53 protein-coding genes (2 of these 53 cut by a window edge) are annotated in these 56,279 nt (G+C 66.1%); 33 read left to right on the top strand and 20 right to left on the bottom strand.

Going from position 1 to position 56,279, the window contains the following annotated elements:
- Positions 1-648 carry the 3' end of an efflux RND transporter permease subunit gene (locus H587_RS0115120; RefSeq protein ID WP_027176946.1) on the top strand. Its footprint begins 2,610 nt before the window's first position, so only the last 648 of its 3,258 coding nucleotides appear in the window; its start codon lies off the left edge, out of view; the stop codon is at positions 646-648.
- Positions 649-924: 276 nt separating this feature from the next.
- On the opposite strand, the gene H587_RS20385 is transcribed toward H587_RS0115120, so the two are convergent.
- Positions 925-2,400 carry a radical SAM/SPASM domain-containing protein gene (locus H587_RS20385; RefSeq protein ID WP_084630890.1) on the bottom strand — a complete coding sequence of 492 codons (1,476 nt, stop codon included), beginning with the start codon at positions 2,398-2,400 and terminating at the stop codon, positions 925-927.
- 652 nt (positions 2,401-3,052) lie between these two features.
- Positions 3,053-6,547 carry a PAS domain S-box protein gene (locus tag H587_RS19950; RefSeq protein ID WP_051202986.1) on the bottom strand — a complete coding sequence of 1,165 codons (3,495 nt, stop codon included), beginning with the start codon at positions 6,545-6,547 and terminating at the stop codon, positions 3,053-3,055.
- A gap of 156 nt (positions 6,548-6,703) precedes the next feature.
- On the opposite strand from H587_RS19950, the gene H587_RS19945 reads away from it, so the two are divergent.
- Positions 6,704-7,150 carry a pyridoxamine 5'-phosphate oxidase family protein gene (locus H587_RS19945; protein WP_051202983.1) on the top strand — a complete coding sequence of 149 codons (447 nt, stop codon included), beginning with the start codon at positions 6,704-6,706 and terminating at the stop codon, positions 7,148-7,150.
- 19 nt (positions 7,151-7,169) lie between these two features.
- Here the strand turns inward: H587_RS19945 and H587_RS0115100 are convergent, their stop codons facing one another.
- Positions 7,170-7,925, bottom strand: coding sequence for a tetratricopeptide repeat protein (locus H587_RS0115100; protein WP_425387191.1), 756 nt, complete (start codon positions 7,923-7,925; stop codon positions 7,170-7,172).
- 126 nt (positions 7,926-8,051) lie between these two features.
- Entirely contained in the window at positions 8,052-9,278 is a 1,227-nt protein-coding gene (locus H587_RS19080) for a glycosyltransferase (protein ID WP_034609609.1), read from the bottom strand.
- Positions 9,279-9,520: 242 nt separating this feature from the next.
- Here H587_RS19080 and H587_RS0115090 point away from each other — a divergent pair, with 242 nt between their 5' ends.
- Entirely contained in the window at positions 9,521-11,548 is a 2,028-nt protein-coding gene (locus tag H587_RS0115090) for a methyl-accepting chemotaxis protein (protein ID WP_027176944.1), read from the top strand.
- 247 nt (positions 11,549-11,795) lie between these two features.
- Here the strand turns inward: H587_RS0115090 and H587_RS19940 are convergent, their stop codons facing one another.
- Both H587_RS19940 and H587_RS0115080 read right to left on the bottom strand, forming a co-directional pair.
- Positions 11,796-12,272: a thermonuclease family protein gene (locus tag H587_RS19940; protein WP_051202980.1), complete on the bottom strand. Its 477-nt coding sequence runs from the start codon at positions 12,270-12,272 to the stop codon at positions 11,796-11,798.
- A gap of 109 nt (positions 12,273-12,381) precedes the next feature.
- The gene (locus H587_RS0115080) at positions 12,382-12,603 is read right to left on the bottom strand and encodes a TraR/DksA C4-type zinc finger protein (protein ID WP_027176943.1); all 222 of its coding nucleotides are present in this window, start codon (positions 12,601-12,603) and stop codon (positions 12,382-12,384) included.
- Between the two features lie 276 nt (positions 12,604-12,879).
- Here H587_RS0115080 and H587_RS0115075 point away from each other — a divergent pair, with 276 nt between their 5' ends.
- Together H587_RS0115075 and H587_RS0115070 are read left to right on the top strand one after the other, a co-directional pair.
- Positions 12,880-13,467 (top strand): DJ-1/PfpI family protein, encoded by a 588-nt coding sequence (locus H587_RS0115075; protein ID WP_027176942.1) that lies wholly within the window; start codon positions 12,880-12,882, stop codon positions 13,465-13,467.
- Between the two features lie 269 nt (positions 13,468-13,736).
- Positions 13,737-14,894, top strand: coding sequence for a Fic family protein (locus H587_RS0115070; RefSeq protein WP_027176941.1), 1,158 nt, complete (start codon positions 13,737-13,739; stop codon positions 14,892-14,894).
- A gap of 110 nt (positions 14,895-15,004) precedes the next feature.
- Here H587_RS0115070 and H587_RS0115065 read toward each other — a convergent pair whose 3' ends face one another.
- Positions 15,005-15,835, bottom strand: a complete 831-nt coding sequence (locus H587_RS0115065) for a DMT family transporter (protein WP_027176940.1) — start codon at positions 15,833-15,835, stop codon at positions 15,005-15,007.
- Positions 15,836-15,929: 94 nt separating this feature from the next.
- On the opposite strand from H587_RS0115065, the gene H587_RS19935 reads away from it, so the two are divergent.
- Positions 15,930-16,547, top strand: a complete 618-nt coding sequence (locus H587_RS19935) for a class I SAM-dependent methyltransferase (RefSeq protein WP_051202977.1) — start codon at positions 15,930-15,932, stop codon at positions 16,545-16,547.
- Between the two features lie 174 nt (positions 16,548-16,721).
- The gene (locus H587_RS0115055; protein ID WP_027176939.1) at positions 16,722-17,876 is read left to right on the top strand and encodes a GGDEF domain-containing protein; all 1,155 of its coding nucleotides are present in this window, start codon (positions 16,722-16,724) and stop codon (positions 17,874-17,876) included.
- 132 nt (positions 17,877-18,008) lie between these two features.
- On the opposite strand, the gene H587_RS0115050 is transcribed toward H587_RS0115055, so the two are convergent.
- Positions 18,009-19,163 carry a multidrug effflux MFS transporter gene (locus tag H587_RS0115050; protein ID WP_027176938.1) on the bottom strand — a complete coding sequence of 385 codons (1,155 nt, stop codon included), beginning with the start codon at positions 19,161-19,163 and terminating at the stop codon, positions 18,009-18,011.
- Between the two features lie 230 nt (positions 19,164-19,393).
- Between H587_RS0115050 and H587_RS0115045 the strand changes: the two genes are divergently transcribed.
- Positions 19,394-20,476, top strand: a complete 1,083-nt coding sequence (locus H587_RS0115045; RefSeq protein ID WP_027176937.1) for a hypothetical protein — start codon at positions 19,394-19,396, stop codon at positions 20,474-20,476.
- Positions 20,477-20,666: 190 nt separating this feature from the next.
- A complete protein-coding gene (locus H587_RS20380) occupies positions 20,667-21,458 on the top strand; it encodes a type I restriction enzyme HsdR N-terminal domain-containing protein (RefSeq protein WP_084630883.1) in 792 nt (263 codons plus the stop codon).
- 8 nt (positions 21,459-21,466) lie between these two features.
- Here the strand turns inward: H587_RS20380 and H587_RS0115040 are convergent, their stop codons facing one another.
- Complete coding sequence (locus H587_RS0115040; protein WP_027176936.1) at positions 21,467-22,363, bottom strand: LysR family transcriptional regulator; 897 nt, start codon at positions 22,361-22,363, stop codon at positions 21,467-21,469.
- A gap of 107 nt (positions 22,364-22,470) precedes the next feature.
- On the opposite strand from H587_RS0115040, the gene H587_RS0115035 reads away from it, so the two are divergent.
- From H587_RS0115035 to H587_RS0115020, 4 genes are all read left to right on the top strand, one after another.
- Positions 22,471-22,875: a CidA/LrgA family protein gene (locus H587_RS0115035; protein WP_027176935.1), complete on the top strand. Its 405-nt coding sequence runs from the start codon at positions 22,471-22,473 to the stop codon at positions 22,873-22,875.
- Positions 22,862-23,572, top strand: coding sequence for an LrgB family protein (locus H587_RS0115030; RefSeq protein WP_051202974.1), 711 nt, complete (start codon positions 22,862-22,864; stop codon positions 23,570-23,572). The genes H587_RS0115035 and H587_RS0115030 overlap by 14 nt, the downstream gene beginning before the upstream one ends.
- A 446-nt stretch (positions 23,573-24,018) precedes the next feature.
- Positions 24,019-24,240: a YwbE family protein gene (locus H587_RS0115025; RefSeq protein WP_027176933.1), complete on the top strand. Its 222-nt coding sequence runs from the start codon at positions 24,019-24,021 to the stop codon at positions 24,238-24,240.
- On the top strand, positions 24,237-24,716 hold the full coding sequence (locus H587_RS0115020; protein WP_027176932.1) for a YaiI/YqxD family protein: 480 nt from the start codon (positions 24,237-24,239) through the stop codon (positions 24,714-24,716). Before H587_RS0115025 ends, H587_RS0115020 begins: the two co-directional genes overlap by 4 nt.
- A 103-nt stretch (positions 24,717-24,819) precedes the next feature.
- On the opposite strand, the gene H587_RS21195 is transcribed toward H587_RS0115020, so the two are convergent.
- Both H587_RS21195 and H587_RS19060 read right to left on the bottom strand, forming a co-directional pair.
- On the bottom strand, positions 24,820-25,182 hold the full coding sequence (locus H587_RS21195) for a tetratricopeptide repeat protein (protein WP_245560899.1): 363 nt from the start codon (positions 25,180-25,182) through the stop codon (positions 24,820-24,822).
- Positions 25,104-25,970, bottom strand: coding sequence for a response regulator (locus tag H587_RS19060; RefSeq protein WP_245560898.1), 867 nt, complete (start codon positions 25,968-25,970; stop codon positions 25,104-25,106). The genes H587_RS21195 and H587_RS19060 overlap by 79 nt, the downstream gene beginning before the upstream one ends.
- 382 nt (positions 25,971-26,352) lie before the next feature.
- Here H587_RS19060 and H587_RS0115005 point away from each other — a divergent pair, with 382 nt between their 5' ends.
- The 7 genes from H587_RS0115005 to H587_RS0114975 all read left to right on the top strand — a co-directional run bounded on the left by H587_RS0115005 (position 26,353) and on the right by H587_RS0114975 (position 33,540).
- Positions 26,353-27,336: a Bug family tripartite tricarboxylate transporter substrate binding protein gene (locus tag H587_RS0115005; RefSeq protein ID WP_027176931.1), complete on the top strand. Its 984-nt coding sequence runs from the start codon at positions 26,353-26,355 to the stop codon at positions 27,334-27,336.
- A gap of 52 nt (positions 27,337-27,388) precedes the next feature.
- Positions 27,389-27,874, top strand: a complete 486-nt coding sequence (locus H587_RS0115000; protein ID WP_027176930.1) for a tripartite tricarboxylate transporter TctB family protein — start codon at positions 27,389-27,391, stop codon at positions 27,872-27,874.
- A 15-nt stretch (positions 27,875-27,889) separates the two neighbouring features.
- A complete protein-coding gene (locus H587_RS0114995; protein ID WP_034609593.1) occupies positions 27,890-29,377 on the top strand; it encodes a tripartite tricarboxylate transporter permease in 1,488 nt (495 codons plus the stop codon).
- Positions 29,374-30,537: a mandelate racemase/muconate lactonizing enzyme family protein gene (locus tag H587_RS0114990; protein ID WP_051202972.1), complete on the top strand. Its 1,164-nt coding sequence runs from the start codon at positions 29,374-29,376 to the stop codon at positions 30,535-30,537. Before H587_RS0114995 ends, H587_RS0114990 begins: the two co-directional genes overlap by 4 nt.
- A gap of 52 nt (positions 30,538-30,589) precedes the next feature.
- The gene (locus H587_RS0114985) at positions 30,590-31,339 is read left to right on the top strand and encodes a GntR family transcriptional regulator (RefSeq protein WP_034609591.1); all 750 of its coding nucleotides are present in this window, start codon (positions 30,590-30,592) and stop codon (positions 31,337-31,339) included.
- 199 nt (positions 31,340-31,538) lie between these two features.
- Positions 31,539-32,192 carry an adenylyl-sulfate kinase gene (gene cysC / locus H587_RS19055; RefSeq protein ID WP_084630870.1) on the top strand — a complete coding sequence of 218 codons (654 nt, stop codon included), beginning with the start codon at positions 31,539-31,541 and terminating at the stop codon, positions 32,190-32,192.
- 124 nt (positions 32,193-32,316) lie between these two features.
- Positions 32,317-33,540, top strand: coding sequence for a glycosyltransferase family 9 protein (locus H587_RS0114975; protein WP_027176926.1), 1,224 nt, complete (start codon positions 32,317-32,319; stop codon positions 33,538-33,540).
- Here the strand turns inward: H587_RS0114975 and H587_RS0114970 are convergent.
- Both H587_RS0114970 and H587_RS0114965 read right to left on the bottom strand, forming a co-directional pair.
- Entirely contained in the window at positions 33,537-34,943 is a 1,407-nt protein-coding gene (locus H587_RS0114970) for a B12-binding domain-containing radical SAM protein (RefSeq protein ID WP_027176925.1), read from the bottom strand. The two genes, H587_RS0114975 and H587_RS0114970, sit on opposite strands and share 4 nt — an antisense overlap.
- A gap of 98 nt (positions 34,944-35,041) precedes the next feature.
- On the bottom strand, positions 35,042-36,100 hold the full coding sequence (locus H587_RS0114965) for a lysylphosphatidylglycerol synthase transmembrane domain-containing protein (protein ID WP_027176924.1): 1,059 nt from the start codon (positions 36,098-36,100) through the stop codon (positions 35,042-35,044).
- Positions 36,101-36,387: 287 nt separating this feature from the next.
- Here H587_RS0114965 and H587_RS0114960 point away from each other — a divergent pair, with 287 nt between their 5' ends.
- The 12 genes from H587_RS0114960 (at position 36,388) to H587_RS0114905 (ending at position 49,556) form a co-directional block, all read left to right on the top strand.
- The gene (locus H587_RS0114960; RefSeq protein ID WP_051202970.1) at positions 36,388-37,629 is read left to right on the top strand and encodes an aminotransferase class I/II-fold pyridoxal phosphate-dependent enzyme; all 1,242 of its coding nucleotides are present in this window, start codon (positions 36,388-36,390) and stop codon (positions 37,627-37,629) included.
- A gap of 44 nt (positions 37,630-37,673) precedes the next feature.
- Positions 37,674-38,750: an efflux RND transporter periplasmic adaptor subunit gene (locus H587_RS0114955; RefSeq protein WP_027176922.1), complete on the top strand. Its 1,077-nt coding sequence runs from the start codon at positions 37,674-37,676 to the stop codon at positions 38,748-38,750.
- Between the two features lie 349 nt (positions 38,751-39,099).
- Positions 39,100-40,623 carry a PfkB family carbohydrate kinase gene (locus H587_RS0114950; RefSeq protein ID WP_027176921.1) on the top strand — a complete coding sequence of 508 codons (1,524 nt, stop codon included), beginning with the start codon at positions 39,100-39,102 and terminating at the stop codon, positions 40,621-40,623.
- Positions 40,624-40,626: 3 nt separating this feature from the next.
- The gene (locus H587_RS0114945; RefSeq protein WP_027176920.1) at positions 40,627-41,601 is read left to right on the top strand and encodes a GSU2086 family protein; all 975 of its coding nucleotides are present in this window, start codon (positions 40,627-40,629) and stop codon (positions 41,599-41,601) included.
- Positions 41,602-41,723: 122 nt separating this feature from the next.
- Positions 41,724-42,722, top strand: coding sequence for an NAD-dependent epimerase/dehydratase family protein (locus H587_RS0114940; RefSeq protein WP_027176919.1), 999 nt, complete (start codon positions 41,724-41,726; stop codon positions 42,720-42,722).
- 17 nt (positions 42,723-42,739) lie between these two features.
- Positions 42,740-44,458 (top strand): aminoglycoside phosphotransferase family protein, encoded by a 1,719-nt coding sequence (locus tag H587_RS19930; protein ID WP_051202967.1) that lies wholly within the window; start codon positions 42,740-42,742, stop codon positions 44,456-44,458.
- Complete coding sequence (locus tag H587_RS0114930) at positions 44,436-45,293, top strand: transketolase (protein WP_084630867.1); 858 nt, start codon at positions 44,436-44,438, stop codon at positions 45,291-45,293. Before H587_RS19930 ends, H587_RS0114930 begins: the two co-directional genes overlap by 23 nt.
- A 1-nt stretch (position 45,294) precedes the next feature.
- The gene (locus tag H587_RS0114925; RefSeq protein ID WP_027176917.1) at positions 45,295-46,218 is read left to right on the top strand and encodes a transketolase family protein; all 924 of its coding nucleotides are present in this window, start codon (positions 45,295-45,297) and stop codon (positions 46,216-46,218) included.
- A gap of 39 nt (positions 46,219-46,257) precedes the next feature.
- On the top strand, positions 46,258-46,929 hold the full coding sequence (locus tag H587_RS0114920) for a class I SAM-dependent methyltransferase (protein ID WP_027176916.1): 672 nt from the start codon (positions 46,258-46,260) through the stop codon (positions 46,927-46,929).
- Positions 46,930-46,948: 19 nt separating this feature from the next.
- Entirely contained in the window at positions 46,949-47,995 is a 1,047-nt protein-coding gene (locus H587_RS0114915; RefSeq protein ID WP_027176915.1) for a zinc-binding dehydrogenase, read from the top strand.
- 8 nt (positions 47,996-48,003) lie between these two features.
- A complete protein-coding gene (locus tag H587_RS0114910) occupies positions 48,004-48,693 on the top strand; it encodes a class I SAM-dependent methyltransferase (RefSeq protein ID WP_027176914.1) in 690 nt (229 codons plus the stop codon).
- Positions 48,694-48,707: 14 nt separating this feature from the next.
- Positions 48,708-49,556, top strand: coding sequence for an SDR family oxidoreductase (locus tag H587_RS0114905; RefSeq protein WP_169432796.1), 849 nt, complete (start codon positions 48,708-48,710; stop codon positions 49,554-49,556).
- Between the two features lie 44 nt (positions 49,557-49,600).
- Here H587_RS0114905 and H587_RS0114900 read toward each other — a convergent pair whose 3' ends face one another.
- The 6 genes from H587_RS0114900 to H587_RS19045 all read right to left on the bottom strand — a co-directional run bounded on the left by H587_RS0114900 (position 49,601) and on the right by H587_RS19045 (position 54,621).
- Positions 49,601-50,173 carry an SIS domain-containing protein gene (locus tag H587_RS0114900; protein WP_027176912.1) on the bottom strand — a complete coding sequence of 191 codons (573 nt, stop codon included), beginning with the start codon at positions 50,171-50,173 and terminating at the stop codon, positions 49,601-49,603.
- 422 nt (positions 50,174-50,595) lie between these two features.
- Complete coding sequence (locus H587_RS0114895; protein ID WP_156904586.1) at positions 50,596-50,781, bottom strand: hypothetical protein; 186 nt, start codon at positions 50,779-50,781, stop codon at positions 50,596-50,598.
- Positions 50,782-50,807: 26 nt separating this feature from the next.
- The gene (locus H587_RS0114890) at positions 50,808-51,242 is read right to left on the bottom strand and encodes a hypothetical protein (RefSeq protein ID WP_156904585.1); all 435 of its coding nucleotides are present in this window, start codon (positions 51,240-51,242) and stop codon (positions 50,808-50,810) included.
- An 83-nt stretch (positions 51,243-51,325) separates the two neighbouring features.
- The gene (locus H587_RS20375) at positions 51,326-51,928 is read right to left on the bottom strand and encodes a hypothetical protein (protein ID WP_245560897.1); all 603 of its coding nucleotides are present in this window, start codon (positions 51,926-51,928) and stop codon (positions 51,326-51,328) included.
- On the bottom strand, positions 51,928-53,193 hold the full coding sequence (locus H587_RS0114885; RefSeq protein WP_027176909.1) for an RHS repeat domain-containing protein: 1,266 nt from the start codon (positions 53,191-53,193) through the stop codon (positions 51,928-51,930). The genes H587_RS20375 and H587_RS0114885 overlap by 1 nt, the downstream gene beginning before the upstream one ends.
- 231 nt (positions 53,194-53,424) lie before the next feature.
- On the bottom strand, positions 53,425-54,621 hold the full coding sequence (locus H587_RS19045) for a Fic family protein (protein WP_051202962.1): 1,197 nt from the start codon (positions 54,619-54,621) through the stop codon (positions 53,425-53,427).
- Between the two features lie 332 nt (positions 54,622-54,953).
- Between H587_RS19045 and H587_RS0114875 the strand changes: the two genes are divergently transcribed.
- Positions 54,954-56,036: a DUF4268 domain-containing protein gene (locus tag H587_RS0114875; RefSeq protein ID WP_245560896.1), complete on the top strand. Its 1,083-nt coding sequence runs from the start codon at positions 54,954-54,956 to the stop codon at positions 56,034-56,036.
- 79 nt (positions 56,037-56,115) lie between these two features.
- Here the strand turns inward: H587_RS0114875 and H587_RS0114870 are convergent, their stop codons facing one another.
- Positions 56,116-56,279 carry the end of an MBL fold metallo-hydrolase gene (locus tag H587_RS0114870; protein WP_027176907.1) on the bottom strand. It continues 814 nt past the right edge of the window, so the window shows 164 of its 978 coding nt (coding positions 815-978); its start codon lies off the right edge, out of view — the gene reads right to left on this strand; its stop codon occupies positions 56,116-56,118.

The raw sequence follows: 56,279 nt of genomic DNA, 5'->3' as shown, positions 1-56,279 counted from the left end.
GCGGCCCTGGACGAACTGGCCGCCGAGGGCAAGGGCGTCTGGCAGGCCCCGGGCCGCACCGACCCGCTCACCCGGGTCTACGCCGGGGAGCCCGCGCCCGGGGACCGCTGGTCCCTCAAGTGGGACGGCGAATGGCAGATCACCTACGAGGTCTTCCGCGACATGGGATTGGCCTTCGCCGTGGTCCTCGTGCTCATCGCCATTCTCGTGGTGGGCTGGTTCCGGTCCTACACCACGCCCATCGCCATCATGTCGCCCATCCCGCTCTCGCTCATCGGCATCGTCCCGGCCCACGCCCTGGCCGGGGCCTTCTTCACGGCCACGTCCATGATCGGCTTCATCGCCGGGGCGGGCATCGTGGTGCGCAACTCCATCATCCTGGTGGACTTCATCGAGCTGCGCCGCTCCCACGGCGAGAGCCTGCACGACGCGGTCATCGAGGCCGGGACCGTGCGCTTCCGGCCCATGCTCCTGACCGCCCTGTCCGTGGTGGCCGGGGCCTTCGTGATCCTCTTCGACCCCATCTTCCAGGGACTGGCCATCTCGCTCCTGGCGGGCGAGGTGGCGGCCACGCTCTTCTCGCGCATGGTGGTTCCGTTGCTCTATTACCTCGACCAGCGGGTCTTCGAGGCCTCCGGCCCTTCATAATCCGTTTAAATCGCGCCGGAATAATTTGAGAAAATTTGTATCAATAAAAAGTCAAATACAATGCATTAATCCAAATTAACCACGACTAATCCTACATGGGAAAAGAATTGGAGCAAAATTGTGGTCAGGATGTATGTGTTGTAATGTGGGCTAGTCTAGATTGAGTTAGTTCTCTGCCCTCATCGGCCATTCAAAGCTGACTAGTTTGCGATAGAGAGGGACGAGTTCACTCGGACTACAGACCAACATAAGCCCGCTACATAAACTTGGTGCGGGTCATGACGAACACGTATGCTTATTCTTCAATTCATAAAATATCTCTTTGTTGAGTCTTGCGATATTACAAAAGTATTCATTGACTATCAGCGGGTCACCATCTGGATTTTCGTTCGCATTTCTGACCATGCACATGGTACAAAAATCTTTGTCAACGCAGTGGACACATTTTGGGAAATTACGTCTCTTCAACGACCTTAGATATTTTATGTCCTCAGAATGGTTCCAAATGTCGTTTAAAGAAGTCTCTTTCACATTACCAATGATATAATCCTGCCAACCAGCACAAGGATATACGTTTCCATTATCTGATATACAAATAGAAGAACTGCAAACACTACAAACAAAATCGTCTGGAGTACGTGTCTTATTCTCCTTGGTTTCCTTCTCTATTTGCTCAAAATATTTTGAGTTGCTGGCTATTTTGTCGATGACCATTTTTTTAACTTCGGCAATTGATAGACGGCAATTAGTATTTTGTATTGTATGATTGTATCTTGCTATGATGACGTAATCATCTCCGGCGTGGATATTGTGCTTCTTCGCCCATGTTATAACATCTTGGTAACAGTTTTTATTTTGTTTCATTACTGGGCAGCTAATTTGCAAGATGATGTCATTTTCGACTAACTTCAAGATTGCCTTTTTTGTTTGTTCAAAACTTCCTTTTTTTTGAGTTATCTCATCGTGGATGCTCGGGTTCATGGAATATAATGAGGCTTGAACCCCCAATAAAGGATTTTTTTTCATTTCTCTAACGATTTTATCATTAAGCAATGTGAGATTACTAAGAATATTTATAGAAAAATTGTGCTCTCTGCACTTTTTTAAAAAATCGCAAAAACTTTTGTGTAACATTGGTTCGCCGCCACTCAATGTCAAATGCAGCAACTTCATATTCGCGCATTGTCGTATTATATTATGAAATAATTCATTGTCCATTTCGCTGGTTTTATTTTCGTGAGGTATATAGCAGTGTAAGCATCTTTCGTTGCATTTGCTTGTGATCTCAATGTGCAAATTTGTTAGTTGTGGTCTATTTTTGAAATGTTCTTCAAAAAAATCTTGTGTAGATTTATATGAGTTCGCAGATGCGTTTGCATTGTACAGTATTTCTGGCTCAAATACTTTATATGAAAATTTTATATCATTATTTTCGCATTCGTGTAGTGTTTTACCAGAAACAACGAATCCGTCATGTTCAAGCGTACGATAAAATTCAATAGCATCGTTCTTAATCGTCAGGATTTTAGAGTTTGAAAATTGTTTACTAATTTTTAGTACAATTTCATCGATAGATTTTGGCTTTCTATCCAAAGCAGAAAAAAATACCGCCCCGCTTTCAGATAATATTTTGTCGCCGACGTGACGTTCATTGTGATTCTTGCTTGTGTAGCCGAAATTTCTATTATCTGTTATATATCCGAACGAATTATGGTTTCTGAAAATGATATTTGACTTTATTTTGAAAAACATTGCGCCATATCCTAACTAATTGTGGCATGTCATGGGTGTGTTAATGACTGACTTATTGGTTGTTTGAGGACCATAACTGGTGGTTGGATTTGAATTGCATTAAAATGACAACGCTGTGAAATGCTTGAGCTGTAAGGTGTAGTTATTTTATAATAACAATACCGCTCAAGCCAATGGTCATCTTGCCATTGAACTTTGAGCGGTATTGTTACGCGGGTTACCAATGAGTTCCCGAGAAGCCAAATCTCTTAAATCCCCTCGCACAGACGGGAGGGCAGAACTTATTTGCCGCCGCGAGGTCCTGGAGGGTTACAGGGCCTCCCGCTCGGCTTGCTGTTGGGACGGCAATCAGCCATCCTTTCGGTGCCTTGGGCCAGAATTTTAGGCTTTTCGTATCTCATATTCGTGCTCCATTTTGTTTAACTATATCTGCTAAAAAGTATGTCGTCAATAGAGTCCTGTGATCTGTCTACGGGGCGTGGAGAAGTCCCTTAGGGACTCTTCAGAAAAGCGAAACGCCGAAATCGTCTTTGGCCTTCCCGTAAGCCCTTGAAGGGGCTGCCGTCCCGGAAGACGGAGAGGATGAGCCGCTTGGGGTCCGCCGGGTCCGGCGCGGAAGCGAAGGTGAACGCGCCGAAGCGCAGGTCCGGGCTCATGGGCGCCCTGCGGCGGCCGGAATCCGGGATAGGACGCGCTCCAGTTCGTCGAAGTCCACGGGCTTGGAGATGTAGGCGTTCATGCCCGCCTCCAGGAAGCGTTCGCGGTCGCCCTTCATGGCGTGGGCCGTGAGGGCGATGATCGGGATGGCGGACTTGGGGCCCAGGGTGGTCGAGGAGCGGATGGTCCGGGTGGCGGCCAGGCCGTCCATGACCGGCATCTGCACGTCCATGAGCACGGCGTCGAAGTCCCCGGCCGTCAGCATCTCCAGGGCCTGGCGGCCGTTGTTCGCGCACTGGACCGAGTGGCCGAGCTTTTCCAGCATGCGCCGGAACAGGAGCTGGTTCACCCGGTCGTCCTCGGCCACGAGCAGACGCAGACCCTTGGCCGGGCGGGTCTGGGCCGGGCGCTGTTCGGGGCTGGGCGCGTCGGTCCCGGCCGGTCCGAGGGCCGCCCGGATGGAGAAGGCGATGCGCGTGCCGGCTCCGGGCTCGGAGTCCACGGCCACGGAACCGCCCATGAGGTTCACGAGCTGCCGGACGATGGACAGACCCAGGCCCGTCCCCTGGTAGCGGCGCGAGAGCGAACCGTCCACCTGGGTGAAGGATTCGAAGATTTCGACCTGTTTGTCCTCGGGGATGCCGATGCCGGTGTCCGAAACGCAGAAGTATATCCAGACGTCGGGCCCGGCCGAGGGCAGGAGCCGGGCCTCCACGCGCACCTCGCCATTTTCGGTGAATTTCAGGGAGTTGCCCGCCAGGTTGAAGAGCACCTGACGCAGCCGGGCCTCGTCGCAGACCAGGGGGTTGGGGATGGCCGGGTCCAGGTCCGCGGCGAGACCCAGCCCGCGTTCCCGGCCCACGGCCGCGAAGGATTGGAGCATCTGGCCCACCAGGGCGGGCAGGTCGCAGGGCCCGGGCCGCAGGGCCAGACGTCCGGCCTGGAGCCGGGTCAGGTCCAGGATGTCGTTGATGACCGAGAGGAGGTGGTTGCCGGATTCCAGGGCGGTTTCGGCGTAGAGCGCCTCCTCCTGGCCCAGGCTGGTGGTTTTGAGCAGGTGGAGCATGCCGAGCACGCCGTTGAGCGGGGTGCGGATCTCGTGGCTCATGTTGGCCAGGAATTCGCTCTTGGCCCGACTGGCCTGTTCGGCGGCCTCCTTGGCCCGGATCAGGGCCTCTTCAGCGGCCTTGCGCTCGGTGATGTCGGCGAAGACCACCTGGGCGGCGGGGCGGCCCCGGTAGTCCACACGGGCGGCGGAGGCCTCGATTTCGATGATCGAGCCGTCCGCGCGCTGAAGGCGCTGGCGTGAGGGCGGCCCGTCGCCGCGTTTGGAATAGATGGTTTCCATGCGCGCGCGGACCCTGTCCCTGTCCTCGGGGTGGATGATGTCCAGGGCGTCCATTCCGAGCGCTTGTTCCGGGGTTTCCATGCCCAGGGCACGGGCCGCCGCCGGGTTGACGAAGACGACCTTCCAGTCGGAGTGCACGAGGATGGGCAGGGGCGAGTTCTGCACCAGGTTGCGGAAGCGCTCCTCGCTCTCGCGCAGGGCCTGTTCCGCGCGGCGGCTCTCGGTGATGTCCGTGAACATGGCGAAGGAGCCCGCGAAGTTCCCGTCCCCGTCCCGCAGGGGAATGGCCGAGACCAGGGTGAGGAGGCCGCTTCCGTCCTTGCGCCGGAAACGCCGTTCGTAGCGGTCCGCCAGCCCCTTCCGGCGCGCGGACATGCGCCGTTCGTGGTCGCTCATTTCCTTGGGAAGGAAGAACTCCTCCACCTTGCGCCCGAGCATCTCGTCCGGCTCGTAGCCGAGCATGGCGGCCATGGCCTGGTTCACGGAAGTGGTGCGGTGCTTGGCGTCCATGGACCAGACGCCCTCGTTGGCGGTGTCCAGCATCCGGCGGTAGCGTTCCTCGCTCTCGCGCAGGGCCCGGGCCTGCTCCTCCTGCTCGGTGATGTCGAGGTTCACGCCCAGGATGCCCTTGATCCGGCCATCTTCGCGGATGGGGGCCACCACGTTGTGGAAGCGGCGTTTCCGCCCGTCGCGGGTGGTCATCTCCACGTCGCCCTGGACCACGCTTCCGGCCAGCACCCGGGCGTTGTTCGCGCGCCAGACGGCCAGGGTCTCGGGGTCGAAGCGCCGCTCGCTCATGCCCGTGTCGCTCAGGTCGCCCCAGAGGGCCACGGACACGTCGCTCTGCATGAGGATGCGGCCTTCGGCGTCGCGGGCCCAGAAGTCCAGCGGCAGGCTCTTGATCATGGTCCGCAGCAACGCCTCGCGTCCGGCCAGGGCCTCGCGGGTGGCGGTGAATTCGGTGACGTCGGCGTGGGTGCCGATCATCCGCAGGGGGCGGCCCCGCTCGTCGCGCTCCACCACCCGGCCCCGGGCCAGGATGCGCCGCCAGGAGCCGTCGGCCGCGCCCATGCGGAAGACCACCTCGTAGTCCGGGAGCCGGCCGTCCAGGTGGCTCTCCAGGGTCTCCATGACCATGGCCAGGTCGTCGGGGTGGATCAGCCCCCGCCAGCTCTCGAAGGAGACCGGAATCTGGTCCGGCTCGTAGCCGAGCATGGTGTGCCAGCGCGGACCGGCCAGCACCCGGCCGGAGGGCAGATCCCAGTCCCAGACCGCCTCGGAGATGGCCTCCAGGGCCAGGGTCAGACGCTTCTCGCTCTCCCGCAGCGCCTCCTCGGTCCGCTTGCGGGCGGTGATGTCCGAGAAGATGGTGGCGAAGCGGCCCGGACCGGGACAGTAGGCCAGCACCTCGAACCAGCGGTCCAGCTCGCGGCTGCGGTGTTCGAAACGCTCGGATTCGCCCGTCTCGGCCACGCGGCCGTAGGTCTCGATCCAGTGGCTTTCGGTCCCGGGCATGACCTCCAACACGTTGCGCCCCAGAACCTGGCTCCGCGACAGGCCGGTGAGCCGTTCGAAGGCCGGGTTGACTTCCAGAAAACGGTAGTCGCGGGGGCGGCCGTCTTCGTCCCGGATGATCTCGTGGACGGCGAAGCCGCTGGTCATGTTCCCGAAGAGCTGCCGATACCGCTCGGCCTCGGCCCTGGCGGCCTCCTCGGCCCGGCGGCGCTCGGTCACGTCCCGGGACAGGCCGTAGAGTTTGGCCGGTCGGCCGTGTTCATCCAGGATCGCCACCCCGTGGGTGTGGACCCAGCGTTCCGCGCCGTCGTTTTCGCGCAGGATGCGGTGTTCGGTCTCGTAGGGGCCGCCCCGGAAGAGGGCCTCCCGGAGCACCGCGCTCACGTGTTCGCGATCCTCGGGGTGGACCAGGGCGCGCAGGCCGTCCAGGGCCGCGGGTCCGTCGGACAGGCCGTGGATGCGCCGGAATCCGGCGGACAGGGTCAGCGCGGCCTCGGCGCAGTCGTATTCATGGCCGCCCAGGTCCGCGATGCGTTCGGCCGCGGCCAGCTTGGCCTCCAGTTCGGCGATGCGGCGGGCGTCTTCGGAAGGGTCGCGCCTTGCGGCGCGTTTGGCGGTGCGCGGCATGTCTGCTCCGGGAATCCTGATTCTTTTCCGCATTACTCCAACGAAGGCGCAAGCGCAAAGGGCGGAGCGAAAAAAATCAGAACGACGCGCCGGAAAGCAGCCGCGGCGAACCCGGAGGACTCTTGCGGCGGATTGCCGGGCGGGTTAGCCTGAAGCATGAGCGACATCATCCCCGACACCTTGCGCGAGCTGTTCCTGGGCGCCTCCCACGGCGTCCTGGCCACCACCGGCCCCGGCGGGCCGCACGCCTCGCTCATGGGGCTGGCCCCGGCGGGCGCGGGTCCGGGCCTGTACCTGGTCACGGGCCGGAACTCGCGCAAGTTCCGAAATCTGCTGGCCGATCCCCGGGCGGCCCTGCTTCTGGACGACCGCGCGGCGGACCCCCGGCCGGAGCCCGGCGCGGTGCGCGCCCTGACGGTCCTGGGCCGGGTGCGCGTCCTGGAAGGGGAGGAGGAGCGCCCGGCGGCCGCGGCCATTGCCGCGCGCCATCCGCATCTGCGGGGGTTCGTCGATGCGCCGGACGCCGCGTTTCTGCTCTTCGTCGCCGAAATCCTGCAACTGCTGGAGGGACCGAGCGCGGCCACGGTGCTCGACCTGCGTTGACCGTCCGGGGCGGCGCGGCTCAGGCCCTGGGGCTCTTGGCCAGGCGACTGCCCTCGCAGAACTTGAGGAACTTCTGGGCCTCGTGGAACCCGGGGTTGATGTCCAGGGCCTTGCGCAGATGCTCCACGCAGCCGACGCGGTCGCCCTTGTCGAAATGCACCCGGGCGATGTTGAAGAAGACGTTCTCGTCCCGGTCGTTGAACTCCAGGGCCCGGTGATAGAAGCGCAGGGACTCGTCGAAGTGGCCGTTCTTGCGCAGGTTGATGCCGAAGGTGTTGAAGCGTTCCCGCTGCTCTTCCTGGAAGGCCTCCGAGATGCCCATGAGGGTGTCGACGATCTTCTTGAGCTTTCCGAATTCCTTCTGCTCCGCGTAGACCTCGCCCAGGCCGAAGTTGGCCCGCACGTTCAGGTCGTCGATCATGAGCGCCTTGAGGAACTCGCGTTCGGCGTCGTCCAGCTGGCCTTCCTTGAAGAACTTCTCGCCCTCGGCGATCTTGCGCGCCAGCGTCTTCAGGGCGGGCACGGTGTGGGTGCGGTAGTAGGCGGGCTCGGGCACGTAGCTTTTGAGGAACTCCAGCTCGGCCACCTCCTTGCGGATGCCCGAGGGCACATGGTGGATGTTCAGGGGCTGGACCTCGTAGCGCTCGGGACCGAGGGCGCGGACGTACCAGTAGGTGACCTGGGCGTGCTTGACGGACGTGCCGCCCATGCCGGCGACCTCCTCCACCTGGAGGGAATAGACGCCGAGTATCTGGGGATATTCCTCGATGGGCACAGATGCCTCCACTTGGCGGACTGATCCTTGGATTACCTCGCAGTGTACGCCGGAAGGGGTGATTTTGGCAACAAAATCACGCTTTGGCCGCGAATCGAGCGGCGGCGTGGAAAAGCGGGCCGAGGATCAGCCCGCGGCGGTCCCCCCGTCTTCCGTTCCCTTCACCAGCGCCACGTGCCGGGCCAGGAGCGGCCGCAGGTCGTGGTCGCGCAGGATGGTGCGGCGGGCCTCCGCGCGCAGCGGAGCCGACTCCTCCCGCCGGTCCAGGGCCTCGGCCACCCGGGCGGCGATGGCCTGGGGCGAGTGGAAGTCCGTGAGCAGGGCGTTGACCCCGTCGCGGGCCACCTCGCGCACCGGCTCCGTGTCCGAGGCCACCACCAGGCAGCCGCAGGACAGGGCCTCCAGGAAGGACCAGGAGAGCACGAACGGCCGCGTCAGGTAGACGTGCACGCTCCCGGCCCGGAGCACCTTGCGGTACAGGCCGTAAGGCAGGGAGCCGGTGAAGTGGATGCGCGCCGGATCGAACCGGAGCCGCTCCAGCACCTCCTGCTTCCAGGTCCGGCCCGGACCGGGCGGCGGGCCGTAGCAGGAGCGGTCGTCGCCCACCACGACCACGTGACAGGCCGGGCGCGTGGCCATGAGCCGCGCCGCGGCCTCCATGAACTGCGGAAAGCCCCGGTAGGGCTCCATGCCCCGGGTGGCGTAGGTCACGATCTCGGCCGCGCCGGAAAGGTCGAGGCCCGGCAGCACGAGGCGCTCGTCCGGGGCCGGACGGAAGAATTCCGTGTCCACGCCGTCGGGCAGCACGGTGAGCTTGCGGCGCAGGTCCGGAGGGAACTGCTCGGCCTGCCAGCGGCTGGGGCAGATTCCCTGTCGGCAGTTCGCCAGATCCATGAGGATGGGCAGGTTGCGGGCCTGCGCCCGCGCCCGGTCCATGGGCTGCTGGGTCGCGCCGCCGAAGCGGGCGTCGGCCCCGTCCGGGTCGTAGAACCACTCGAAGTAGCAGAGCCGCCGCGCCTCGGGAAAGACCTCGCCCAGGTAGAGTCCCGGTCCCCAGCCCGAGTGGGAGTAGATCACGTCCGGCACGAAGCCCTGGTCGCGCAGGGCCAGGGCGGCCTTGAGCGCTCCCGCGGCCAGCCGGGCCGCCTCCTCGCCTTGGGCGGCCAGGGGATGCACGCCCGGCGCGGCCTCGCCGTCGGGCAGGAACACGGCCTTGCGCACCCCGGGAATGTTCCACTCCGGCCTGGGGTTCATGGTCAGGAAAACCACCTCGTCGGCCGGGTCGCTTCCCAGGGCGACGCAGAGGTGGCGGAACTGGGCCGGAAAATTGGAATGGACGAGGAGCACGCGCATGACTTCTCCTACCCCGAAAGCCCGCTCCTCGGCAACGGAAGGGTGATTCGTCCAGCATATATCCGGGAGTCGTCTGGACACTTGTGAAAAAAAGTGCTTTTGTCGGGGCGAAAATGTCGCGGCCCCGTGGCGGGGCCGCGAATGCCGGTTTCGGCGGGGCCCGAGCGAGAGGGCCTCAACTTTTCGCCGCCCCGGCCGATCAAGCGGAGGGAATCGCCATTTCGAGCACTAAGGAGCCTGTCATGAGAGTGTCCATTCTCGTCAAGATCGTGGTCATGGTGGTGGCCGCCGTGGCCGTCACCAGCATGGGAGTCTTCTTCACCGCCCGCTACTTCGTGCATGAGGGCCTCCAGGAAGAGGCCCAACAGAACATCAAGGCTCTGCAGGTGGTGGTGGCCAAGGAAATCCAGGACACCAAGGACAAGTATCTCCAACTGGGCGAGCAGCTGGCCCAGGAGAGCGCCTTCGTCTCCGCGTTCCGCTCCCGCGATCTGGACGGCCTGAAGCCCATCGTGACCTCCTACATGAAGCGCCACGGCGCCGAGTTCGTCACCGTGGCCGACACCGAGGGCAACGTGGTGATCCGCGCCCACTCGGAGAAGAAGGGCGACAGCGTGCTCAAGCAGGTCAACGTGCAGAAGGCCCTCAAGGGCGAGCTGAACGTGGGCATCGAGCCGGGCACCGTGGTCAAGTTCTCCCTGCGCGTGGGCGCGCCCATCAGGGTCGACGGCCAGGTCATCGGCTCGGTGACCATCGGCGAGTCCCTCTCCGGCGACGGCTTCGTGGACGGCGTCAAGGCCTACACGGGCCTGGAGGTCACGATCTTCGAGAAGGACACCCGCGCGGCCACCACGATCATCAAGGACGGCAAGCGGGCCATCGGCACCAAGATGGACAACCCCAAGGTGCTTGAGACCGTTCTCGAGAAGGGCGAACTCTTCCTGTCCAGCAACCGCATCCTGGGCAAGTTCTACCAGACCGCCTATTGGCCCATCCGCAGCCCCTCCGGCGAGGCGGCGGGCATGTGGTTCATCGGCAAGTCCTCGGAAACCATCCAGGCCGCCGAGGACGGCATCACCTACTCCACCCTGACCGTCTCCGTGGTCATCGCCCTGGTCATGGTCGCCCTGGGTCTGGGCTTCTCCGTCTCCCTGGCCCGGCCCCTCAAGCGCGCCACGGCCTTCGCCACCGCCGTGGCTCAGGGCAGGCTGGACGAGCGCCTGGATCTCACCCGCAACGACGAGATCGGCACCCTGGCCGAGGCCCTGCGCGGCATGGTCGCCAACCTGCAGGACAAGATCGCCCACGCCGAGGAGGCCTCCCGCCAGGCCGGTGAAAAGACCCGCCAGGCCGAGGAGGCCGCCCGGGTCGCCGAGGAGGCCACCCGTCAGGCCGAGCAGGCCAAGCGCGAGGGTATGCTCGACGCCGCCCGGCGCATCGAGGCCATCGTGGAGCGCGTGACCTCGGCCTCCGAGGAGCTGGCCGCCCAGATCGAGCAGTCCAGCCGGGGCACCGAGAATCAGCGCGAACGCACCTCCGAATCCGCCACGGCCATGGAGCAAATGAACGCCTCGGTCATGGAGGTGGCCCGCAACGCCTCCGAGGCCGCCGGAAACGCCGACGAGGCCCGCGACGAGGCCAACCGGGGCGCGGACGTGGTGAACAAGGTCATCGCGGCCATCAACGAGGTCCAGGCCCAGAGCGAACGCATGCGCGAGAGCCTCGGCGGACTCGGCGAGCAGGCCAAGGGCATCGGCCAGATCATGAACGTCATCACCGACATCGCGGACCAGACCAACCTCCTGGCCCTGAACGCGGCCATCGAGGCCGCCCGCGCGGGCGACGCCGGACGCGGCTTCGCCGTGGTCGCCGACGAGGTCCGCAAGCTGGCCGAGAAGACCATGACCGCCACCAAGGAAGTGGGCGCGGCCGTGTCCGGCATCCAGACCGGCACCCAGCAGAACATCAAGAGCATGGAGTCCTCCGGCGCCGCCGTGGCCAAGAGCACCGAGCTGGCCGGAGAGGCGGGCAAGGCCCTGACCAACATCGTGGGCCGCGTCGAATCCACCGCCGACAAGGTCCGGGCCATCGCCACCGCCTCCGAGGAACAGTCCGCCGCCAGCGAGGAGATCAGCCGGGGCACCGAGGAGGTCAACCGCATCGCGGCCGAGACCGCCCAGGCCATGGGTCAGTCCGCCCAGGCCGTGTCCGAACTGGCCGCCATGGCCCAGGAACTCCAGCGCCTCGTGGACCAGATGAAGAACGCCTAGCCGGCTTCGCCGGTCTTCAGAAAACGAAAGACGGGGGGCCTTCGGCCCGCGACAGAAAACCCAAAAAGGCGGGAGATCATCTCCCGCCTTTCTTTTTGTGTTTTCACAGGCCCTTGGCGGCGCGGGGTTTCACGGGGCGAGCGCGCGGCGCGACGGACCCGCGAAAGACCGCGCCGCTATCGGGTCCAGGCCTCAGGCCTGGCGCGGGGTCCGGGGGCGCGTAGCCCCCGCCCGGCTGCGGGCCCGTTCAGAACACGCCGCGTCCGGCGGATTTGCCCAGGGGATGGTCGCGCCAGTAGCCGAGCCCGGCGGCGCGGGCCTCCTGTTCCTGGAGGAGCCAGCGCTCGCACACGCCCCTGGCGCAGTGCCGCCAGTCCACCCAGGCCAGGCCCAGGCGGACCATCTCGGAGCTGAGATCCTGGAGGTCGAGGATGACGTGGCCGTCCACGCGCGAACCGCTTCCGGCCAGGGGCAGCACGTCCACCTCGCGGTCGCGGGCCATCGCGTCCAGGGCCTCGCGGGAGGCGCGCCCCGCCTTTTCCGCCGGACCGGGGGCCTCGATGCCGTAGAGCCGGACCAGGACGTCGGAGCCGTCCTGGGCGCGCACGAGCAAGGCCTGTCCCGAGGCGGCCTCGACCACGCGGCCGGTCCAGGCCCGCCCCTCGGGCGGGCGGGCCAGAACCAGGACCGCGAGGGCCAGCAAGGCGAGGGTCAAGGGTTTCACCGGTGCTCCCGGGCCGTCATGCGGCCCGGAACACTCTAGCGCCGGGTGCGGGCGATGCGCAAGACCGCCGGGGGAATGTCCCCCGTTTCCGGCGGGTTGCCGCCGCGGCTCAGGCGGCGCGGTCGGCCAGTTCCTGGCAGGCCACGCAGCGCCCGATGCCGGGGAGCGCGGCCAGCCGCCGGGCCGGGATGGGATCGCCGCAGTCGCGGCAGCAGGGAACGCCGTCCACGTATTCCGGGCCTTCGTCCTCGCGGCGATGGACGATCAGGGAGATGGCGGCGGCCACCTCGCGTTCGTGGACCTGTTGGGCCATATCGACTTCGTCGGCCATGACAACCTCCTTGTACCCGGATTCGGGTCCGGGAACGAAAAGGGCCGGGCGCGCGCCCGGTCCCAAGGTGTGGCTCTCTCTCCTCCCGGCCGGTTGCCGGGAGCGGCGGGATATACGCAGGGTCGCCGGTCTCGTCAAGTCCCGTGGAGCAAGCCTTGCTGATTCGTCACAAACCCTTGCCGGTCGCGGGCTTCCGGCCTTCGGGCTGGACTTCCTCCCCCCCGCCGGGTTATACGGCAGGCTATTGGCGCAACCCCCAGACAAGGAGACAAGCCGATGGCTGTGAAGAAGATCCTCATGCTCGTGGGCGACTTCGTGGAGGACTACGAGGTCATGGTGCCCTTCCAGATGCTGCTCATGGTCGGCCACGAGGTCCACGCCGTCTGTCCGGGCAAGAAGGCCGGGGACAAGGTCGCCACGGCGGTGCACGACTTCGAGGGCCACCAGACCTACAGCGAGAAGCCGGGCCACAACTTCGTCCTGAACGCGGACTTCGACGCGGTGAAGCCCGAGGACTACGACGCCCTGGTCATCCCCGGCGGCCGCGCCCCGGAGTACATCCGCCTGGACCCCAAGGTCATCGACATCGTGAGGAAGATGGCCGCCGCCAAGAAACCCATCGCCGCCATCTGCCACGGCCAGCAGGTGCTCGTGAGCGCGGGCGTGATCAAGGGCCGGACCTGCATGGCCTACCCGGCGGTGCAGCCGGACATCGAGGGCTCGGGCTGCGCCTATGTCGGCCCCAACGCAACCTTCAGCAACGCGGTGGTCGACGGCAACCTCGTCACCGCCCCGGCCTGGCCCGCCCATCCCGAATGGATGCGCAAGTTCCTCCAGGTCCTGGGCACCACCATCAACCCCTGACCCCCTTCGGGGGTTTACGGAAAGGCCAGGGAGACTCTCGCCTTTCAGCGGCTCCGAAGACCGCCGAAGGCGGGGGAGCTTCGCTCCACCATAGAAAAACGAAAGGCGGGAGAAACCTCCCGCCTTTTTTCATTTCAGGAAGGATTAATTAAATCTAGCCTAGAGTTTTTAATTTTCTATTGCCTTTAATAAAATAAATGGTTAAAAATTTAATTAACTTGTTCGGTATGAAAAATCCGGGCGTCCGAACAGATCGGGGAGGAAGGGACATGCGCTTCGAGGATTATGTCTCCGGCAGCTTCGTGCGGCAATATCAATACAAGAGCTTCGCCCCATCCCCCGTCAACCACGAGTGGACCTGGGAGGACGCCCGCATCCATACCTTGCTGGAGCAGGCGGCCGCAGCGCTTGCCGAGCTGAACGCCTTTTCGCTCTTCGTGCCCGACGTCGACCGCTTCATCTCCATGCACGTGGTCAAGGAGGCCAACACCTCCAGCCGGATCGAGGGGACGCGCACGGAAATGGAGGACGTCCTGCTCGACGCGGAGTTCGTGGCCGAGGAGAAGAGGGACGACCGGCAGGAGGTGCGGAACTACATCGAGGCCATGAGCGCGGCGATCGGCGAACTGGAGCGGCTGCCGCTCTCCAATCGGCTGCTGCGCCAGACCCACGCCACGCTTCTGCGCGGGGTTCGCGGGGAACACAAGACTCCGGGGGAATTCCGCCGGTCCCAGAACTGGATCGGCGGGGCCTCGCTTCAGGACGCGGTGTTCATCCCCCCGCACCACGACGAGGTGCCCGCGCTCATGGGCGATCTGGAGCAGTTCTGGCACAACGAGACCATCCAGGTTCCGGACCTCATCCGCATCGCCATCAGCCACTATCAGTTCGAGACGATCCATCCGTTTCTCGACGGCAACGGCCGCATCGGCCGCCTGCTCATCACGCTCTATCTCATCAGCAAGGGGCTGCTGAAGAAGCCGTCGCTGTACCTTTCGGCCTACATCGAGCGCCACAAGGGGGCCTATTATGACGCCCTCACCGTGGTCCGGGCCTCCAACGACATCGGACATTGGGTGCGGTTCTTCCTTCGGGCCGTCCGGGAGACGGCGCGGACGGGCGTGCGGACCTTCCAGGCCATCATGAGGCTGCGGGAAGAGAGCCGGGGCCAGGTCATGAGCCTGGGAGGGCGCGCGCCAAACGGCATGCGCCTGCTGGAGCAGCTTTACCTGAATCCCTTCGTCACCGTTCAACAGGTCGCGGCGGCCCTCGACCTGTCCATTCCCACGGTGAACGCCCTGTTCCGGGAGTTTCTCCGCCTGGGACTTGTCGTCGAAATCACGGGGCAGAAAAGAAACCGATTGTTTTTCTTCAAGAAATACTATGGGCTGTTCCTCAACCAGGAGACGGATGAGGACGGTGAGTAAAAAGGCGAGAGTTTTTCCTTATGAATGCAGCGTCGTGAAAGAAACGACGATTCCTTTCCTGACGACTTCACCCATCCCCCCCCGTCCTTCCGTGACCCGGCGGAGCCGGGCTATGCGCCCCGGGCGCTGCGCAGGCCCCGGACGGTCACGGCCGTGAGCACCACGACGCCGCCCGCCAGGGCGAAGGGGCCGGGCGTCTCGCCCACGCCGATGGCCACCCAGACCGGGTTGAGGATCGGCTCCAGGGTCATGACGATGATGGCCGTGAGCGCGTTCAGGCGGCGGATGGACCAGGAGTAGAGCGCCAGGGACACGCCTTGCTGGATCACGCCCAGGTAGAGGAACCCGGCCCAGGATGCCGCGTCCGGCCAGGGCGCGGCCAGGAGGAAGGGCAGGCCCAGGATCGCGGAGAAGCCGTGGCCCAGGCAGGCTGTGCCCAGGGGCGAGGCGTCCTTCTGGGCCCGCATGCAGAGGGTGAAGCCCGCGTAGCCCACGCCCGTGCCCACGGCCAGCACGTTGCCCCAGAATCCCCCGGCGGAGAGCCGGTCCATGAAGAACAGGGTCATGCCGCCCAGGACCGCGGCGATCATGATCCAGTCCGCGCGGCGCGTGGGCTCGCCCAGGAGCCTCGGCGCGATCAGGGCCACGTAGACCGGCGCGGTGTAGGCCAGGAGAATGGCGTTGGCCGCCGTGGTCAGGCGGGTGGCCGTGACCCCGGTGACGAGCAGGATCATGTAGCAGACCCCGCCCAGGATCTGCGTGCGCGACCAGGTGAGCCCGGGCCGGAAGCGCGTGATGGCCAGCAGGGTCAGCAGGGCCAGGGCGCTGCGCAGGCCCGCGATGGCCAGGGGGTGGGCCTCCACCAGCTTGATGGCCAGCCCGCCGCTGCTCCAGAGCACGGCCACCAGGGCCAGGACGAAAAGTGCCTTGTCGTCGCGCATGGCGGCGCATTGTGGCCGCAAAGCCTCCGGGGGGCAAGAGGATTCGTGGAACGGCTCTTGCTTCCATCCGTCCCGGACCGGCAGGAGGAAAAGAATGCCCGACAGCGCGCCCAACGGAAAGGAATGGTTCGCCTTCTTCTACGCCACCCTGCACGAGCACGGCCTTTTGCGCCGGGTGCTGGACATCGGCCCCGGCCGGGGCGCCTACGCGGACCTGCTGCGCGGGCCGTTCCCGGATGTGCATTGGACCGGGGTGGAGGTCTGGGGCCCCTACGTGGAGCGCTTCGGCCTGGAGGCCAAGTACGACCGCGTGGTGGTGGCCGACGCCCGCTACGTGGACTACGGCCTGCTGGGGCCCTTCGACCTGGCCGTGGCCGGGGACGTGCTGGAGCACATGACCAAGGAGGAGGCCCTGGCCCTGGCCGGCCGCATCCTCGGGCACAGCGGCCTGCTGGCCGTGTCCCTGCCCATCCGCCATTATCCCCAGGAGGCCGTGCACGGCAACGCCTTCGAGGCCCACGTCAAGGACGACTGGAGCCACGCCGAGGCCCTGGAGTCCTTCGGCGGGCTGGTGGCCGCGTTCTATGCCGACGGCGAGATCGGGGTCTATGTCCTGGCCCGTGACCGGCATCTGTCCCGGGTGGCCTCCCTGGCCGCGGCCAGGGCCAGGGAACGCTTCCTGGAATCCGCCGCCGCGACCGCCGCCCGCTGACGTCGCGTATTTTTCGTCCGCCGCGAAGCGGCCCGGGCCGGGCTCCCACGCCGGACCCGGCCGGAAGGGGCCGCCCGGCAGTCTCTTCGGCCATGCTGAAGAAGTGTGAAAAACAAGCCGAAGTATCTTGTTTTTGCGCCGGGGATCGGCTATATCGGCCAACCCGATACACCCATGATCCCCATGCTCGACATCCGCACAGGCATTCTCCTCCTGGCCTTCGGCAACTGCTGCGCCGCCGTCTTGCTGCTCGTCCACGGAGTGGGCGAACGGGGCCGGGGGTCGCGGCTGTTCCTGCGCGGCAAGCTGGCCCAGAGCGTGGGCTGGCTGTTCATGGGCCTGCGCGGGCTCGAGGCGGACATGTTGCCCATCCTGTTGGGCAACGGCCTGCTCTATGCCGGGTTCGCCCTGGAGAGCGCCGCGCTGCTGCGCTTTTCCGGACTTCTGGGCTCCTGGTCGCGGCGCTTCCTGATCGCGGTGGTGTGCGGCGTGCTGGCCGCCCAGATCCTGGTCTTCGATTCCCCCAACCTGCGTCAATGCCTCGGCGGACTGGCCCTGGCCTTCTGCCTCGCCCGGCCGGGTTTCCTCTTGGCCTTCACTCCCGGCGGCACGACCCTGCGCCGGTTCATGGGCGCGGCCTACCTGGCCTGCGCCGGGGCGCTGCTGGCCAATGCGGCCGTGTTCCTTCTGGTCCGCACCGAGGGCCACGTCTACACTCCGGGAGCCGACCAGACCATCGCCGGACTGATGCTCTACCTGGTCATGCTCGTGGGCAACGTGGGCTTCGTGCTCCTGAACAAGGAGCGGGCCGACGCCGAGCTGCGGCGCGCGGCCACGGTGGATGGCCTGACCCAGGCCCTGAACCGGGCCACCTTCCTGGCCCGGGCCGGGGAACTGGTCTCCATGGCCGCCCGCACCGGCGCGCCCCTGTCCCTGCTCATGCTCGACCTGGACCACTTCAAGGCCGTGAACGACACCCACGGCCACGCCGTGGGCGACGACGTGCTGCGCGACTTTTCCGCCCGCGTGCGCTCCCGGCTGCGGCCCTACGACCTCTTCGGCCGCTACGGCGGCGAGGAGTTCTGCGTGCTGCTCCCGGCCACCGGGGCCGAGGCCGCGGTGGGCGTGGCCGAACGCATCCGCACGTCCATGCCGCGAGAACCCTTCCGCGACCTGCCCGCCTATACCGTGAGCATCGGCGTGGCCACCCTCGGCGAACACTCCACACTGGACGACCTGCTCCGCGAAAGCGACCTGGCCATGTACCGGGCCAAGGCCCAGGGCCGCGACCGCGTGCGCCTTCAGCGCGCGGGAGAAAGCGAAGAATAGCAAGCCAGAGAGAATCAGCGCCTTCTTGCCTTTCCATAGCGGGGCGAAGCCGGCTTCGCCGGGTTGCAGAAAGCCAAGGGGCCCCCATTCCCCGCCTTTCCATAACGGGCCGAAGGCCCCCCGGCCGGGCGGTCAGCGGACGCGGCGCGGGTGGCCCAGAAGGAACAGCGCGGCCAGGGGCACGACGGTCCCGGCCAGGGTCAGCAGGCCGATGAGCAGGGGCTTGGGGGCCAGGCCCAGGGAGACGATCTCCATGCAGACCCCGCCCACCAGGAAGTTGGCGAAGGTCATCACGGCCGAGGCCGCGCCCACGTCGCGCTGCACCGTGTCCAGGATCATGTTGTTGCTGATGGGCCGGTTCATGCCCAGGAAGAGCGAGACCGCGAACATCGGCAGGGCGAAGCCCCAGGGACCGCCGCCGCCGGTGACGAGCATGGCCGCGCCGCCGCAGCCCAGCCCGGCCAGGGTGACGTTGATCAGGGCCGAGGGCGACATGCCCACGCAGAGCCGCGAGGCCAGCAGCGATCCGAGCATGAGCCCCAGGGCGTTGAAGCCGAAGAACAGGGCGTAGGCCTGTTCGCTCAGGCCGAAGCCGGTGATGAAGATGTCCGCCGAGCCGCCGATGTAGGAGAAGAATCCGGCGGACATGAACGAGAAGGACAGGGCCAGGACCATGTAGGGCTTGTTGCCGAGGAGCACGCGGTAGCGCCGGAGCATGGCCAGGGGGCCGCCGGAGGTGCGTTCGAAGGGCGGTTCCTTGAGGCGCAGGACGCCGTAAAGCGCGGGCAGGGCCAGGACGCACTGGACCAGGAAGATGGCGCGCCAGGAAACCACGCGCAGGAGCAGGCCGCCGAGCATGGGCGCGAGCATGGGGCACAGCGGGACGATGACGCCGATGTAGGCCAGAACCTTCTGGCGCTTCAGGCCGGAGTAGAGGTCCTTGGCCAGGGCCAGGGCCAGGGCCGCCGCGGCCGCCGCGCCCGTGGCCTGGACCATGCGGGCCAGCACGAGCTGGGTGATGGAGCGCGAGGCGGCGCAGAGCAGGCAGCCGGTCATGAAGAGCAGGATGCCGGTCACGAGCACGGGCTTGCGGCCGTAACGGTCGGAGAGCGGGCCGTGGATGAGCAGGAAGAGGCTGAAGCAGAGGAAGAAGAACAGCAGGGAGAGGTTCACCTCGGCCACGGACGCGCCCCAGAGCCGCTGCAGGGTGGGCAGGGCGGGCAGGTACATGTCCGTGGAGAGGGCCGGGAAGGCGGCCAGAAGCATGATGAGCAGGAGATTGGGCATGGAGTTCCGCGTGGGCCGATGGTTGCCGGAGATGCCGGGAAATGCCGGAGGGTAGGCATCCCGGCCGGGCAAGTCAATGGGCGAAGCCGCGCGGCCGGGCGGGGCGTTTGCGCGCATGCGGAAATGTGATATGCATGACGTGAATCGGGGACCGGGCCGCGAGGCCCGGAAGCGCAAGGGACGGTGGGGACAAGGAGTGCGAGTATTGGATTGAACTGGGGGAATGAGCCATGAGCGAGGAGCAAGCCGCGACGCCGTGTCCGGGCGGGGAGCAACCGGCCGTCCGGGATCGATTCACCCTGGAGCAGTCCGTGCATGCGGCGGCCAGGCTGCTGGCCTATGCCGCGTCCCAGGGACTGGAACTGGACAAGGAGGTGATCGAGAAGATCGTCGCCTCCGGGAAGCTGCTCTGCCTGAACACCAACGACCCCGCGACGTTCCCCCAGCAGGTGGAGTTCTGGGTCGCCTACGACAAGTTGACGAGCGCGGTCCAGCCCGTGACCACCGAGAGCATCGAGGCGATCACCTCGGTCCTGCCCAGGAGAGGCCTCTGCGCGCGCCTGCGGGAGACGTTGTTCGGCCCGCGGAGGGCCTCGGACAAGGCCATCCGGCGCTACAAGTGGTGGGCCTCCGTGGCGCTTGTTTCCGTCCTGCTCCTGCAGGCCTATTGGGGCGTGGGGTCGCGGCTCAACGCCCAGGTCACGGAATTGCGGACCGGCATACAGGAAATCCAGGAGAAGATCTCCGGCGACGCTTCGGGGGCCGACGCCGAGGATCGCGCCGGGCGGCTCGAAGCGCTCAACGACGAGCTGTCCTTGCGCAATGATTCGCTGAAAAAGTGGAACATGGTCTGGAAGACCGTCTTCAAGGTCTTGACCTTCTGGACCGCCGACGACCGGATCGAAGCCGGGGACGGCCGGAATCCCGTCAAGGAGCCCCCGCACAAGGAGCTGGGCCGGAACCGGCTGGACACCATCCTGGCCCTGGAGGTGCTTGAGTTGTATGTCCTGCCGCTGCTCTTCGGCTGGCTCGGCTCCTGCCTGTTCGTGCTGCGCTCCCTGGCCAAGGAGATCGGCGCCGTGTCCTACTCCACGGAAGAGAACATGGTCTACAGAATCCGTCTGTTCACCGGAGCCCTGGCGGGGCTGGTGATCGGCGGCTTCGGCCTCCTGCGCGACGCGGCCTCGCCGCTGGCCTCGCTGACGCCCTTCGCCCTGGCCTTCATCGCCGGATACAGCGTGGACCTGTTCATCGCCGCCATGGACAAGATCATCGCCGCGTTCACGGCCAAGGAAGGCGGCCAGAAGGCCTGACGGCATTCCCCGACGGAGCGCGAAGCGCGGGGGCGGAGCCCGTCTCCGTGCTGTTTATTTCAGTGCGTCCGCCGGCTCACGGCGGAATTGCTGTCGGTGAAGTTCATGTTTTCCTTGATCCACCGAGGACGGGAGGATAACAATGCAGATAAACTAAGCTGTAATATCCTTTCGTACCAGGAGGCCGGTCATGGGGGATGTCGACTATCTTCAAATTTCCGAAGCGATCCGCGACGCAATTGCGGAATCACCTAAGAAATCAAAAAGGGTCTTGCTGAAAACATTGCTTAAAATGTTCGGCCACAAGACACGACAAAAACATTGGGTTGAAGCCATACAATCAAGCTTTTCTGATGTCGGCATATTGATGTCTCCTCTGCTTGTTGACCTGGAGAGAGATGATTGGGTTGTCCTTTCCGTAACTGACCCGAATCTCCCAGTAAAAGATTTTACAGCTTCACAAATTGACGAAGAAAGTATTAGTAATAAGGCATTAATGAATTCGTGGGCGTCTTCGATAGGGAATAAAATTTTCCACAGCGAAAAAGAAGTCGAGATTAGATTCGTCATCCCTCTTCTTGAACATTTAGGCTATTCTGAAGATGATCGTGCTGATGGATATCCTGTTGAACAAGTCGTAGGAGTTAGAAAGACAAAAACAGAAGCAGATTTTGTTCTCTTTGATGGCGCTAATAGGTGTAAAGATAGTGCACTACTTGTTGTTGAAGCAAAAAATGTCGGGAAAAAAATAGCAGATCATGTCAGCCAGGCGAGAAGCTATGCGATGTTTCTTGGAACGCCTTATTATCTGGTGACAAATGGTGATGATATAAGAGTTTTTTTGTATAGAAGCCCAATCGAAAGTGATGTTGAAGTGTTCAACTCCACCAGGGTGGAGCTGCCAGCCTCATTGAATTCATTGTACAACTTAATTAGTAAGCAGGCAGTTATAGCCTACCGCAAGAAAAAAATGAATCTTTAAGGGCGGAACTATTTCTCGGCCCCCGCCCCGGCGTGGGCCTCGCGGGCCAGCTCCAGCCAGACCCGCGCGGCGTGGGGCAGGTAGCCGCCCCGTCGCCAGAGCAGGGCCATGTGCCAGAGCGTGTCCGGCTCATCCAGGAGCACGTGGCGCACCCCTTCCTGACGGCGCTGCTCGGCCATGAGCCGGGGCAGGAGCGCGATGCCCAGCCCGGCCTTGACCAGGCTGACGATGAAGTCGATCTGCCCGCTGCGCGCGGCGACCAACGGCCGGAATCCCCGGCGCGAACAGGCGTCCAGGATGACCTGGTTGAGCAGGAATCCCTCCTCGAAGAGGATGAACGGCTCATGGGCCAGTTCCTGGAGGCTCACGGCCTCGCGCCCGGTCAGGGCATGGCCGCCCGGCAGCAGGGCCACCAGGGGCTCGGCGCGCACGTCCTGCCACTCGAACTCCTCGGGCACGGGCAGGAGCGAGGCCGCCAGGTCCACCTCGCCCGCGCGCAGCAGCTCCTCCAGGCGCTTGCTGCCGTGCTCCACCAGGCTGATCTCCACGCCCGGGTAGCGGACCCGGAAGAGGGCGAAGATGGGCGCGAAGAGCACGCTGCTGCCGAACAGGGGCAGGCCCAGGCGCAGCCTGCCGCGCTGGAGCCCGCGCAGCTCGTCCAGCTCGGCCAGCAGATCGTCGCCCTCGGCAAGCATTCGTCGTGCCCGTCGATAAACGATCCGACCGGCGTCCGTCAGTCTGCTCTGGTGGCCGATGCGTTCCAGCAGGGGCACGCCCAGATCGTCCTCCAGGCGGCGCACGGCCTTGCTCACGTTGGGCTGGGTGGTGAACAGGGCCTCGGCGGCCTGTGAGAAGCCGCCCCGGCGCACCACCTCCACCAGGGCCCGCAGGGTTCGCAGTTCCATGTCCATTCCGTATTGGAATGGATCGTATGCTGTCAATTCATTTTACATATGCTGGGGGCCTGGCTAGAGGGAAGGTGTCGCGCGGGGATCGCGCCGAGGAGTGTCACATGTTTTCTCGCAAGCTGTTTCTTTCCTTCCGTCTGGCCATGCGCCACAGTCGTCTTCTCCAGATCGGCCTTCTGGCGGGTTTCTGGGCCCTGGGCGAACTCATCGCCCGGGCCGCGCATCTTCCCATCCCCGGCGGCGTGCTGGGTCTGGCCGTGGTCCTGCTCCTCCTTGTCAGCGGCCGCCTGCACGCCGCCAGCCTGCGCCGAGGCGCGGACTGGCTTTTGGCCGAAATGCTTCTCTTCTTCATCCCGGCCGTGCCCGCCGTGCTCGATCACCAGGAGTTCCTGGGCCCCCTGGGGCTCAAGCTCCTGGCCGCCGTGCTGGCCGGAACCCTGCTGGTCATGGGCGGCACGGCCCTGACCGTGGACCTTTGCTGCAGGCTGGCCCGCCGTGACGCCCGTTAGCCTGCCGCACTCCCCCCTGGCCGCCGGCCTGTTCTGGTCCGCGGCCACCGTGGCGCTCTACTGCGCGGCCCGGCGGGTCCATCGGCTCCGCCCCAGCTGGTGGACCTCGCCGCTGGCCCTGGCCCCGGTCCTCATCGTGGCCCTGGCCCTGGCCCTGCACGAGGGCTACGAGGAATACAACCAGGGCACCCGCTGGCTGCTGACCATGCTCGGCCCCGTGACCGTGGCCTTCGCCCTGCCCATTTTCGAGCAGCGCGAGATGATCCGCCGCCACTGGCCCGTGCTGACCGTGGGCGTCGTCGCGGGCAGCGCCATCGCCATGCTCACGGCCTGGGGCCTGGCCTCGCTGCTGGGCCTGTCCGAGAGCGTGCGCCTGAGCCTCATGCCGCGCTCGGTGAGCACGCCCTTCGCCATGACCGTGTCCGGCGACATCGGCGGGATTCCCGACCTGACGGCCGTCTTCGTGGTGCTCACGGGGGTCTTCGGCGCGGCCCTGGGCGAGATCCTTCTGCACGTGCTGCCCCTGCGCACGAGCCTGGCCCGGGGCGCGCTCTTCGGCATGGGCGCCCACGGCGCGGGCGTGGCCCAGGCGCGTCAGGTGGGCGGCGAGGAAGGCGCCATCGCGAGTCTGGTGATGATCCTGGCGGGCCTGTGCAACGTCCTGGCCGCCCCGCTCATCGCCTTGTTGATACACTGACCCAAACTCCCCCCCCATGGGAACGCCGCCACTCCTCCAAGGGCGGCAAGTCAAAGACCCCCGGCCGCCGCCGGGGGTCTTCGACCCTTTTCAGAAAACCAGGGGCTTCGCCCCTTTTCAGAAAATCAGAGAGACACTGTTCCTCTTCGCCTGTTAAGACGCCGCCCCTCTCTAGAAATACGGAACGGCCTGTCCCCCCATGTTTTTTTATAAACCGGCGAAGCCGGGGGGCTTCGCCCCGTTATAGAAAGGCAAAAAAGGCGTGGTCCCTCTATGACTTTCCATGAACGCCCGAAGGGGGCGTCGCAGCCGGGGGGCGTCGCCCTTTTCAGAAAGTTGGAAAGACACTGTTTCTCTTCGGCTGTTAAGCCGTAGCCCCTCCCCGGTTTTCTATAAACCGGCGAAGCCGGTTGACGGCGGGGCTTTTGGCTCGTAGGTCGAGGCCCATGAAACAGACGGCTTCCTCCAGCGGCACGTTCCGCAAGAACATCGTTCCGGGCCTGCGCGTGCTCGTGGTCCGCAAGCAGGACCAGCGCAGCGGCAAGACCACCGAAGGCGTGGTCCGCGACATCCTGACCAGCGCCGCCGTGCATACGCGGGGCATCAAGGTCCGCCTGACCAGCGGCGAAGTGGGCCGGGTGCGGGAAATCCTGGGCGGCCGGGAATGAGCGGCGGCGACGGCCGCGCCCGGCGCATCTGGGTGGACGCCGACGCCTGCCCGGGCCCCATCGCGGAAATCCTCTATCGCGCGGCCCGGCGGCTGAAGATTCATCTCACCATGGTGGCCAACAAGGCCCTGCATCCGCCGGAGTCGGAGTATCTGCACGCCCTGCGGGTGCAAAAGGGCTTCGACGTGGTGGACGACGTCATCGCCGAAAGCGTGGCCCCCGGCGACCTGGTCGTCACCGCCGACATCCCCCTGGCCGCGCGGATCGTGGACAAGGGCGCGCTGGGCCTCAACCCCAGGGGCGAAATCTACACCCCCGAGAACATCCGGGGCCGCCTGGCCGTGCGCGACCTGCTCTACGAACTGCGCGAGAGCGGGGTGAACACCGGCGGACCCGCGCCCCTCTCGGCCCGCGACCGCAACACCTTCGCCAACCACCTGGACCAACTCCTCGGGCGGGGCTTCGCCCCGTTATAGAAAGGCAAAAAGGCGTGGCCCCTCTATGGCTTTCCATGAACCCCCGAAGGGGGCTTCGCCCCGTTATAGAAAGGCAAAAAAGGCGTGGTTTCTCTATGGCTTTCTATGAACCCCCGAAGGGGGCGGCGAAGCCGGGGGAGTCGGAGTCCATGGCGGCGGCGGGGCGGTTGTCGCCGGGCTGGGGGAGCGGGGCGGCGGTTCCGGCCGGGGTGATGAACTCCGCGCCGAAGATGCGCTTGTGCAGGTTCCTGGCCTCGGCGAAACAGGGATTGAGGACCAGGGCCTTCTTCACGTACTCCCCGGCCTCCTCGAAGCGGGCGGTGAGATGGTAGGCCTTGGCGATGTTGAAGTAGACGTTTTCGTCGCGCGGGGTCAGCGCGACGGCCTTCATGTAGGCATGCAGCGCGCCCTCGAAGTCCCCCTCCTTGCGCAGCCGTATGCCCAGGGTATTGAAGGGGTTGGGCACGTCCTTGTCGTGCTTGAGGATCTCGATGAAGGCCTGCTTGGCCTCCTCCAGGCGGTCCGTCTCGGCGAAGGTCTGGGCCGCGTGCTCCATGTATTCCAGGTATTTTGAATTGTCGCCCTTGGCTTGAAGGCGTCGGCCAGGCCCTTGTAGGCCTCGGCGAAGAGCTCGTTGAGCTTCACGGCCTTCTTGAACGAGAGGATGGCCTTGCCGTACTTGTTCTCCAGCAGGTAGCCGCAGCCCAGATCGTAGTAGCGCCGGGCCTCGTCGCGGGTGCCGACGATCTCCTCGAAGGCCACGATGGCCTCGTCCGGGTCGCCCGCCGCGAGCAGTTCCCGGCCTTCGCGCAGCTGTTCGTCCTCGATCTCCAGGTAGCCCTGGAGATGCTTGGCGGCCAGGAGATACTGCTCCAGGGTCTTCAGGGAGTAGGGGCGCAGGATGTAGCCCGCGCAACCCGCGTCGATGGCGTCCAGGATGTAGTCCCGGCTGTTCTCCAGGGTGATCATGATCGCCGGGAGGCCCTTGAGGGGTTTGCGGCCGCGCAGGAGACGCAGGAAGTCCAGGCCGTTCATGTCGGCCAGGGTGGAGTCCAGGAGAAGCAGGTCCGCGCGGTCCCGTTCCAGGGCCGCCACCGCTTCCTCCGCGCTTTCGAAGAAGCTCACCCGCTCCGGGGCGAAGCACTTCATCTGTTGGGCGTCGCGCTTGGCGTGGATCTTGTTGGCCGAGATCACGGCCACGTGGCGGAAATGACGAAAGGCCTTGCTTTCCTTGAACGAATCGATCAGCTCCATGAATCCCCCCCGGCGGGAACCTAATCGGCGGGGGGAAAACAGGCAATGATTTCCTGCCGCGGGGCCTTCGGCCCGTTAGAGAAAGGCGGAAGGGCGCTGTCTCTCTTCGGTTTTCAATACTCCGGCGAAGTCGGCGGCGAAGCCGGGGAGCACAGGCCGCGCACCCAGTCCAGGGCCGGAACCCGGACCAGAATGCCGCGGCGCGTCATGGCGCCCTCCCTGATGCGGCGGCTTCCGTTGCGCCGTGAAGAATTCGCGAGGATGTTTTTTCGGGGAATTTCTCGGGGCGGAGGGTTGACTCTTCTTGTCTTATTAAAATATATACCTCTGAACTACTGGCTGTTTGACCATGTGTGCCCACCCAATGACCAGGAGAGTCGAGATGATGCGCAAGTTCCTCGTTCTGATGGCCTGTGTGGCAATGGCGGCATTGGTCCCGGGAACGGCCCGGGCGGAGTACCCCGACAAACCGGTCACCCTGGTGGCCCCCTACAGCGCCGGCGGCGCCTCGGACCTGGCGGCCCGGGCCCTGGCCTCGGTGGCCCCGAAGTACGTGGGCCAGCAGGTCATGGTCGTGAACAAGCCCGGGGCCAGCGGCATCACCGGCTCGGCCTTCGTGGCCAAGTCCAAGGCCGACGGCTACACCCTCCTGCTCTCGCGGGTGGGCGGCAACTGCCTGGTTCCGGCCATGAACGCCAACACTCCGTTCACCTGGAACGACTTCACCTTCCTGGGCCTTCTGGAGATCAACCCCTTCGTCTTCGTGGTCAAGGCCGACGCCCCGTACAAGACCCTGGCCGACCTGGTCGACGCGGTGCGCAAGAACCCCGGCAAGCTGAGCTTCAGCTCCAACGGCCCCTTCGGCCTGCTGGCCGTGGGCTCCAAGATGCTCCTGGACGCCGCCGGGCTGCCGGTGAACGCGGCCAACGACGTGCCCTACAACGGCGACGGCGACGCCAAGGTCGCCCTGCTCGGCGGGCACGTGGACTTCCTGGGCGTGAACCTCTCCTCGGTCATGGACCAGATCAAGGGCGGGCAGATGCGCGCCCTGGCCGTGACGAACGAGATCCGCCTGCCTGAACTGCCGGACGTGCCCACCCTGGCCGAGGCCGGATATCCGGACCTGAACGTCCTCCTGCTCGGCTGGAGCGGCCTCTGGGCTCCCAAGGATCTGCCCGCCGATGTCGCGGCGGTCTGGACCAAGGCCCTGCAGCAGGTCAAGGCCGACGCGGAGTGGAACAAGATCACCCTGAGCCTGGGCTCCCTGCCGCGCATCCTGACCCCGGACGAGACCGAGGCCTTCGTGCGCAAGCAGTTCGAGGTTTATCAGGCCTTCGGCAAGAAGATCGGCGCGGGCAAGAAGTAGCAACGGAACCCGGGGCGGCGGCCCGCCGCCGTCCCGGAAGAAAGGACGTCCCATGTCACGAAGCACGCAGGACATCGTCTACGGCAGCGTCGTCGGCCTCGGGTTCGCCGCCTTCGCCGCCTGGGGCATCCCGGCCTGGATCGAGACGCCCTCCAGCGTGAGGATCGCGGCGGTCTCCCCGGCCTTCTGGCCCGAGGTCGTGGCGGTTTTCCTGGCCCTTTCCGGGTTCGCCCTGGCCGCCGGGGGCCTCCGCCGCCGCCTGGCCGAGGGGGCCCGCCGCCGGGAGGCGGGCGCCGCGTCCGCGGGGTGGAACCTCAATCCGCCGTTCACCCTGGCGGTTTTCCTGGCCTACTATCTGCTCATCGACGTCATCGGCATCGTCTGCGCCTCGGCCCTGGCCCTGGCCGTCATGGCCGTGCGGTACGGCGAGCGCAATCGGCTGGTCCTGTCCGCCGTGGCCCTGGGTCTGCCCCTGGCGCTCTACGGCTTTTTCGTCTGGGTGGCCAAGGTGCCCATGCCGCTCGGCCTGTTCGGCTGAGCAGGAGAGAAGACGATGATCGAAAACCTGTCCGCCGCCCTGGCCCTGATCGCCACCTGGTACAATCTGGCGGCCATCGCCGCCGGAATGATCTTCGGCGTGGTCATCGGGGCCATTCCCGGCCTCACCGGCAACATGGCCGTGGCCCTGGCCCTGCCCTTCACCTTCTACATGCACCCCATCACCGGCCTGCTCCTGCTGGTGGGACTCTACAAGGGGGCCATCTACGGGGGCTCGATCTCGGCCATCCTGATCAAGACCCCGGGCACTCCGGCGGCCTCCTGCACGGTGCTCGACGGCTATCCCCTCACCGAGAAGGGCCAGGCCCGCAAGGCCCTGGACATGGCCCTCTACGCCTCCTGCGCCGCCGACTTCGTCTCCAACCTTTCGCTCATCTTCTGCACCGGCTGGATCGCGGCCTTCGCCATGCGCTTCGGCCCGCCGGAGTTCTTCACCCTGATCTGCTTCTCCATGACCATGATCGCGGGCGTGTCCGGCGGCTCGGCCATCAAGGGCTTCATCTCGGCGGGCCTGGGCCTGCTGGCGGCCACCGTGGGCCTGGACCTCATGTTCTCCACCGAGCGCCTGACCTTCGGCAACGCGGACCTCATGGCCGGGATCAACTTCATCCCCGTGCTCATCGGCCTCTTCGCCCTGCCCGAGATGCTTCAGGGCGTGGGCGGCGGCGACGCGGGCCAGATCGCCAAGGTGGACGCCGGGCGGCTCACCTGGCCCGAGTTCCGGGCCAGCCTGAAGACCATCCTGCGCGGCAGCCTCATCGGCGTGGTCATGGGCGCGATCCCGGCCGTGGGCCCGGCTCCGGCCGCCTTCCTCTCCTACAGCGAGGCCCGGCGGACCTCCAAGAACGGCGACGAGTTCGGCAAGGGCGAACTGGAGGGCGTGGCCGCCGCCGAGTCGGGCAACAGCGGCTGCTGCGGCTCGACCATGATCCCGCTGCTCTCCCTGGGCGTGCCCGGCGACCCGATCACGGCCATCATGCTCGGGGCCTTCATGATCCACGGCCTGACCCCCGGCCCGCTGATCTTCAAGCAGAACGCGCCCCTGGTCTACGCCCTGTTCATCGGCATCCTGTTCAGCTCGTTCATGATGTACCTGGCCGGACGCGGCGTGATCCGCGTCTTCTCCAAGGTGGTCAACATCCCCAAGCGGCTCCTGTTCCCCTCGGTCATGGTGCTCTGCGTCTTCGGCGTCTACGCGGTGAACAACAGCATGCTCGACGTGCTGGTCATGATCGTCGCCGGGGGCGTGGGCTATCTCATGCTCCTCACCCATACGCCGCCCGCGCCGTTCATCATCGCCTTCATCCTGGGCCCCATGTTCGAGGACAACCTGCGCCGGTCCCTGATCATCTCCAACGGAGGCTACGAGGTGTTCTTCGCTTCGCCCATCAGCTGGGTCTTCATCATTCTCACCGTGGCCAGCATCTTCTTCACGGCCTTGCGGGCCTTCCGCAAGTCCCGGTCCGCGAGGTGCGCGGCATGAACAGCGGGAACGCCGTCATTGAAACCGACACGCTGCGCGTCCGCCGCGTGGAGATCCGGGTCTACCGCGCGCCCATCGACACGCCCGTGACCACCTCCTTCGGGGTCATGCGCGACCGTCCCTCGGTGCTTCTGCGCCTGGAGGACGAAAGCGGCGCGCACGGCTGGGGCGAGGTCTGGTGCAACTTCCCCGACTGCGGGGCCGAACACCGGGCCGGGCTGCTGCGCTCGGTCTTCGCCCCGCTCCTGCTGGGACGGGAATTCCGGGGGCCGTCCGAGGCGGCCGCGGAACTGACCCGGGCCACGCACACCCTGATGCTCCAGACCGCCGAGTACGGGCCCATCCAGCAGTGTCTGGCCGGAGCGGACGACGCGCTCTGGGATCTCGCGGCCCGGAAGGCGGGCCTGCCCCTGCACCGCCTGCTCGGCGGAAAGGGCGAGGGCGTGGTCCCGGCCTACGCCAGCGGCATCAATCCGGCGGGCTGCCTGGAGACCGTGGAGGCCTGTCGCGCGGCCGGATACCGGGCCTTCAAACTCAAGGTGGGCTTCGGCCGCGACCGCGACCTGACCAACGTCCGGATGATTTCGGAGTCCCTGCGGCCCGGCGAACGTTTCATGCTCGACGCCAACCAGGCCTGGGATCTGGACACGGCCGGGGCCATGCTCCGGGAGCTGGCGGCCTTCCCCGTGGAGTGGATCGAGGAGCCCCTGCGCTGCGACCGGCCCATCGAGGAATGGCGGCGGCTGGCCGAGGCCTCGCCCATTCCCCTGGCCGCGGGCGAGAACATCCGCTCCCTCGGGGAGTTCCGCGCGGCCTTCGGCCATCTCGCCTTCGTCCAGCCCGACGCCTGCAAGTGGGGCGGGGTGAGCGGCTGCCTCGAGGCGGCCCGGGCGGCCCTGGAGGCCGGGCGGGTCTACTGCCCGCACTACCTCGGCGGCGGCGTGGGCCTGTTGGCCTCGGCCCATCTGCTGGCGGCCGCGGGCGGTCCCGGACTCCTGGAGATCGACGTGAACCCCAACCCCCTGCGCGAGGGCCTGGCCGCCCCGCATCCCCGGCTCGACGAGGGCGTCTTCACCCTGCCCGGGGGCCCGGGGCTCGGCGTGGAGCCCGATGACGCGGCGGTTGCGGAATTCCTCCGATCCTCTTATGTACGCGGATGATCGGCCGTTCCCCCAGAACGGCCGCTGTCAAGGAACGGAGGACGCCGGGCGCATGGCTGAGGACGGACGGATGAAGGACTTGCTGCGGCGCAGCCGCAGTCCGCTCTATCTCCAGGTGGCCTGCGCCATCCGCAGCCGCATCGACAGCGGCGAGTGGGTTCCCGGCGCGCGCATCCCCAGCCTGGACGAGCTGGCCCAGGAGCACGGCGTCTCGCGGATCACGGCCCGCCAGGCCGTGACCAGCCTGGTGGAGGAGCGCCGTCTCGTCCGGCAGCAGGGCACGGGAACCTTCGTGGCCGAGGCGGATCCCAATCGGCGGTTGCGCATGAGCACGAGCTGGGAGTCGCTGACGCGCATGATCGCGGGCACCTCCCTGGACATCCTCGCGGAGCGCCGGGAGGCGCCCCCGCCGCCCCTGGACGACGTGCCCGGACGCCCGGCGGCGGCCTACCAGTACATGCGCCGGGTCCACGGCCGGGACGGCCGCCCCTACGCCGTGCTGGACATCTACCTGGACCAGGAGGTCTTCGACCGCGCCCCGGATCTCTACCGGAGCATCACCGTGCTCTCCGTGCTCAACGACCGGGAAGAGGTGACCGAGGGCGCGCAGACCCTGACCATCAGCACGGCCGACCCGGAGTCCGCCCGCTGCCTGGACATCGCGGTGGACGCCCCGGTGGCCCTGGTGCGCCGCCATGTCCTGGGCGCGGAAGGGCGGCTGCTCTATTTCGCCAACGTGGTCTACCGCGGCGACTCCATCAGCTTCGACATCGATCTCGTCTGCAAGGGCCGCAAGGGCTGACGACCCCCGCTCGGCCCGAATGCGGCGGGTCTTCCTCCCTCGCGCCCGTCCGGGCGCGGCCGTCGTCGTGGCCTGAAGAATGTTTGCTGAGGGCTCGGCGGGGTGGAAACTGGACCAAGGGAGCTTCGTCGTATATAGGAAGCCGGAATCGGACGCGCCCCGACCGGGGACCGCGCCCCCCCATCGCCCGGGAGAGCCCATGACGAACGACGACCCCGACGGGAAGACCCTGACCGAGCAGTGCCGGCACGCGAGCAACGCCGCCACCTGCCCGCCTCCGGCGCAGGTTCTGCGTCGCCACCGCGAGGCCGCCAACGGACACCGCTCCCTGGCCCTCTGGTTCACCGGCCTGTCCGGCTCGGGCAAGTCCACCCTGGCCCATGCCCTGGAGAAGCGCCTGCACGACCGGGGCGTGCGCACCTACGTCTTCGACGGGGACAAGATCCGCCACGGGCTTTGCGCCGACCTGAGCTTCAGCGCCGACGACCGCACCGAGAACGTGCGCCGCATCGCCGAGTCCGTGAAGCTCTTCCTGGACGCCGGGATCGTCTGCTTCTGCGCCTTCATCTCGCCCATGCGCGCGGACCGGGAGAACGTGCGCCGCATCCTCGGCGACGCCGACTTTCACGAGGTCTACGTGCGCTGCTCCCTGGAGGAGTGCGAACGCCGGGACATCAAGGGCTATTACCGCCTGGCCCGCCAGGGCAGGATCAAGAACTACACCGGGATTTCCGCGCCCTACGAGGCGCCCGAGAATCCCGCCCTGACGCTGGACACGGACGCCTTGGGCCTGGAGGCCTGCCTGGACCGCCTGGAAGCCTTTCTGGCCGGGAACGGGCTGCCGCCGCGCTGATCGTCCGGGACGCCTTCCCGTGATCCGCGCCGAAAATCTTGCCAGAACGGCGGGCATGGCTTAGCCTGCCGCCCAGCCTCCGCCGCCTCGCGGCGCGGGCTTACGCACGAGACGGGAGAGGCGGATGCCGGTTCAGTTCATGCGGTTCATCGACTTCTGGCTGGGCGCGCCCTGCTGCCTGCTGCTCACGCTCTGGCTGCGGGTCGCGCGCCTGTTCCGACGTCCCCGGCCGCGTCCCGAGCGCCTGCGCCGCGTGATCTTCATCCAACTGGCCGAGTCCGGGGCCTTCGTGGCCGCGCAGGCGGCCATGCGCCGCCTGGAGGAACGCCACCCCGGGGCCGAGCCCTGGGTTCTGACCTTCGGCCTGGGCGGACAGGTGCTCGACGCCCTGCGCTTTCCCCGCGACCGGCGCATCGTCATCCGCACCGACGGCCTCTGGACCTTCTGCCGCGACACCCTGGCCGCCATCGCCCGCATGCGCGCCCTGGCCCCCGACGCCACGGTCAACCTGGAGACCTTCGCCCGCTTCAGCACGCTCCTGGCCGCCCTGTCCGGGGCCCCGATCCGGGCGGGCTTCTTCCGTTTCCACGACGAGGGCCGCTACACCGGCGGCCTGCTCACCCACCGGCTGGTCTACTCGCCCCATCTGCACGCGGCCCAGACCTACGCGGCCCTGGTGGAGTCCCTGGCCGAGGAGCCGGGCCCGGAACCGGCGGCCAAGGTCGCCGTGCCCCTGGAGGATCTGGAGTTGCCGCGCGTGCCTTCGGATCCGGCCCTGCGCGCGCGGGTGGAGGAGATGCTGCGGAGCCTGTGCCCCGGCTGGGAGCCCTCCTGGCGGCTCGTGCTGCTGAACGTGAACGCCAGCGACATGGCCCCCAACCGCCGCTGGCCGGAAGCCAACTACCTGGAGCTGGCGGCCCGGCTGGCCGAACCGCCGGACGTGCTGGTGGGCTTCATCGGCGCGCCCGGGGAACGGGCGGCCGTGGAGCGGCTGCTGCGGGAGCTTCCGCATCCCCGCGTCCACAACCTCGCGGGCCGCACCGGCCTGCCGGACCTCATGGAGCTGTTCCACGCCGCCGACCTGCTGGTGACGAACGACTCCGGCCCGGCGCATCTGGCGGGCGCGGCCGAGATCGACGTGATCGTCCTCTTCGGCCCGGAAACGCCGAAGATCTTCCGGCCCCTGGGGCCCCGGGTGCGGGCCGTGAGCCTGGAGCTGGCCTGCAGCCCGTGCATCTCGGCCTACAACCAGAAGCGCTCGCCCTGCCGGGACAACCGCTGCATGAAGGGCATTTCCGTGGAGTCGGTGCTCGGGATGGCCCAGGTCGCCCTCGGGCGGCGGCCCTAGCGCCCGGACCCCTTCCGTTCCCGCCACAGGCCGCGCGCGGCGTCGGCCATGACCCCCAGCCCGTCGCGGGTCAGGTTCAGGGCGTCCACCGTGGTGCGCACGTCCAGAAGCCTGCCGAGGATCTTCCCGGGCCGCAGGTAGAACTCCCGGCTGGCGCGGTTGCGTAGGGCCTCGGCCCGCTCGGCCGCGAGGCTCTCCGTGGCCAGCGAGGCCCGTGAGCCGGACTGGTCCATCTCCCGGTTTTCGGGGTCGGCGTAGCCCCGGTCCAGGGCTTCCCGGCGCAGGGGCGTGCCCATGCGCGGCACGGCCAGGTTGAAGGAGGCGAAGTCCGGGTCCAGGCGCTTGGCGAAGGCGATGGTCGCCAGCGCGCTCTCCTCGGTCTCGCCGGGCAGGCCGAGGATGAAGGTGGCCACCGTGCGCAGGCCCAGCTCCCGGCAGGCCGCGCGGGCGGCCATGACGCCCCCGGCGGTGATGTTCTTGGAGTAGGATTCGAGCAAGGCGTCGTCGGCGCTCTCGGCCCCGAACATGACCGTGTGGCAGCCCGCCCGCCGGAGCAGAAGCAGGAACTCCCGGTTCATGAGGTCCACGCGGGTGAAACAGACGAAGCCGAAGCCGTATTTCCGGCGGATCATGGCCTCCAGCAGGGCCCGCGTCCGGGGCCGGTCCGCGCCGAAGGTCTGGTCGTTGAAGTAGAGGTCGCGGCAGCCCCGGGCCTTGAGCAGGTCCAGCTCCTCCAGCACGTTCTCCACCGCCCGGGATTTGAAGCCCAGGCCGGGCATGACGCAGAACGAACAGCGGTAGGGACAGCCGAAGTTGGTCAGGACCACGGCGAAGGGCCGGCGGCGCACGAAGGGGTAGCGGTAGCGCGGGGAGGCGAAGAGGTCGTGGCGCGGCACGGGGATGGAGAACTCGCCCCGGGCCGGGGCCGCGCCCGGACCGCCGCCGCGCGTGGCCAGGCCGTGATCGTCGCGCCCGGCGAAGAAGCGTCCCGGGCCGTCGGCGGTGAAGTCCACGGCCACGGCGTCCAGGCCCGCGAATCGTTCCAGGGCGGCCGCCGGGTTCTCCAGGAAGAGGTCGCCGATGCCCACCGCCGAGCGGATGGACGGGACCGCGCGCCGCAGCCGCGCCAGGAATTCCGCGTCCTCGCCCAGGGAGACCGCCCCGGCCAGGGTCAGCAGATGGTCCGGCCGCGACGCGGCGACGCGCTCAATCGCGGCCTCGGGCGAGAGTCCCTCGGCCACGGCGTCCAGGGCCGACACCCGGAAGTCCCGGGCCAGGAGGCCGCTTTGCAGGAGCAGGTCCGTGGGCGGGTAGAGATAGCCGCTCTTGGAGACCTTGCTGCAGAAATAGTCCCGGATATAGCGTTTCTTCCCCGGGGGATTGAGCAGCAGGACGGTTTCCACGCGGACGGCCTTGGTTGGTGCGGATGAAGGGGTCCGTTTCCTATAGCCCGTCCCGAGGCCGGGCGTCCAGCGTCATCGGGCTCCGGCGGGTCAGAGGTTCAGCGCGGGGCCGCCTCGTCCGGAGAGTCCGCGCCGCGCCGCGCCGAGAGGCGCAGCAGGCGGCCGGGCCTGAGCCCGAGGGCGTGTGTCCCGACGAGCCCCAGGGCCACGTTCAGCGTCGTGACCAGGGCGTGGTAGAGCAGGGCGAAGGCCAGGCCCTGGTCCACCGGCACGCCGAACAGGGAGAGGGCCAGGACGATGGCCCCGTGGACGGCGCCGATCCCGGCCGGGGCCGCCACGGCCATCAGGCCCACCACGGTGAGGCACATGGCCAGGAGCGCGGCCTGGAAGGCGGGCGGCGGGAAGAGGGCGGCCATGCCGAAATGGTAGGAGGCCGCGATGAGGGTCCAGATGAGCAGGGAGCGGAGAAGCAGGAGGAACAGCTCCCGGGGCCGGAAGAGGACGTCGAGGCCCGCGATGCCGGAGCGGATCCTGCCCTCCAGCGAGTCCCAGGGCAGGAAGCGGAAGGGCGCGGCCAGGCGTTTCAGCAGGCGCAGCATGGGGGTCTGGAAGCGGGAGAGCAGGAAGAGCAGGAGCCAGGTCGCGGGCAGGATCACGGCGCAGACCGCGGCCGCCCCGCGCAGGCCGGGAGCGGCCGTCGCGTCGCCGGGCAGGGACAGAGCCGTGGCGATGAACAGGAGCGTCACGGTCATCAGGTCCAGCAGGCGGTCCACGAAGATTTTCGAGAGCGCCTCGCTCGCGCCGTGTTTCAGGCTCCCGGCCAGCAGGAAGGTCATGCAGAACTCCCCCGCGCGCAGGGGGATGAGGCAATTGACCATGTTGCCCGTGTTGGCGATGTGGAAGACCCGGCCGAAGGCCGGGGAGCCGCCCAGGATGCGGCGCAGCCGTTCGGCGCGCAGGGCCGCGGCGAGCGCCTGCAGCAGGGCCGCGGCCAGGATCGGTCCCGGGCGGGCCTGGGCCAGGGAGGCGGTGAGGCGGGAGAAGTCGGCCAGGGAGAACAGGGCGATGATGATGCCGCAGGCCGTGGCGAGGAAGATCGCGGCCTTCAGGACCGCCGCGCGGGAACGCGGCCGGGGGGATGGTGTGGTGCTCTCCATGCGGTGTCCGGTTCGTAGCAGACCCCCGCGCGTCTGCCAAGACGGAGCTATCGGTTTTTCTACCGGAAGTCGGCCGGCGTGATTTCTGTTTCAAAAAAAAGCGCGGGGGGAAAGTGAGGGAACGAAGCGGTGGGAGTGCCCGATTTTCCCCGCGCGGCAGGAGTTTCCCGCCAGCCGTCCGTCGATTCCGCGATCAAGGGGCGGGCAGGACGCGTTTGACGCGGGCCCTCATTACGAATACATAAGCATAGAATTTTTATGCGAGACGCTGGAGTCTGGAATAATCCATGAGTCACAAGGCATTGGCGAAAACAACGGGCACGGAGTCCGTCTCCGCCACGGAGCGGGCCACATTGACGGCGAGCGTCAAGGCGCTCGTGCGCTCGAAGCGCTACGTCTATTTCAAGCCCATCGAGCGCAGCAACGGCGTGGAAGCCGTGGTGGACGGCCGCACCCTGATCATGGCCAGCTCCAACGACTACCTGGGCCTGACCCACGACCGCCGCGTGCTCGCGGCGGCGGCCCGGGCCATGCGGCGCTGGGGCAGCGGCCCCGGCGGCTCCCGCTTCCTCTGCGGCAACATCACCCTGCACCACGAGCTGGAGGAGCGGCTGGCCCGCTTCACGGGCAAGGCCGGGGCCGTGGTCCATCCCACGGGTTTTCTGACCAACGCGGGGGCCATCGCCTGTCTGACCCGGCCCGGCGACGTCTTCCTCTGCGACCGGGAGTGCCACGCCAGCATCATGGCGGGCTGCCGCCTGGGCGGCGCACGCATGGTTTCCTACAAGGGAGAACGGGAGGGCGCGGCCCGCGCGGCCCTGGAGCGCCTGCGCGCCAAGCCCGAGACCGGCAGGATCTTCCTGATCACCGAGGGCCTGTTCAGCATGTCCGGACGGGTCACGGATCTGGCCGCCCTGGCCCGGCTGCGGGAGGTGGACCCGAACCTGTTCCTCTACGTGGACGACGCCCACGGCCTGGGGGTCATGGGCGGAGGCCGGACCACGGCGCACGAGTTCGACGCCGTGGCCGACGTGGACATGGTCATGGGCACCTTCAGCAAGGCCCTGGCCTCGGTGGGCGGCTTCGTGGCCTCCGACGACCTGGACCTGCTGACCTACATCCAGCACGACTCCCGCACGCACATCTTTTCCGCCGGGCTGCCCGCCGCCAGCGCCGCCGCCGCGCTGGCCAGCCTGGAGATCATCGAGAAGGAGCCCCGCCGCGTGGAGCGCCTCTGGCGCAACGCCCGACTGGCCCAGTCGCGCTTGCAGCGCCTGGGGCTCACCGTCAAGGAGTCCAGCAGCCCGATCACGTCGATCCTCATCGGCGACGAGATGGCCGCCTTCGACTTCTCGCGCGAACTCTTCGACCGGGGCGTCTTCGCGCTTCCGGCCGTCTATCCGGCCGTGCCCAAGGGGCAGGCCATCCTGCGGGTGGTCTTCACCAGCCGCCACACCCGGAAGCACATCGACACGGTGCTGAACGCCATCGCGGAAACCGCCCGGCTGTTCCGCCTCATCGAGGACTGACGACGGCCCGGACCGGGCCGAGGAAAGAAGGACGACAGAGGCGCATGGAGGCGAGCCTTTTCATCGAGAGCGCACTGAAGAAGGCTTCCTGCCGACCCTGGCTCATGCCGCTGGTCCTGGCCGCCGGCGATCTCCTGGCCGTGGGCGCCGCCTGGTCCGTCTGCGTCCTGGTCCGCCACGTCCTGGGCGGCGCGTTCCCTCTCTCGGCCTATTTCTCGCTCTGGCCCCTGAGCGGGCTCTATCTGGCGATCTACGCCGCCCTCGGCGGCTACCGGGTGCTGCTCCACCCGCCCCGGGAGATGAAGATCTGCGTCCTGGGCACCAGCCTGGCCGCCCTGATCTTCGCGGCCCTGACCTTCTGGCTGCGCAACCCCTATGCCGGAACCTGCGAGGAGGTTCGCGTGCGCCTGGGCGATGCGGTCAAGGCCGGAGACGTCCTGGCCGTGTACCGGCTGGACGACCAGGACCATGATGCGATCCGCCAGGCCCTGCGTCCGGGGAAGCTTCACGCCAGGCGGGAGGAATTGCGCCTGCTCGACGTCCAGAGCCAGGAGGCGGCCGCCCGGGTTGAACGGCTGGAGGACGCCGTGCGCGTCGGGGTCGAGAGCCGGGCCCGGCTGGAACGGGAGGCCTCTGGCCTGGACATGCTCGACCGGCAGCGGGCCGCGCTCCGGGAAGAGATCCGGGAACTGTCCGAGAATCTGGCCGAGGAACGGGCCCGGGTCCGCCGCGAGTTGGGCGGCGTGCCGGTCTCCTCGGAGAACGTCCCCTGGGAGGCGCTTCTGCGCGCGCCCGCCGATGGACTGGTGTCCGACCTGAAGCTCGGCCCCCGGATGGAGATGGTCAAGAACAAGCTCTGCTTCAGCGTGGCGCGTCCGATTTTCCACGCCGAATGCCGGATCGGGCCGGATCGTTACGTTCGGCTCACGGCGGGAGACACGGGGCGCGTCACCATCCAGAGCCTGGGGGATCGGGAGTTCGAGGGAGTGCTCCTGCCTTTGCCGCTGACCGCCGAGGACAAGGGGCCCGCGGCGGCTTCCTACCTGGTCCATTTTCTCATCAAGGATCTGGATCTGTTCGTCAGTGAAGGTGTGCGGGTCAAGGTCGTTCTGGACAAATAGAGCCCGGCGGTTCTTCTCCCCGTCCCACGGTCAGCCTCCATCGGGTCCGTCCTCTCCGCCCCGTCCGCCGCGACGGCCTCCGGGGGCGATGCTCCCGCGATGCCGGGGGGCAGGGTTGTGGGGCAATAGGTTATGGGGTAAAGACGTCCACGGTCATTGCCGGGAATGTCGATCGGCGTGGCGGACGCGTTCTTTGTCGGCCGGAAGCTTCCCGCCGCCCCGGCAGACGTTTCATCTCCCGCATGGGATTCAGCTCCCTTTCGTGGAGGCGGGGTGGGCCGGGTTGGGAGGGCGCGCCCTCCGGCCGGCCGCGGGGAACTCCCCGACATCATTTCCGAGGAATCCAACCATGACTGCTCATTCCAAGCTCCTTCCCCTTCATAGGCTCGTCGAAGTCCTGAACGGAATCCGGGCGGACAGGAAGATCGTCCTCTGCCACGGCTGCTTCGATCTCCTGCACATCGGGCACATCCGCTACCTGCGCCAGGCCCGGACCATGGGCGACGTGCTGGTGGTGACCATCAGCCCGGACCGCTACGTGGACAAGGGGCCGCACCGCCCGGCGTTCAACGAGAGCCTGCGGGCCGAGGCCATCGCCAGCCTGGACTGCGTGGACTACGTGGCGATCAACGAGTACCCCACGGCCGAGGAGACGCTCCGGTTGTTGCGCCCGAACGTGTACTGCAAGGGCTCCGACTTCAAGGACGCCCAGAGCGACCCCACGGGCAAGCTCCAGGCCGAGGAGCGCGTGGCCCGCGAGGTCGGCGCGGAGATGGCCTTCAGCAAGGACGTGGTCTTCAGCTCCACGAACCTCATCAACCGCTTTCTCTCGGCCTTCCCCGAGGAGGTCCAGGACTACCTGAGCCTGTTTCGCCGCCGCTACTCCGAGGCCGACGTGCAGGGCGTGCTGGACGCCATGCGCGATCTCAAGGTGCTGGTCATCGGGGACACGATCCTGGACGACTACCACTATTGCGGCGTTCTCGGCACTTCCAGCAAGGAGCCGGTGCTGGCCCTCAAGCACGGCTCGAGCGACCTGTTCGCGGGCGGCGTGCTGGCGGTGGCCAACCACCTGTCGAGCTACGTATCCGACGTGCGGCTGTTCTCCGTCATGGGCGAGCTGGGCGGCCGCGAGGGCTTCATCCGCGAGAGCCTGGCCCCCTCGGTGCGGCCGCATCTGGCCTTGCACAAGGGCGCGCCCACCATCGAGAAGCGCCGCTACCTGGAAGGCTACACCTTCAACAAGCTCCTTGAAATCTATCACATGGACGACTCCGGCCTGCCCGCCGCCGACGACGCGGAGTTCGTCGCCGCGGTGGAGGCCGAGGCGGCCGACTACGACCTGGTCATCGCGGCGGACTTCGGCCACGGGACCATCTCCCCGGCCATGCGGCGCATGCTGGAGCGCAAGGCGCGGTTCCTGGCCGTGAACACCCAGGCCAACGCGGGCAACCGGGGCTACCACACCATCGGCCGCTACCAGCGCGCGGACTACGTGAGCCTGGCGGAGCCGGAGATGCGCCTGGAGGACCGGGATCTTTCCGGCCCGCTCATGCCCCTGATGCTCCAGGCCGCCGAACGCCTCGGCTGCCGGGCCCTGGCCGTGACGCGCGGCAAGCGGGGGTGCATGGTCTTCACGCCCGGCGGCGGCTTCGTGGAGGTGCCCGCCTTCGCCATCAAGGTCGTGGACCGCATCGGCTCCGGCGACGCCTTCTTCTCCGTCACCGCGCTCGCCGCCGCGTTGAACGCGCCCGCGGAGATCACCGCGCTTCTCGGCAACGTGGTGGGCGGCTTGGCCGTGGGGGTCATCGGCAACAAGAAGGCCGTCGACCGCCAGAGCACCCAGAAATATCTGACCTCGCTCCTGAAGTAGGCCATGCCCACGCGCCACAGACTCTTCGACCTGACGCGGCTGAAGCTTCAGCCCCTGGCGGACCGCGCCCACGACCTGGATTTCGTCCCGGCCTCCTGCCCGGCGCGGACGGCCCCAACCCCGACGGCCTCCGTGCGGCCCGCGCTGGCCGGCGTGGCCGCCCGCCTGGCTGCGGCGCGGGAGCGCGGCGCGGCGCGGGTGCTCATGATGGGCGCGCACGTGCTGCGCAGCGGGGTGCAGCCCTACCTCCTCGACCTGTTGCGGCGGGGATTCGTGAGCCTGGTGGCCGTGAACGGGGCCTGCGTGATCCACGACTTCGAGCTGGCGCTCATCGGGGCCACCACGGAGAGCGTGGCGCGCTACATCAAGGCCGGCGAGTTCGGGCTCTGGACGGAGACCGGACGGATCAACGACATCGTGGCCGCCGGGGACGCCGAGGGCCTGGGCCTGGGCGAGGCCGTGGGCCGGGAGATCGCGCGGGGCGCGTATCCGCACAAGAATCTTTCGCTGCTGGCCCGCGCCTGGGAGCTGGGCATTCCCGTGACCGTGCACGTGGGCATCGGCCAGGACATCATCCACCAGCATCCGAATTTCAGCGGCGCGGCCTTCGGCTCGGCCAGCCATCGGGACTTCCTCATCTACGCCGCCGAGGTCGAGGGATTGGAGGGCGGGGTGGTCATGAACCTGGGCAGCGCGGTCATGGCCCCGGAGGTCTATCTCAAGGCCCTGGCCATGGCGCGCAACGTCGCCGCCCGCGAGGGACGGGAGATCCGCCGGTTCACCACCCTGGTCTGCGACCTGCACGACCTGCCGGAGGACACCCGGGCCGAGGCCCCCAAGGGCAGCGCGGCCTATTATTTCCGCCCCTGGAAGACCATGCTCGTGCGCACGGTCGCCGACGGCGGCGAGAGCTTCTACTGTCGGGCGCGGCACGACGAGAGCGTGCCGGAGCTGTGGACGGCGCTTCAGGGAATGTAGGCCGCCGCGCGGGTTTTCCGGGCGCGGCGTCGGTTCGGATTTCGGCGGGCGTTCCGCCGCGGCACGTGAACAGGGCCGGGGAGGCTTCCCGGCCTGCAACCAAACAGGACAGGTGAGCGAGCATGAGCGAGATCAAGACCATCTTCGTCACCGGCGGCGCGGGCTACGTGGGCGCGCTGCTGGTTCCCCAGCTGCTGGACGCGGGCTACAAGGTGAAGGTTCTGGACCTGTACCTCTACGGCGACGACGTGATCCTGGGCGGCAAGGGCCATCCGAACCTCACGGAGATCAAGGGCGACCTGCGCGACGCCTCCCTGCTTGAGAAGCACCTCCCCGGCTGCGACGCGGTCATCCACCTGGCCTGCATCTCCAACGATCCGAGCTACGAGCTGGACCCCAGCCTGGCCCGCTCCATCAACTACGACGCCTTCCTGCCCCTGGTGGACATCTCCAAGAAGAGCGGGGTGAAGCGCTTCATCTACGCCTCCAGCTCCAGCGTGTACGGCCTGAAGGACGATCCCGAGGTCACCGAGGATCTGCCGCTCGAACCGCTGACCGACTACTCCAAGTACAAGGCCATGTGCGAGGAATACCTGAACAAGGCCGCCACCGACGACTTCATCGTCACCACCATCCGGCCCAGCACCGTGTGCGGCTACTCCCCGCGCATGCGCCTGGACCTGACCGTGAACATCCTGACCAACCACGCCATCAACAAGGGCAAGATCACGGTCTTCGGCGGCGAGCAGAAGCGCCCCAACCTGCACATCCAGGACATGTGCGACGTGTACCTGTTCATGCTCAAGCAGGATCCCAAGAAGATCCAGAAGAAGATCTACAACGTGGGCTACGAGAACTACAAGGTCAAGGAGATCGCGCAGATGGTGCGCGAGACCCTGGGCGGCGACATCCCGGTGGAGACCACCCCCACCAACGACAACCGCAGCTACCACGTCTCCAGCCGCAAGATCAGGGACGAGCTCGGCTTCGAGCCCACGCACACCATCCAGGAGGCCATCCTGGACCTGAAGAACGCCTTCGAGGCGGGCAAGCTGCCCAACAGCATGGACGACATCCGCTACTTCAACGTGAAGCTCATGCAGGCCGTGAAGCTGAAGTAGCCGGAAGACAGACCGCGATGCGTCCCGCTTCCGAGATCGGTGGAAGCCCGGTCATCGGGCTGGACCTGGACAACACGCTCGTCGGCTACGACGAGCTGCTCTGCGAGCTGGCGGTGTCGGAGGGCTATCTCCCTCCGATGTCGCCGGGTTCGCCGGGGCTCGGCAAACGGGCCCTGCGCGACCGCCTGCGCGCCAAGGGCGACCAGGGCGAACAGGAGTGGCGCAGGCTCCAGGCCCTGGTCTACGGCACGCACATGCCCCGCGCCCGGCTCATGCCCGGCGTGGACCGCTTCCTCGCCCGCGTCTCGGCCCTGCGCGCGGCGGGCGCGGCGTTCACCCTGTACGTCGTGAGCCACAAGACCCGCGTGGCCAACAACTACTCCGACGGCGCGGACTTCCACCGGGCCGCGCTGGCGTTCCTCGAGGCCCAGGGCTTCTTCGCCCCGGGCGCCGGGCTGGAGCCCGGCCGGGTGTTCTTCGAGCCCACGCGCGAGGCCAAGGTGGCGCGCATCGCGGCGCTCGGCTGCACGCATTTCGTCGACGACCTGGAGGAGACCTTCGCGGAGCCCTCGTTTCCCCGGGGCGTCACGCGCATCCTCTACGACCCGGCGGGCGACGCGGCGGCCCAGGAGGGAGTGCGCCGCCTGGGCTCCTGGGACGAGATCGCCGACGCCCTGCTGGCGGAACTCGAGGGCGCGGTTCCGCCGGACTTCGGGGCCCTGGCGGGCGAGCCCCTGGCCGCCCGCGAACGCATCTACGGCGGCCGCAACTCCCGGGTCTACCGGGTGCGCGCGGTTTCCGGCCGGGAGTATGCGGGCAAACACTACCACCAGCACAAGGACGACCCCCGCGACCGTCTGGGCGCGGAGTGGCGCGCGCTCTCGCTCTTGTCCGGGCGGCCGGATCTGGCCCCCTTCGTGGCCCGGCCCGTGGCCCGGGACGCCTCCCGGGGCATGGCCCTGTACACCTTTCTTGACGGCGTGCAGGCCAGTCTGACGCCCGCCACCGGGGCCGACATGGACGCCTGTCTGGAGTTCCTGTGCGGCCTGCGCCGTCTGGCGCGTGAGCTGCCGGAGGCGAAGGCGGCGGAGATCCCGGCCGCCTCCGAAGCCTGTTTCTCCCTGGCCGCCCTGGCCGCCAACCTGCGGAAGCGGCTGACCGCGCTCCAGGCCGTGCCGGAGGACGCCTGTCTGGGCCGCGAACTCGCGGAATATCTCTCCGGTGCGCTGGCGCCCTTCATGGCGGAGAGCCTCGCCCGGGCGGAAGACCTCCTGGGCGACCCGTCGCGTGAGCTGCCCCGGGAGCTGCGCACGCTTTCGCCCTCGGACTTCGGCCTGCACAACGCCCTGCGCGGCCCGGCGGGCCTGCGTTTCGTGGATTTCGAATACTTCGGCTGGGACGACCCGGCCAAGACCCTCTGCGACTTCGCGCTGCACCCGGCCATGAACCTGCCCAAGGAGTTGCGGCGGCGTTTCGCCTCGGGGTTCCTGGAGCGTTTCGGCCGGGAGGATTCCGGCTTGCGGGACCGCGCGGGCGCGGTGTATCCCCTCTACGGAATCAAGTGGTGCCTCATCCTGTTGAACGAGTTTCTGCGCGGCGCGGACGCCCGTCGGCGCTTCGCGGCGGGCTCGGCCTGCGCGGACGACGATCCGGCCCGGCGCGGGGCGCAGCTGTCCAAGGCCCGGCTGATGTTGGAGCAAGCGAGGATATTTGATGCGACAGATGGTATGCGTTGAGACCCAGCCCGGCGGGCTGACGCCCCTGGACGACCGGGGCAGGAAGCTGCGCCGGGACGTGGTGGAGATTTTCGAACATTCCCGGCGCGGGCACGTGGGCAGCACCTTCTCGCTCATCGAGATCGTGCGGGTGCTCTATGACGACATCCTGCGCATCGACCCGAGGAATCCCAGGGATCCCAAGCGCGATCGCTTCATCCTGAGCAAGGGCCACGGATGTCTGGCGCTGTACGTGGTCCTGGCCGACAAGGGCTTCTTCCCGGCCGACGAGCTGTGCCGCTTCTGCGCCTACGACGGCATCCTGGGCGGCCACCCGGAGGCGGGCAAGGTGCCCGGGGTGGAGGCCAGCACCGGGGCCCTGGGGCACGGCCTGTCCATCGGTGTGGGCATGGCCGTGAGCGCCCGCATGGACAAGCGCGACAGCCGCGTCTACGTGGCCATGGGCGACGGCGAGATCAACGAGGGCAGCGTGTGGGAGGCGGCGCTCTCCGCCGGCAACCGCGGGCTCGACAACCTCTGGGCCATCGTGGACTACAACAAGCAGCAGTCCTACGACACCACTTTCGAGGTGCAGAACCTGGAGCCCCTGGCCGACAAGTGGCGGGCCTTCGGCTTCGCCGTGACCGAGGTGGACGGCCACGATCTCCGCGCCCTGCGCGAGGCCTTCAAGAAGCCCCTGGAGCCCGGCAGGCCCACCTGCGTCATCTGCCACACGGTGAAGGGCAAGGGCTACGTTCCCTCGGAGAACAACCTCACCTGGCACCACAAGAGCAAATTCACCGACGAGGACATGGCCGGGCTGCGCGCGGCCTTCCCTCTGAAGGAGGGCGCCTAGGATGCGCGGCAAGTGTCTCAACATGGTCCATGAGCTGGCCCGCAAGGACGAGCGCATCGTCTTCATGGGCTCTGACCTGGGCTTCGGCACGCTGAAGAAATTCCGCGAGGAGTTGCCCGAGCGTTTCATCATGGAGGGCATCAACGAGGCCCACGCCATCGGCATGGCCGCCGGGCTGGCCTTCGACGGGCGCATCGTCTACGTGAACACCATCGCCACCTTCCTGACCCGGCGCTGCTTCGAGCAGGTGGCGCTGGACCTCTGCCTGCACAAGGCCAACGTGCGGCTCATCGGCAACGGCGGCGGCCTGGTGTACGCCCCGCTGGGCTCCACGCACCTGGCCATCGAGGACATCGCCATCTTCCGGGCCCTGCCGAACATGGCCATCGTGGCCGTGGCCGACGCCGAGGAGATGGAGCGCATGATGCCCCAGACCGTGGACTGGCCGGGGCCGCTCTACATCCGGCTGGCCAAGGGCTACGACCCCATCGTCTCCGACCCGGCCATCCCCTTCGTGCTCGGCAAGGGCATGGAGATCCGCCGGGGAACCGACGCGCTCATCCTCTGCACCGGCGTGACCCTGGGCCCGGCCAAGGCCGCCGCCGACGAGCTGGCCGGGGAGGGGATCTCCTGCTCCATCCTGCACATGCACACGGTGAAGCCCTTCGACGCGGAACTCTTCCTGGACATGGCCCGCGGGGTGCGCGCCGTGGTCAGCGTGGAGGAGCACACGGTCGTGGGCGGCCTGGGCGGCGCCGCGGCCGAACTGCTGGCCGAGACGCCCTTCGCGCGGCAGCCGCGCTTCAAGCGCCTGGGCATCCCGGACATCTTTCCCGACAAGTACGGCACCCAGAACCAGCTCATGAGCCGTTTCGGCATCGACCAGAAGGCCGTGACGGAGGCCGTGAAGGGTCTGTTGGCCTGACGCGGAAACATTATTCTTCAGCAAACTTCGGAGGAACACATGGGACAGCTTCGCAATTTCGTGACCCCGCTGCACAAGGCCACCAAGCGCGACTACATCGGCCGCATGGTCGACGACAAGGTGACGTGCATGCTCAAGGCCAAGGAATACGAGTTCGACTACTGGGACGGCGACCGCCGTTTCGGCTACGGCGGCTACCGCTACATGCCCGGCCGCTGGGCCCCCGTGGCCAAGGCCATGATCGAGACCTACGGCCTGAAGGCCGGTTCCCGCGTGCTCGACGTGGGCTGCGGCAAGGGCTTCCTGCTGCACGAGATGCTGCTCCTCGAACCGGGCCTGGAGATCACGGCCTTCGACATCTCCGAGCACGGCCTGGCCTCCAACACCGACGAGGTGAAGGAGAAGGCCACCCTGTTCCGCTACCGGGCCCAGGACGCCTACCCCTTCGGCGACAAGTCCTTCGACCTGGTCATCTCCCTGGCCACCCTGCACAATCTGCGCATCTTCGAGCTGAAGACCGCCCTGGCCGAGATCGAGCGCGTGGGCAAGCAGGGCTACGTGATGCTCGAGAGCTACCGCAACGAGCAGGAGCTGTTCAACGTGCAGTGCTGGGCGCTGACCTGCGAGAGCTTCTTCGACACGGCGGAGTGGATCTGGCTGTACCGCCACTTCGGCTACACCGGCGACTACGAGTTCATCTACTTCGAATAGCAGCGCGAAGGAGTCTATCATGCAAGTGAAGAAGACCACCGCCGCCATCCTGGTGGAGCAGAAGAAGCCCCTGGTCGTGGCCGAGATCGGCCTGCCGGAGGCCCTGTCCTTCGGCCAGGTGCTGGTGAAGATCCTGTACTCCGGCATCTGCGGCGCGCAGCTCAACGAGATCGCGGGCGCCAAGGGTCCGGACAAGTTCCTGCCCCACCTGCTGGGCCACGAGGCCGTGGCCGAGGTGCTGGAGATCGGCCCGGGAGTGAAGACGGTCAAGCCCGGCCAGCGCGTGTGCCTGCATTGGCGTCCGGGAACGGGCCTGCAGTGCGAGCCGCCTAAGTACGACTGGGACGGCAAGGTGGTGAACGCGGGCTGGGTGACCACCTTCAACCGCCACGCGGTCATCAGCGAGAACCGCATGACCCCGGTGGCCGAGGACTTCGATCCGCGCCTGGTGCCGCTTCTGGGCTGCGCCGTGACCACCGCCATGGGCGTCGTCAACAACGACGCCCAGGTGAAGATCGGCCAGAGCGTGGTCGTCTTCGGCGTGGGCGGCGTGGGCCTGAACATCGTCCAGCTGGCGGCCCTGGTGGGCGGCAACCCGGTCATCGGCGTGGACCTCTCCGACGAGAAGGCCGAGATGGCGAAGAAGTTCGGCGCCACCCACGCCTTCAACTCCAGGAACGTGACCGACATCGCCGCCGAGATCAAAAAGATCGTGGGCGAGGCCGGGGCCGACGTGGTCATCGACACCACGGGCAACGCGCGGATCATCGAGCTGTGCTACGAGCTGACCCACGCCGACGGCCGGACCATCCTGGTGGGCGTGCCCACCAAGGGCGACAAGGTGAACATCTACACCCTGCCGCTGCACTTCAAGAAGGTGCTCAAGGGCTCCGAGGGCGGCTCCTGCCTGCCCGCGCTGGACATCCCGCGCATGATCAACCTGGTCAAGCTGGGCCGGGTGAGCCTGGACGGGCTCGTGACCCACGAGTTCGCGCTCGAGGACATCAACAAGGCCCTGGACACGGTGCGCACCGGCCAGGCGGGCCGGGTGCTCATCAAAATGTAGGTGGACGCATGACCAAGGCGACCCGTGAGCCGCAATATCGAGGATACGTGGAGAGCGCCGAGACCGAGGGGCTGGAGCGGTTCGGCCTGATGAGCAACCAGGTCTGGCGGCATGATCCCAAGCGCCTGGTGTTCCTGCTGTCGCGCTACAAGTTCGTGGCCAAGATGCTCGCGGGCAAGAACCGGGTGCTGGAGCTCGGCTGCGCCGACGCCTTCGGTTCCCGTATCGTGCGGGCCGAGGTGGGCGGCCTGGTCTGCGCGGACTTCGACCCGGTGTTCATCGAGGACGCCCGCAGGCTTTGCGCGGGCAAGTGGGAGGCGGAGTGCCGCGAGCACGACATCCTCACCGGCCCTGTGGTTTCCGACGCGCCGGACGGCAAGTTCGACGCGGCCTACACCATGGACGTCATCGAGCACATCGAGGCCCGCCACGCGCGGACTTTCATGGGCAACCTGGCCGGGAGCCTGACCCCCCAGGGTGTGCTCATCGTCGGCACGCCGAGCCTGGAGAGCCAGGCCTACGCCTCGCCCGCCAGCAAGGAAGGGCACGTGAACTGCATGAGCCACAAGCCCTTCAGGGCGCTTCTGCAGGACTTCTTCCACAACGTGTTCCTGTTCAGCATGAACGACGAGGTGGTGCATACCGGGTTCTACCCCATGGCTCATTACCTCATCGGTCTGTGCGTGGGGCCGAAGTGATGGGGCGGGGCCGCGTGACGCTGCTCGTGGGGGCCGAAGGCTGCCTGGGCCATGCGGTCATCGCCGCGGCGGCCGGGGAGGACGGCCTGACGGCCACCAGTCGCGAGGACTCCGGCCCGTACTACGTGAACCTGGAAACGCCGCCCGACTCCTGGCGTCTGCCGGACGCCGGGCCGGGCGGCGCGGCCCTGATCCTCGCCGCGCTGACGGATACGGCGGCCTGCGAGGCCGACCCGGCGCGGGCCCGGCGGCTCAACCTGGAGGCCCCCCGGGAGCTGGCCCGGATGCTGGCCGCGCGCGGTTTCTTCGTGGTCTTTCCCTCCACCAGCCAGGTCTTCGACGGCTCCGCGTCTCTGCCCGGGCCGGACGCCCCGACGAATCCCGTGACCGTCTACGGCGGGCTCAAGGCCGAGGCCGAGGCCGCGATCCTGGGAGACTCGCCCCGGAGCGCCGCCGTATTGCGGATATCCAAGGTGCTCGACGCCGGAAACGGGCTCATCCGTCGCTGGGTCGGCGACCTGCTGGCCGGGCGGACGGTGGAGGCCTTCAGCGACATGGTCATGGCCCCGGTGAGCGAGATCGATGCCGCCCGGACCATGTTGGGATTGGCCCGGGCGCGGACGCCGGGACGGTTCCATCTCTCCGCCGCGCGCGACATGAGTTATTTCGAGGCCGCCCGGCTGGGGGCGGCGGTGCTGGGCGCGGACCCCGGGCTGGTCCGTCCGGTCTCCGGCGCCGGGCGCGGCCTGTTCCTCCCGGCCCATGCGGCGCTGGGCGCGTCCGATCCGGCTCCCGAGCCGGAGGAGGTCGTGCGCCGGGCCTTCGAACTGGCCGCCGGGGCTCTCCGGGGCGGGCGGACATGACGCGCGGCCGGGCGGCGAGGAAGGCTCCGTGAGTCGCTCGACTTCTACCTGGGCAGAGACTCCATGATGTCCATCCAGTGGTGCAGGATCGCGCTGTGGGCGGTTTCCGCCTGGCCGTAGGTGGCGGCGGGAACGAAGAAGCACAGGTCGGCCAGGTCGCGGCTGGCGTTGTCTGGACCCATGGCGCACAGGGCCACGGAGCGCAGGCCCTTCTCCCGGGCGACTTCCAGGGCGCGGACCACGTTGGGCGAGTTGCCGGAGCTGCTCACGGTGATGAGCAGGTCGCTTTCCCGACCGTACCATCTCAGGGGTTCGGCGAAGACGTCGGCGTAACAGAGGTCGTTGCCGATGGCGGTGAGCAGCGAGGGGTCGGTGAAGACCTGGGTGCGGACCCGGGCGTTTTTCGCCAGGTCGGCGGAGAAATGACAGGCCATGGACGCGCTGGCCCCGTTGCCCGCGAAGTAGGTCGTGCCGCCGTTGGACCGGACGGCGACGGTCCATTGGGCCCACAGGGCGAAGGCCCGTTCGATGTCCACGGGGACGCGCCCGCGTGTTTCGGCCTCGACGCGAGCGAGATTGTCGGCCAGCAGCGCCGCGAAGTCATTCCAGTCCGCCATTCATTCGCTCCTTCCGCCGGGGATCGTCCTGGCCGTTTAAAAACGTTTCGGGCCGTGCACGATGAGAAATGCGGCGATATATTTCATTGCGCATCCTTTGCGGAATGATGAGTTGAAAATTCACGTTGTCACGTGTCGCGGCAGCCTATCGCGTTTCATTTTCCGTGTAAAACGCCGAGAACGTGAGAATGCCCCGGAGATCGGCGTCTCCGGGGCATTCATTGCATCACTTCCATCCGTTCTCGCGGGAGCGGAGGAGCCTGGGAACCACGGTCAGGCCATGTCGAACATCAGGCCGTGGCGCTGGACGCCTTGGGGAAAGGAATCGGGCCGCCGGAGCGATTCAGCTCTTTTCCGCCCATCCCCGTGATTCCCGTTGCGGGCGGAAGGCCCCCAAGGAGAATGTCCCCCGGGCGTGGTCCTCATTTTTCCTCGTCTTTCCGCTTGCGCGAGGGCGAGCGGAGGAACCAGGCCATGACGGGTATGGCGACGCCAAGGACCATGAGCGCCGCGCCGAAGGCGCGGGGACAGAGCACGGGCACGCCCCGGTTGTGCAATTCACCTGTGATCACGCCCGCGAGTCCATACAGGAAAAAGAAGACCGCCATGTATGCTTCCCATAGCTTGATTCTCTTCACGGTCTCGCCCTCCATTCTTCTTCGAGTTTTTCTTGCGCTTTTTTGATACTGTATCCCGCCAGTCCACCTTTGGTGAGCGGGGGAGGGTTGGGATCAAAGAAGCCGGAAACAAAGTCCGTTGCAGCGGCCACCTTGTCGGGATGCCGCATGGCCGTGGTCATGACCGCCGGGGCGACTTCGGCCGCGCCGGCGGCCGCGATCGGCAGCGCGCCCGCGGCCAGGGTGATGGCGGTATACTTTTGCAAGTCCTCGTTCGTCTTGAAGGCGTCAACGGTCTTGCCGATCGCCTCTCCCGCTCCGTCCGCGCCCTTGGACATGGCCTCGCCGATACCGGCCGGGGCGGTGTCCCAGAGCTTGCCGAATCCGGCTCCGATCTTTTTGAGCCCGTCCCAGAAGCCGCCTTCCAGCCCCAACGGGTCCACCCCGTTCACCGGGTCGTCGAGGCAGTAGCCGTACCAGTCCGGGTCGCCGCCCGCGTCGCCCAGGGGGTCGGGCGCATCTGAAAATCAAATCCTCAGTTTCCGGCGGCCTGTTGTGGGATCATGAGTCCCTTGTCGTAACACAGACTGAATTTTGTGCTGTAAGCTGGCTTGATTCTGCAATAGATGTTTCCGATATATGGATTCAGGAATGCCATTGGTTCCAGGACGTCAAGCTCCAGAGTCAGGTCGTCGCCTGCTCCGGGAAAGGGGAGGTTAAACACCAAAATGTGTATGGATGAAATATCCTGGTAGAATGAAATGCGGTATTTGTTGTGGTCTGGTGTACACCCTTCGGCAAGAACTCGGCCATTAGAAATGAAGCGGTAATTCAAGACTCCTGGTCCGACGATGTGGTTATGGAAGACATTTTTATCTGGAACGGAAATGGCTATGCTGTAACACGTATTGTATTTATATTTCAGCGGGATTGCAATTTTTTCTCCTTTCTTGGTCACGTCAAATGGCACATGGCAGATGTCATCATAGAAGTCGTCCTTGGACGTGGATTGAAACCAGTTTGTGTTGTAAAAATAGATGCCGCCAGCCAGAAGAAGAAAGAGTATTGCTGTTGCAACATACCGCATCGCATCGCCTTTTCGCCGAGGGGCGCTTGCCCCTCGGCTGGTTACATTCATTAATGCCGTTCCGCATCCCGAAGGAAGCGGTATCGCTCCCGCAGGTTGTCGGCATAGTCCTGACAGTTGTTTGAGGGACCGTCATCATCCGATTTCAACTTGTATGGTCCAGGATCGAGACTCTGTTGCGCTCGCTGCATACGAGCATCGTCAAAGTGTCTATCTTCCAATTTGTATCTGCTGATGTCTTCCTTATCCATTATCCCGCTCTCACCAAAGCCAACATTCTTTCCGCTTCCATCCTCGTAGAAGCCGTGTTCGTGCATCAACTCGGTATTGTTCGCATCAAACATATCAAACGCTTGCGTGAGCGAGCTCAGGAAATTCGGAACGCCATTTAGAGGCCTTTTGCCGAACTGGAACAGCCCCAACGGGTCCACCCCGTTCACCGGGTCGTCGAGGCAGTAGCCGTACCAGTCCGGGTCGCCGCCCGCGTCGCCCAGCGGGTCGGGCGCGGTCCAGCGGCCGGTGAAGGTGTCGTAGTCCCGCCAGCCGAACCGGACGAAGCCCAGGTCGCGGTCGTGCAGCCCGCCCGCGAAGCCGATGGGGATGCGCAGGTCCGGGGCGGAGTCCTCGATGATCCCGCCGAACGGATCGTACAGGACTTCCTTTAGGACATGACCGTCACTGTCCGCAACCACGCGCAGCGAGCCGATTTGGTCGCAATGGAGCCGGAAAACCGCGCCGTCGTCCCGGCGCATGGCCAAGGGGGTGCGCTCGCCCCTGGCGTAGGCGAACTCGTACCAGCAGCCGACGTCGCGGAACCCGGCCAGGCGCAGGAAGTCGAGCCAGCGGTAGGCCTCCACCGGGCGGCCGTCGCGGAACTTGACCGCGCGGCGGCCGTCCCCGTCATGGGCGAACTCGAACACGACGCCGTCGTCCGGCTTCTCCACCCGGAGCAGCCGGTAGTCCGGGGCGTAGGCGTAGAGCGTGTATCGGCCCTCGGAGTTCCAGATGGACCGGAACCCGTTGGCGTCGTGGACGTAGCCGTTGTTTCCGGCCGCCAGGAGCCGGTCGTCCGGGGTGTAGCGGTAGTCGCGGGTGGAGAAGCCGTGGGAGGCCGGGAAGTAGTCCCGCTGCCTGCGGCCGTCCCGGTCGTAGCAGCACTGGCAGATCAGCCGCTGGTCCAGGCGGGCTTCGGTGAGCCGTCCCCGCGCGTCGTAGGAGTAGGCCCAGCGCCGGTCACGGCCCTGGACGGTTTCGATTTTCTCCGCGATGCGGCCGTCCGGACCGCGCCTCAGTCGACAGGAATACACGTCGCTCATGGGTTCTTCCCCCTGGCGCTTCGTTCCCGGAGACCATCCCCGGGAATCCCGACGAGCATACCCGCTGTTTCGGGCCCGGCAGAGAAACGACATGAATCCGCATAGGAAATGCAGGCGATTGCAGCTTGACGGACTTTCGGCGGAGGGGGCGAACCGAGAAAGGAGGGGCAGGGGGTGGGGGGGGGCGGCCCTCCCCCGCCTTTCTATAACCCGGCGAAGCTGGCCGCCTTTCTATGAACCGACGAAGTCGGCGGCGAAGCCGGTGAACTGATTCAGGCGCAGGCCTCCGCCATCGGCCGGGACGAGCAGGCGCAGCTCCTGGAGGCGCTTGAGGTCGCGGCGCGGGGTGGCCTCGCTGGTCTTGCGGTAGAGCGGGGCCAGCAGGGGGTCCGAGCGCAGGGCCGGGGGCTGGAGCACCTTGTCCGGGGTCTGGAGCAGGATCATGAGCAGGTCGTGCTGGCGCTGGCCCAGGACCTTCTTTTGGCGCAGGGTGCGGTAGTGGTCGCCCAGGGCCAGGAGCCGGATGTGGGTGTTGATGGTGGTCTGGAGGTCGAGCACGCATTCCCGCAGCCCCTCGGAGAAGAAGCGCAGGAAGGGCGTCAGGTCGTGCTCCCGGCTCCGTTCGCACTCCCGGAAGGCGACGTAATAGGCGTCGATGTTCCGGTAGTAGTAGTTGGAGAGCATGGTGGGCACGTAGCGGTATCCGGCCCGGGCCATGATGGCCACCTCCAGGAGCCGGGCGGTGCGGCCGTTGCCGTCTCCGAAGGGATGGATCAGGGCCAGGTGGTAGTGGGCCAGGGCCGCGCGCACCGGCGGCCACTCCTTGCGGACCTCCTCGGAGTTGAGCCAGTCCACGAAGGCCGCCATGAGGGTCTCGATGTCCGCGCGGATCTTGGGCGGCTTGTAGACCCCGCCGTGTCCCAGGTCGCCCACCTCCACCGGGTGGTCGCGGTACTGGCCCGGGGCGTGGAACTCGCCGCCCACGCCGCGCGTCACCAGGGCGTTGATCTCGCGGATGAAGGCCTCGCTCACGGCCAGGGTCTCCCGGTCCTTGGCCGGGCCGGGAACGGCGTGGAGCCGGTAGGCCTCCTTGAGGTTCACGATCTCCTGCTCGGCGCGTTCGCGCAGGCCGTTCAGGCTCGGCTCCTCGATGATCTCGGCCACGCGTTCCTCGGAGAGCGGGTTGCCCTCGATGGCCGCGGTGCCGAAGATGGCCCGGCGGACGAGTTCGGCGTCCAGCCTGGACGCCAGCGCGGGCAGGATGGGCATCTGGGACAGGGACAGGAGCAGGGCTTCGAACAGGATGTAATTGTTGCTGATGGCCTCGCGGTCGAAGACGCGGGTGAAGGAAACCTTGCCCGACTTGAAGGTCTGGACCTTGACGACGGGATTCCCGTCGCTGGATTTGTCGGTATTTTTGTCGTTCATTTTGTCGCTCATAATTCAATGAAATAATGTCTTATTTAGATTTTTCTAGAAAAATATTGTCGGTATTTTTAGCTTATAATCTAAACGTGTTTTGCGCCAGTTCGGGCGCAAAAGCAAGGGGGGCGAGGGGTGGGACGACCCTCTCCCGCCTTTCTATAACCCGGCGAAGCCGGCCGCCTTTCTATGAACCGACGAAGTCGGACGGTCAGCCGCGCTGGGCGGGGGAAGGTTGACGACGAGACGACATGCTATCCTTCCGCTGTCGTTTCGCTTGCGCCCTCTTTTCCTGTTGACTCAGCCGGGTCGACCTTTCTATCAATTGGAGCCATGGCATGAAAAAGAGACTCGGCAAGGCGGATTGTCCTTTTAGAGAAGATGCCCAGGCGCGGTATTGTTGGGACTCGGAGGCGCAGATGATGAGCGACGTGAAGCTTGGACGGCTTGAACGGGTTGAAGTGCGAGATGTCTGGGGCTCGGAGGCTGGAGATTTCACTCCATGGTTGGCTCGAGAGGAAAACCTGAAACTTCTCGGCGAAACGATTGGGGTTGATTTGGAATTGGAGGCGACGGAAAAAAATGTCGGACCGTTCCGCGCTGATATATTGTGCAAGGATACGGCAACGGGACATTGGGTTCTGATTGAAAACCAGTTGGAGCCAACGGATCATAAACACCTTGGGCAGTTGCTCACATATGCCGCTGGTCTGGATGCCGTTACGATCGTTTGGCTGGCGAAGGAGTTTACGGATGAGCACAGAGCCACGCTCGATTGGCTTAATCAGATTACTGATGATAAATTCGAGTTTTTTGGTCTTGAGATAGAGCTATGGCGTATTGCTGATTCTATTGCAGCGCCAAAGTTTAATATTATAGCAAAGCCAAATGACTGGACAAATTCAGTCTCCAGCGCGGCATCTGCGATATCGAAGGGAAATCTTACTGAAATAAAGAGCAAGCAATATGAGTACTGGATAAAGTTTCATGATTATATTTTGCAATCAAAATCATATGTTCGCCCACAGAGACCATATCCCCAGCACTGGATGAATTTCAGTATCGGCAGGTCTGGGTTCCTGCTTGGCGCGACTTTGAATATGAATGCGAAAAGGGCTGGAGTCGAACTCTATATCAACTCGGAACAGGCGTTGCCATTCTTCAATTTGCTGCATGAGCAGAAAGAGGAAATAGAAAGAGAGATAGGGGAACGGCTTGAGTGGCAAGATCTTCCTGGTAAAAAAGCGTGTCGCATTGTTATATTCAAGCAGGGCTGCGACCCATTCCTCGCTGAAAATTGGCCGCAGCTCATGTCTTGGATGAAAAAATATCTTGAAATCTTTACTAAAGTTTTTGGCCCGCGCATAAAAAAGTTGAACCCTGATGATTGGGCTTTTGATGAGCCAGGGGAGAACCAGTAGCGACGCACCCGCCGCATGAATTCTCGCCACCCCTCCCCTGCCTTTCTATGAACCGACGAAGTCGGCGGCGAAGTCGGGCCTAGGCGCGCTGGGCGGAATAGGGAGTGGGCAGCCAGGCGTAGCCCGCGCCCCGGGCCCGCACCCGGCCGAGGCCCGGGAAGGGCAGGTGAGCCCCGGCGACCAGCGTGGACTCCCGGGCCAGCCGCGCCAGGAGCGGCAGCCGCGCGGCCTTGGCCTTGGCCT

This window comes from Desulfovibrio aminophilus DSM 12254, assembly GCF_000422565.1.
Lineage (GTDB): Bacteria > Desulfobacterota > Desulfovibrionia > Desulfovibrionales > Desulfovibrionaceae > Aminidesulfovibrio > Aminidesulfovibrio aminophilus.
This window is presented reverse-complemented; position numbering and strand designations above follow the sequence as displayed.

Coding starts and splice junctions, on each gene's coding strand:
- H587_RS20385 (WP_084630890.1), bottom strand. CDS start 2,400: ATGTTTTTCAAAATAAAGTCAAATATCATTTTCAGAAACCATAATTCG.
- H587_RS19950 (WP_051202986.1), bottom strand. CDS start 6,547: ATGCCGCGCACCGCCAAACGCGCCGCAAGGCGCGACCCTTCCGAAGAC.
- H587_RS19945 (WP_051202983.1), top strand. CDS start 6,704: ATGAGCGACATCATCCCCGACACCTTGCGCGAGCTGTTCCTGGGCGCC.
- H587_RS19080 (WP_034609609.1), bottom strand. CDS start 9,278: ATGCGCGTGCTCCTCGTCCATTCCAATTTTCCGGCCCAGTTCCGCCAC.
- H587_RS0115090 (WP_027176944.1), top strand. CDS start 9,521: ATGAGAGTGTCCATTCTCGTCAAGATCGTGGTCATGGTGGTGGCCGCC.
- H587_RS0115080 (WP_027176943.1), bottom strand. CDS start 12,603: ATGGCCGACGAAGTCGATATGGCCCAACAGGTCCACGAACGCGAGGTG.
- H587_RS0115075 (WP_027176942.1), top strand. CDS start 12,880: ATGGCTGTGAAGAAGATCCTCATGCTCGTGGGCGACTTCGTGGAGGAC.
- H587_RS0115070 (WP_027176941.1), top strand. CDS start 13,737: ATGCGCTTCGAGGATTATGTCTCCGGCAGCTTCGTGCGGCAATATCAA.
- H587_RS0115065 (WP_027176940.1), bottom strand. CDS start 15,835: ATGCGCGACGACAAGGCACTTTTCGTCCTGGCCCTGGTGGCCGTGCTC.
- H587_RS19935 (WP_051202977.1), top strand. CDS start 15,930: ATGCCCGACAGCGCGCCCAACGGAAAGGAATGGTTCGCCTTCTTCTAC.
- H587_RS0115055 (WP_027176939.1), top strand. CDS start 16,722: ATGATCCCCATGCTCGACATCCGCACAGGCATTCTCCTCCTGGCCTTC.
- H587_RS0115050 (WP_027176938.1), bottom strand. CDS start 19,163: ATGCCCAATCTCCTGCTCATCATGCTTCTGGCCGCCTTCCCGGCCCTC.
- H587_RS0115045 (WP_027176937.1), top strand. CDS start 19,394: ATGAGCGAGGAGCAAGCCGCGACGCCGTGTCCGGGCGGGGAGCAACCG.
- H587_RS20380 (WP_084630883.1), top strand. CDS start 20,667: ATGGGGGATGTCGACTATCTTCAAATTTCCGAAGCGATCCGCGACGCA.
- H587_RS0115040 (WP_027176936.1), bottom strand. CDS start 22,363: ATGGAACTGCGAACCCTGCGGGCCCTGGTGGAGGTGGTGCGCCGGGGC.
- H587_RS0115035 (WP_027176935.1), top strand. CDS start 22,471: ATGTTTTCTCGCAAGCTGTTTCTTTCCTTCCGTCTGGCCATGCGCCAC.
- H587_RS0115025 (WP_027176933.1), top strand. CDS start 24,019: ATGAAACAGACGGCTTCCTCCAGCGGCACGTTCCGCAAGAACATCGTT.
- H587_RS0115020 (WP_027176932.1), top strand. CDS start 24,237: ATGAGCGGCGGCGACGGCCGCGCCCGGCGCATCTGGGTGGACGCCGAC.
- H587_RS19060 (WP_245560898.1), bottom strand. CDS start 25,970: ATGGAGCTGATCGATTCGTTCAAGGAAAGCAAGGCCTTTCGTCATTTC.
- H587_RS0115005 (WP_027176931.1), top strand. CDS start 26,353: ATGATGCGCAAGTTCCTCGTTCTGATGGCCTGTGTGGCAATGGCGGCA.
- H587_RS0115000 (WP_027176930.1), top strand. CDS start 27,389: ATGTCACGAAGCACGCAGGACATCGTCTACGGCAGCGTCGTCGGCCTC.
- H587_RS0114995 (WP_034609593.1), top strand. CDS start 27,890: ATGATCGAAAACCTGTCCGCCGCCCTGGCCCTGATCGCCACCTGGTAC.
- H587_RS0114990 (WP_051202972.1), top strand. CDS start 29,374: ATGAACAGCGGGAACGCCGTCATTGAAACCGACACGCTGCGCGTCCGC.
- H587_RS0114985 (WP_034609591.1), top strand. CDS start 30,590: ATGGCTGAGGACGGACGGATGAAGGACTTGCTGCGGCGCAGCCGCAGT.
- cysC (WP_084630870.1), top strand. CDS start 31,539: ATGACGAACGACGACCCCGACGGGAAGACCCTGACCGAGCAGTGCCGG.
- H587_RS0114975 (WP_027176926.1), top strand. CDS start 32,317: ATGCCGGTTCAGTTCATGCGGTTCATCGACTTCTGGCTGGGCGCGCCC.
- H587_RS0114965 (WP_027176924.1), bottom strand. CDS start 36,100: ATGGAGAGCACCACACCATCCCCCCGGCCGCGTTCCCGCGCGGCGGTC.
- H587_RS0114960 (WP_051202970.1), top strand. CDS start 36,388: ATGAGTCACAAGGCATTGGCGAAAACAACGGGCACGGAGTCCGTCTCC.
- H587_RS0114955 (WP_027176922.1), top strand. CDS start 37,674: ATGGAGGCGAGCCTTTTCATCGAGAGCGCACTGAAGAAGGCTTCCTGC.
- H587_RS0114950 (WP_027176921.1), top strand. CDS start 39,100: ATGACTGCTCATTCCAAGCTCCTTCCCCTTCATAGGCTCGTCGAAGTC.
- H587_RS0114945 (WP_027176920.1), top strand. CDS start 40,627: ATGCCCACGCGCCACAGACTCTTCGACCTGACGCGGCTGAAGCTTCAG.
- H587_RS0114940 (WP_027176919.1), top strand. CDS start 41,724: ATGAGCGAGATCAAGACCATCTTCGTCACCGGCGGCGCGGGCTACGTG.
- H587_RS19930 (WP_051202967.1), top strand. CDS start 42,740: ATGCGTCCCGCTTCCGAGATCGGTGGAAGCCCGGTCATCGGGCTGGAC.
- H587_RS0114930 (WP_084630867.1), top strand. CDS start 44,436: ATGCGACAGATGGTATGCGTTGAGACCCAGCCCGGCGGGCTGACGCCC.
- H587_RS0114925 (WP_027176917.1), top strand. CDS start 45,295: ATGCGCGGCAAGTGTCTCAACATGGTCCATGAGCTGGCCCGCAAGGAC.
- H587_RS0114920 (WP_027176916.1), top strand. CDS start 46,258: ATGGGACAGCTTCGCAATTTCGTGACCCCGCTGCACAAGGCCACCAAG.
- H587_RS0114915 (WP_027176915.1), top strand. CDS start 46,949: ATGCAAGTGAAGAAGACCACCGCCGCCATCCTGGTGGAGCAGAAGAAG.
- H587_RS0114910 (WP_027176914.1), top strand. CDS start 48,004: ATGACCAAGGCGACCCGTGAGCCGCAATATCGAGGATACGTGGAGAGC.
- H587_RS0114900 (WP_027176912.1), bottom strand. CDS start 50,173: ATGGCGGACTGGAATGACTTCGCGGCGCTGCTGGCCGACAATCTCGCT.
- H587_RS0114895 (WP_156904586.1), bottom strand. CDS start 50,781: ATGGCGGTCTTCTTTTTCCTGTATGGACTCGCGGGCGTGATCACAGGT.
- H587_RS20375 (WP_245560897.1), bottom strand. CDS start 51,928: ATGAATGTAACCAGCCGAGGGGCAAGCGCCCCTCGGCGAAAAGGCGAT.
- H587_RS0114885 (WP_027176909.1), bottom strand. CDS start 53,193: ATGAGCGACGTGTATTCCTGTCGACTGAGGCGCGGTCCGGACGGCCGC.
- H587_RS19045 (WP_051202962.1), bottom strand. CDS start 54,621: ATGAACGACAAAAATACCGACAAATCCAGCGACGGGAATCCCGTCGTC.
- H587_RS0114875 (WP_245560896.1), top strand. CDS start 54,954: ATGAAAAAGAGACTCGGCAAGGCGGATTGTCCTTTTAGAGAAGATGCC.